Here is a 57,671-nt window from a genome sequence, read left to right on the forward strand (position 1 = left end):
ACTTGAGCAGATCGGCGAAGGATTGCAGCAGGCCCCAGGGGCCGACCACGTTCGGACCGCGCCGCAACTGAACCGCCGCCCAGACCTTGCGATCAGCCAGCAGGGCATAGGCGATGAAGATGAGCAGCGCGACGAGCATGAGCAGGCTCTTGCCCAGGATGATCGCGAACGTGAGGAGCATATCCGAGAATTCCATGATCCGATCCTCTTACTCGGCCGCCTCGAGCCGGAGATTACGAGCGAGCGCGGAACACTCGGCCATGACACCGGACGCCCGGGCAATCGGGTTCGTCAGATAGAAGTCCTTGATCGGGCTGGCGAAGGCCTCCCGGCCCGGGCTTCCGCCGATGCCGGCAAGCGCCTGAACCGCAGCGCCTGCGTCGGCCGGCTTGACGTCATCGATTGCGGCAAAGTGCGGATATTCCGCATAGAGCTTTGCGCGCAGGGCGTTGAGCGAGTCAAACGGCAGGCGATGCCCGAGCACGTCGGAGAGGGCGCGCAGGATCGCCCAATCCTCGCGGGCGTCGCCCGGAGCGAAGGCAGCCCGGTTGGCCATCTGCACCCGGCCTTCCGTGTTCACGTAGGTGCCGGACTTCTCCGTATAGGTCGCGCCCGGCAGGATCACGTCGGCGCGGTGAGCGCCACGATCGCCGTGGGTGCCCTGGTAGATCACGAAAGCGCCCGGCGCGACATTGATTTCGTCCGCGCCGAGATTGAACAGGACGTCCACCCCGCCATCAGTCATCTGCCGCGCGGCGAGGCCGCCCTCGCCCGGTACGAGGCCGAGATCGAGCGCGCCGACGCGGGAAGCCGCCGTATGCAGAACCGAGAAGCCGTTCCAGCCGTCCTTCACCGCACCCACGCTCTGGGCGAGCTGCGCGGCGAGGGAGAGGATCGCCAGACCGTCGGGACGGGAGAGCGCTCCCTGGCCCACGATGATGAGCGGGCGCTCGGCTCCTTTAAGCGCCTCGGCGAAGCTGTGGCGGCCAGCAAGGATGTCGGCCAGGGTCTCGGGACCGGCGCCGAGATAGTCATGGGGATAGGTCAGATCGACATTTTCGCCGATCATGCCGATCGGCGGCGGGCCGAAACGCCAGCGCTTGCGGATGCGCACATTGACGAGCGAAGCCTCGATGCGCGGGTTCGAGCCCACGATCAGGATCGCGTCCGCATCCTCGATGCCGGCGATGGTGGTGTTGAACAGGTAGGACCCGCGGCCATGAGCCGGCGACAACACCGTGCCGTCCTGACGGGCATCGACATTCGTCACGCCGAGGCTCTGCATGAGGAGCTTCAGCGCATACATCTCCTCAACCGCGGCGAGATCGCCCACGATGGCGCCGATGCGCTTCGGATCGATCCCCTTCACGCGATTGGCGATGACGCCGAACGCCTCCTGCCAGGACGCCTGACGCAGGCGGCCATTCTCGCGCACGAAGGGACGGTCGAGGCGCTGCAGGCGCAGGCCGTCGACGATGTGGCGGGCCTTGTCGGTGATCCATTCCTCGTTCACCGCCTCGTTCACGCGCGGGAGAATGCGCATGACCTCGCGGCCACGGGAATCGACGCGGATCGCGGAGCCGACCGCATCCGTCACATCGACGGAATCGGTCTTGGAAAGCTCCCACGGACGGTAATGGAAGGCCTCGGGCTTATGGGTCAGCGCGCCGACCGGGCAGAGATCCGCCGCGTTCGACTGCAACTCGGAGCCCAGCGCCCGCTCGAGATAACTCGTGATCTCCATGTCCTCGCCGCGCCAGATCGCGCCGAGATCGGACACGCCCGCCACCTCGGTGGTGAAGCGCACGCAGCGGGTGCAGTGGATGCACCGGTTCATGGAGGTCTTGATCAGCGGGCCGAGATACTTGTCCGGCACCGCGCGCTTGTTCTCGTGATAGCGGCTGGTATCGACGCCGTAGGCCATCGCCTGGTCCTGCAGGTCGCACTGGCCGCCCTGGTCGCAGATCGGGCAATCGAGCGGGTGGTTGATGAGGAGGAACTCCATCACCCCTTCCCGCGCCTTCTTGACGGTCGCCGACTTGGTGGAAACTTCCGGCGGCTCGCCATTCGGGCCGGGACGGCAATCGCGCACGCCCCAGGCGCAGGACGCGACCGGCTTCGGAGCCCCCTTCACCTCGACAAGGCACATGCGGCAATTGCCGGCGATCGAAAGACGCTCATGGAAGCAGAAGCGCGGAATTTCCGCGCCAGCCATTTCCGCCGCCTGGAGCAGCGTGAATTCCGGCGGAACGTCGACTTCAACGCCATCAACGATGATCTTGGCCATCTTCACTCTCACTCCGCCGCAATCATGACGGATTCTGAATGCGGGTTCGCCGCATAATCGTCGATCCGCTTTTCGATCTCATGCCGGAAATGCCGGATGAGGCCCTGAACCGGCCATGCCGCCGCGTCGCCGAGCGCGCAGATGGTGTGGCCTTCGATCTGGGTCGAGACTTCGAGAAGCATATCGATTTCGCGCTTCTGGGCCCGGCCTTCCGCCATGCGGTTCAACACGCGCCACATCCAGCCGGTGCCTTCGCGGCACGGGGTGCACTGGCCGCAGCTCTCATGCTTGTAGAAATACGAGATGCGGGTGATGGCGCGGACGATGTCGGTCGACTTGTCCATGACGATCACCGCCGCGGTGCCGAGGCCCGACTTCAGGTTTCGAAGCGTGTCGAAATCCATGTAAGCGTCGATGATCTGGTCGGCCGGGACGCAGGGAACCGACGAACCGCCGGGGATGACCGCAAGCAGGTTGTCCCAGCCGCCGCGAATGCCGCCGCAATGGGTGTCGATCAGTTCGCGGAAGGTGATGCCCATCGCCTCTTCCACGTTGCAGGGCTTGTTCACATGCCCCGACACGCAGAAGAGCTTGGTGCCCACGTTGTTCGGCCGGCCGATGCTGGAGAACCAGGACGCGCCGCGACGCAGGATCTCGCCCGCGACCGCAATCGATTCCACGTTGTTCACCGTGGTGGGGCAGCCGTAGAGGCCCATATTGGCCGGGAAAGGCGGCTTCAGGCGCGGCATGCCCTTCTTGCCTTCCAGGCTCTCGAGAAGCGCCGTCTCTTCGCCGCAGATATAAGCGCCTGCGCCCTGGTGAACGTAAAGGTCGAAAGGATAGCCGTGGATGTTGTCCTTGCCGATGAGCTTGGCCGCGTAGGCTTCGTCGACGGCGCGCTGCAGCGCGTGCCGCTCGGCGATGTATTCACCGCGAATGTAGATATATGCGGCATTGGCGCCCATGGCGAAGGAAGCGATGAGGCAGCCCTCGACCAGGAGATGCGGATCGTTCCGCATGATCTCCCGGTCCTTACAGGTGCCCGGCTCCGACTCGTCGGCATTGACCACGAGATAATGCGGACGTCCATCCGACTGCTTGGGCATGAAGGACCACTTCAAGCCGGTCGGGAAGCCCGCGCCGCCACGGCCGCGCAGGCCGGACTTCTTCATCTCGTCGATGATCCAGTCGCGTCCCTTCTCAAGCAGAAACTTCGTCCCGTCCCACGCGCCGCGCATCTTCGCGGCCTCGAGGTCCGGCGAGTGGAAGCCGTAGAGATTGGTGAAAATCCGGTCTTTGTCCTGAAGCATGTCCAATCTCTCCGTCAGGACGACTTGTTGTTCTTGTCGGGGGTCTTGCCCGGCTTGCTCTCGCTGCCGTCGCGGCGCGTCTCTGCATCGGAGGGCGGCGTTCCGGCGACAGGGGTCGTCGGCGCATCGGCTGTCACGCGGCCGGTTTCCGGCTTGCTCGGCGTCGCTACGTACGACTTGTCGCTTTGAGGAGCTGGCTTGCCCGCATTCTCCGTCCGTTGCTCGACCGCCGTCGCCTTCGACCCGTCGGAAGCTTCCTTGCGTTCCGCCGGGTTGACGGGCGCTTCGCCTTCCTTGGCGCGCTTGGCCGGCGTATCGACCTTCTCGGTCTCGATCGCGCGTCCCGACTCGGGCTTCGCTGGCTTCGGACTGGAAGCCGCAGTGGCCGTCGCCGCAGCCGCCTCACCTGTAGCCGCGGCGCTCACCGCCTCCTCCTCGAAGCGCTTGCGCCATGCGCCGATCATCGAGCCGTCATAAAGATGAGGATCGGTCAGAGTCTTGACGCCATCGAGCGGCTCGGAGGAGCGCCGTCCGATCTGCGAACCCTTCTTCACGGGACGTCCGGCTGCGAGATCGTCGAGAAGCTTCTCGAAGTTCTCCGTCGTCAGATCCTCGTAGTAATCGTCGTTGATCTGAACCATCGGCGCATTGCAGCAGGCGCCCAGGCACTCCACTTCGAGCCAGGAGAAGTTACCGTCGGCCGTCACATGGTTCTGATCGCCGACGCGGCGCTCGAGCACTTGTCTGATGTCTCCGGCGCCACGCAGCACGCAGGGCGTGGTGCCGCAGAACTGGATGAAATATTTTCCAACCGGATCGAGGTTGAACATCGTGTAGAAGGTCGCCACTTCCATGACGCGGATCGGCGGCATGTCGAGCAGTTCGGCGACCTTCTCGATCGCCTTGCGCGGCAACCAGCCACCAGCCTGTTCCTGCGCCCGCCAAAGCAGCGGAATCACCGCCGAGGCCTGACGTCCCGGGGGATATTTGGCAATCTGCTGCTCCGCAAAAGCCACGTTCTCGGGTGAGAACGTGAAGCTCTTGGGCTGTATTTCCTCAGGCGCGAGCTTACGAACGGCCATTGAACTCTTCTCCTCATCGTCATGGCCGGGCTTCAGAGAGCCCGGCCATTCACGACTTGAACCTTTCCACCGCGCCGAAGGCGCGGATGCCCGGCGCGATGCCGGACCAACCGATTACCGATCCACCTCGCCGAACACGATGTCGAGCGAGCCCAGGATGCCTGCGACATCGGCCAGCATGTGACCGCGGCACATGAAATCCATGGCCTGAAGATGGGCGAAACCCGGAGCGCGGATCTTGCAGCGATACGGCTTGTTGGTGCCGTCCGCCACGAGATACACGCCGAACTCTCCCTTCGGGGCCTCGACGGCGGCGTAGACCTCGCCCGCCGGCACGTGGAACCCTTCCGTATAGAGCTTGAAGTGGTGGATCAGCGCTTCCATCGAGCGCTTCATGTCCTTGCGCGACGGCGGCGAAATCTTGCCGTCGAGTGTCGTCACAGGTCCCTTTCCGGCAGGCTCGCGCAGCTTCGCGACGCACTGGCGCATGATGCGCACGCTCTGGCGCATCTCCTGCATGCGGATGACCTGACGGTCGTAGTTATCGCAGTTCTTGCCGACGGGGATGTCGAATTCCATCTCCTCGTAGCACTCGTAGGGTTGCGCCTTGCGCAGATCCCACGCGGCGCCCGAACCGCGCACCATGACGCCTGAGAAGCCCCACTTCCAGCAATCCTCCAGCGGCACGACGCCGATATCGACGTTGCGCTGCTTGAAGATGCGGTTGTCGATCACGAGATCGTCGAGATCGTCCAGCACCTTGAGGAAGGGATCGCAGAACGCCTCGATATCGTCGATCAGCTCAGGAGTGAGATCCATGCTGACGCCGCCTGGACGCACGTAATTGGCATGCATGCGCGCGCCGGAAGCGCGCTCATAGAAGATCATCAGCTTCTCGCGCTCCTCGAAGCCCCAGAGGGGCGGCGTGAGCGCGCCGACGTCCATCGCCTGCGTCGTCACGTTGAGGAGATGCGACAGAAGCCGGCCGATCTCGGAATAGAGGACGCGGATCAACTGGGCGCGCCGTGGCACGGAAATGCCGAGCAGCTTCTCGACCGCGAGGCAGTAGGCATGCTCCTGGTTCATCGGCGCGACATAGTCGAGCCGGTCGAAATAGGGCGTTGCCTGGCTATAGGTCTTGTACTCGATCAGCTTCTCCGTGCCGCGATGCAGCAGGCCGATATGCGGATCGACACGCTCGACCACTTCGCCGTCCAGCTCCAGCACAAGGCGCAGCACGCCGTGCGCCGCCGGATGTTGCGGACCGAAATTGATCGAGAAGTTGCGGATATTATGCTCGCCCATCGGCTGCTCCTCTCCGCCCTTTACGCCTTCGCCTTCTCATCGCCGGGCAGCACGTAGTCCGTGCCCTCCCACGGCGAGAGGAAGTCGAAATTGCGGAATTCCTGATTGAGCTTCACGGGCTCGTAAACCACCCTGCCCTGCGCGTCGTCGTAGCGGACCTCGACAAAGCCGGTGAGCGGAAAATCCTTGCGCAGCGGGAAACCTTCGAAGCCATAATCGGTGAGAATGCGGCGCAGATCCGGATGGCCCGAGAACAGGATGCCATACAGGTCGTAAGCCTCACGCTCGAACCAGTTGGCCGCCGGGAAAATGTCGATGATCGACGGGACCGGGGTCACTTCGTCCGTCTCGACCTTCACGCGGATCCGTTGATTCCGGTAAGGCGACAGGAAGTGATAGACCACGTCGAAACGTTGCTCGCGGCCCGGGTAATCCGCACCGCAGATATCGATGAAGGACACGAAGCGGCATTGCGGATCGTCACGCAGGAACGTGACCGTCCGCAGGATGTCCTGCCCGCGAACGACGATCGTCAGCTCGCCATAGGCGATGTCACGCCCCGTCATCGCCTCGCCGAGGGACGAGGCGATGTGGTCGCTCAAAGCTTGGAGCTCAGCATTCATGCGATGACCTTTGCTCAGCGCTCGATGGTGCCGGTGCGGCGGATCTTCTTCTGGAGAAGCAGAACGCCATAGAGCAGCGCTTCCGCCGTGGGCGGGCAGCCGGGCACGTAGATGTCGACGGGCACGATACGGTCGCAGCCGCGCACGACGGAATAGGAATAGTGGTAATAGCCGCCGCCATTGGCGCAGGAACCCATGGAAATGACGTAGCGCGGCTCGGGCATCTGGTCATAGACCTTGCGGAGCGCGGGAGCCATCTTGTTGGTCAGCGTGCCGGCGACGATCATCACGTCGGACTGGCGCGGCGAGGCGCGCGGCGCGAAACCGAAACGCTCCGCATCGTAGCGGGGCATCGACATCTGCATCATCTCGACGGCGCAGCAGGCAAGGCCGAAGGTCATCCACATGAGCGAGCCGGTGCGCGCCCAGGTGATGAGATCCTCGGCCGAAGCGACCAGGAACCCCTTGTCGGCCAGCTCGTCCTTGATCGAAACGAAATAGGGATCCGTCGCGCCTATCGGCTGCCCGGTGGCAGGATCGATGGTACCGACAGGGCGCGGGGCGACCAGAGAAGCCCTGTTATCCATGATCAATCCCATTCCAGAGCCCCCTTCTTCCACTCGTATACGAAGCCGACCGTGAGCACCCCGAGGAAGATCATCATGGAAACGAAGCCGAACCAGCCCAGATTCCCGAACGTAATGGCCCAGGGGAAGAGAAAGGCGACTTCAAGATCGAAGATGATGAAGAGAATCGCGACGAGATAGAACCGCACGTCGAACTTCATGCGGGCATCGTCAAAGGCATTGAACCCGCACTCGTAGGCCGACAGCTTTTCCGTGTCCGGGCGGCTGTAGGCGACGACAAAAGGCGCCACGAGCAGCGCCAGCCCGATCAGGAGCGACACGCCGATGAAAATCACGAGAGGCAGGTAGTCGGCGAGGAGATTCGTCATGCGACACCTAAAGGAACGGAGCTCGGCACAAAACCGGCCACAACCCATGCATTTAAGCCGCAGACGACCTAGAGAAAGGCCCTGCGACAAACACCATGGATTGCGGCCGAGGCTTATCCGAGTTCCCCTTCTCTGACAAGTGTTTGCGGTGCCGCAAAAAGAATGTTTCCAAACTAGGATGTGGCCCTTTCAGCGGCGTCGGCCGCTTTGCGGTTCGCCTTGCTCTCCGCCGTGTTCGCAGCCGCTTCCGCACTGGCCTTGGCCTCGCATTTGGCCCGAATTTCGTCCAGCTCGTCCTGGGTCAGGCGCTCGATGCCGATGAAGACATTTTGGGCCGCACTGGCCCGGATCAGTTCGTCAAGCTTGGCCTGAATCGCGGCCCCGTCCCGATTCTGTGTGTTCTGAATCAGGAAGACCATCAGGAAGGTAACGATGGTGGTGCCCGTATTCACGATCAGTTGCCAGGTATCAGAGAAACCGAAGATCGGGCCGCTCAAGGCCCATAGGGCAATCACGATCAGGCATAGCCCGAAAGTGATGGGCCGCCCCGATACCTGAGCGACCCAATTGGAGAAATCCGTGAATAATCGAGAGATCCACATGCGAACCACACCTCACCTTTCCCGGCTGATAACGCTCAGCTTCGGAAATGGCTTCATGCAGGATCGAGGAATCTTTGTCGCAATGCGGCAACGGGCTCCGGAAGCACCTCAGCGCCCCAGGGAGTCAGGCGGAACGGCTCCGGTCTCGCCGGGGCACCCGAAGCATCGACAATCAGCTTCGACACGAAAGAGAATGGGGCAGCAAGGGAAAGAAACGGCTACCGTCGGACTTAGCCGAGGACGGTGCAGCGCGGGGAGCGCCACTTAAATTCTGTTCTAATTTTCAGGATTTAAGTGGCGCGGGCGACGGGGCTCGAACCCGCGACCTCCGGCGTGACAGGCCGGCACTCTAACCAACTGAGCTACGCCCGCGCATTGGACCGCCGAAGCGGTGTGGGGGCGGTTTAAGGGGGCCTCCGACCCCTGTCAAGCGCTCCGTGCGATCCATCGTCAGAATCTTCGAGACGGTGCACGAGGCGCTGAATCTGGTGGGCGATGACGGGCTCGAACCGCCGACCCTCTCGGTGTAAACGAGATGCTCTACCAACTGAGCTAATCGCCCTTCGCGCCTGACATAAAAAGAGAAGGCCGACAACGCAAGCGCGGTCGGCCCTCTAAACAAGAAAAGGTCGCTGAAAAAGCGCTTACTTCTTGTTCACGGCTTCCTTCAGGCCCGCGCCGGCGCGGAACTTCGGGGTCTTCGAGGCCGGAACCGTCACTTTTTCGCCAGTGCGCGGGTTGCGCGCCTCGCCGGCAGCGCGGTTGGTCACCACGAAGGTGCCGAAACCAACGATTTTCACCTCGTCACCCTTCTTCAGGGCGCCGGTGATGGCCTCGATAGCGGCGTCGATCGCCTCGCCGGCCTGGCTGCGAGTCAGACCCACCTTATCGGCGACAGCCGCAACGAGCTCGCCTTTGTTCATCTTCATATCCTCCAATGATCACGGCGGCGTCCACCTTTTGTGTGCCACCGTTTCAGGGACACACCGTGTGGCGCAAAGCTGAGCTGCGCGCAAGCCCCGAAACGGCTGAAATAAGCCATTTCTTGACATTCCACATCAAAAAAAGCCCCCGGATTTGTCATCCGGGGGCCTCGTTAAAAACCTGACGTAACGTCAGTTTAGTGGGCAACGACCCCGATCGAGTCGTCCTCGACATCGGCCGTCTTGGGCCCGGTGAGGGTGGTCGCCTCGTCCCACTCGATCGGCTGAGGCATGCGAACCAGGGCATGCTCGAGAACCTGATCCATGCGGGACACGGGCACGATCTCGAGACCGTTCTTCACGCTCGCGGGGATGTCGACCAGATCCTTCGCGTTCTCCTCGGGAATCAAGACTTTCTTGATGCCGCCGCGAAGCGCCGCAAGGAGCTTTTCCTTCAATCCGCCGATGGGCAGCACCCTGCCCCGCAGCGTGACCTCACCCGTCATGGCGATATCGCGGCGAACCGGGATACCCGTAATGACGGAGACGATGGCGGTTCCCATCGCGATACCGGCCGAGGGGCCATCCTTGGGCGTCGCGCCTTCCGGCACGTGCACGTGGATGTCCTTGCGGTCGAACATGGGCGGCTCGACGCCGAAATCGACAGCCCGGGAGCGGACATAGGACGCCGCAGCCGAAATCGATTCCTTCATGACGTCGCGGAGATTACCCGTGACGGTCATCTTGCCCTTGCCCGGCATCATGATGCCTTCGATGGTGAGCAACTCGCCGCCGACCTCGGTCCAGGCCAGGCCTGTCACCGCGCCGACCATATCCTCCGCCTCGACTTCGCCGTAACGGTAGCGGGGCGGGCCGAGGAATTCCGGCAGATTGTCGGCCGTCACCTCGACCGCCTTGACCTTGGAGATGAGGATCTCCTTCACGGCCTTGCGGATGAGGTTGGCGATCTCACGCTCGAGGTTACGCACGCCCGCTTCGCGGGTGTAGCGCCGGATCAGCATGAGCAGTCCATCGTCGCTGATCGACCATTCCTTATCCGCGATGCCATGCTTCTTCATGGCGGACGGGATCAGGTGGGTGCGGGCGATCTCGGCCTTCTCCTCCTCGGTGTAACCCGCGATGCGGATCACTTCCATACGGTCGAGGAGAGGCGCCGGGATGTTCAGCGTGTTGGCCGTCGTCACGAACATCACGTTGGAGAGGTCGTAGTCGACCTCCAGGTAATGGTCGTTGAACGAGTTGTTCTGCTCAGGATCGAGAACCTCGAGCAGGGCCGCAGACGGATCGCCGCGGAAGTCCATGCCCATCTTGTCGATCTCGTCGAGCAGGATGAGCGGGTTGGACGTCTTGGCCTTGCGCATCGACTGAACGATCTTGCCGGGCATCGAGCCGATATAGGTCCGCCGGTGACCGCGGATCTCGGACTCGTCCCGAACGCCGCCGAGAGACATGCGCACGAACTCGCGTCCCGTCGCCTTGGCGATGGACTTGCCGAGCGAGGTCTTACCCACGCCGGGAGGGCCGACGAGGCAGAGGATCGGGCCCGTGAGTTTGTTGGCGCGCTGCTGCACGGCCAGATACTCGACGATGCGTTCCTTGACCTTGTCGAGGCCGTAATGATCGGCATCGAGCAGGTCCTGAGCGGCTTTAAGGTCCTTCTTGATCTTCGAGCGGCGGCCCCATGGAATGCCGAGCAGCCAATCGAGATAGTTGCGCACGACGGTCGCCTCGGCCGACATGGGCGACATCTGACGGAGCTTCTTGAGCTCGTTCATCGCCTTTTCGCGGGCTTCCTTCGTGAACTTGGTCTTCTCGATCTTCTCCTCGAGCTCAGCCAGCTCGTCGCGACCTTCATCGTCGCCGAGTTCCTTCTGGATCGCCTTCATCTGCTCGTTGAGGTAGTACTCGCGCTGCGTCTTCTCCATCTGACGCTTCACGCGGGTACGAATCCGCTTTTCGACCTGAAGCACGGAGATTTCACTCTCCATCAGGCCAAGCACCTTCTCGAGTCGCTGGGCAACGGTCGGAATTTCGAGGATCGCCTGCTTGTCGGCGATCTTGATCGCAAGATGCGAAGCGATCGTATCGGCAAGCTTGGCCGGCTCATCGATCTGGGTCACGGCCGAGACGACCTCGGGCGAAACCTTCTTGTTGAGCTTCACGTAATTTTCGAATTCGGACACGACGGAGCGCGCAAGCGCTTCGGTCTCGATCTGATCGCCGAGCGAGTCGGCAAGCACTTCGGCCTCCGCCTCGTAATATTCATCTGTCCGGGTATAGGCTTTGACCTGGGCACGGCTCGCGCCTTCCACCAGCACCTTCACGGTGCCGTCGGGCAGCTTCAGAAGCTGCAGCACATTGGCCAGGGTTCCGACCTTGTAGATTGCATCCGTAGCCGGATCGTCATCCGTCGCATCGATCTGGGTTGCCAGAAGAATGTGACGGTCCCCCTTGACCACTTCCTCGAGCGCGCGGATCGACTTCTCGCGGCCGACGAAGAGCGGCACGATCATATGCGGGAAGACGACGATGTCACGCAGAGGCAGAACCGCATAGGTTCCAGTCGAGCCCGGAACGACAGGCTGACGTGGCTTCGATTGTGTCATAAGACGACATCCTTTCGACAGCGTCCGACAAACTCCTCCAATGAGCGGGCTCGCGGACGGATAACCGAAACGCTCAAGCTTTTATGATTGGCTGCGTCCGGTACGTGGCGCCGTCCCTCGAACGATGAGCGGACAACATTCACGCAAGAGATAATGTGGCGTGGCGGGCACAATGTTTCAAGAACGGTGCCCGCCACGGAAGCTGAACCTTACGCGCTGACGCTCGCGGTCTGTTCACCGCGGTCGCCATGAATGAAGAGCGGCTTGGCCTTGCCCTCGATGACCTCCGGCCCGATCACCACCTGCTCGACGGAATCGAGCCCCGGCAGATCATACATGGTCTCCAGGAGGATGCCCTCCATGATGGAGCGCAGGCCGCGGGCGCCGGTCTTCCGCTCGATCGCCTTGCGGGCGATCATGGAAAGCGCCTCGTCCTGGAAGGTCAGGCTGACATTTTCCATCTCGAAGAGGCGCTGATATTGCTTCACCAGGGCGTTCTTGGGCTCCTGGAGGATGCGCTTCAGGGCTTCCTCGTCCAGATCTTCGAGGGTCGCGAGGACCGGCAGACGGCCCACGAATTCGGGGATCAGGCCGAATTTCAGCAGATCCTCGGGCTCGACACCACGGAAGATTTCGCCCGTCCGGCGGTCGTCCGGAGCCTCGACGGAGGCGCCGAAGCCGATAGACGTGCCCTTGCCGCGCCCCGAGATGATCCGCTCCAGCCCGGCGAAGGCGCCGCCGCAGATGAACAGGATGTTCGTCGTATCCACTTGCAGGAATTCCTGCTGCGGGTGCTTGCGGCCGCCCTGGGGAGGCACGGAGGCGACGGTGCCTTCCATGATCTTCAGAAGGGCCTGCTGCACGCCCTCGCCCGAAACGTCCCGGGTGATGGAGGGGTTGTCCGACTTACGGGAAATCTTGTCGATTTCGTCGATATAGACGATGCCGCGCTGGGCCCGTTCCACATTGTAGTCGGAGGCCTGGAGCAGCTTGAGGATGATGTTCTCCACATCCTCGCCCACATAGCCGGCCTCGGTCAGGGTCGTGGCGTCCGCCATCGTGAACGGCACGTCGAGGATCCGGGCGAGGGTCTGCGCCAGCAGGGTCTTGCCCGAGCCGGTGGGGCCGATGAGCAGGATATTCGACTTCGCCAGTTCGACGTCATTGTGCTTCGTCGCATGGGCGAGGCGCTTGTAATGGTTGTGGACCGCGACCGAGAGCACCTTCTTCGCGTGCTCCTGCCCGATCACGTAATCATCGAGAACGCGGCTGATCTCCTTCGGGGTCGGGACGCCGTCGCGGGACTTCACGAGCGACGATTTCGACTCCTCCCGGATGATGTCCATGCACAGCTCGACGCATTCATCGCAAATGAATACGGTCGGGCCGGCGATCAGCTTGCGAACCTCATGCTGGCTCTTGCCGCAGAAGGAGCAGTAAAGCGTGCTCTTGGAGTCGTTGCCGCCAGCCTTGGTCATTATCACATCTCCAATCGATACCGGGACGATAGGCCGACCCAGTATCTTTTAAGTTTAGGAGCGCCGGAGCTAACGAAAGGTTCCGGCGCTTAAAAGTTCGAGCCTCAATTTTCCTTGCGTCCCGAATCCGCATGCAAACACGCGAAGCGTGCCCGATCAATAGGAACGCAGCAGTACGCTAAAAAGACGCACCGACGCGGAATTTGTCCCCAGAAATTAGGAATCAGGTCTGAGGCGCGGTCGGCTCGGGACGCTTCATCAGGACCTGGTCGATAATACCGAACTCCTGCGCGGCATCCGCCGTCATGAAGTTATCACGTTCCAGGGCCTGCTCGACGGCAGCGATGTCCCGGCCCGTGTGCTTCACGTAGATTTCATTGAGGCGACGCTTCAGGGCCTCGCTTTCGCGGGCATGGATCATGATGTCCGTCACCTGCCCCTGGTAACCGCCGGAGGGCTGGTGAACCATGATTCGGGCATTGGACAGGGCAAAACGGTGTCCGTCCGCGCCCGCGGCGAGGAGCAGGGAGCCCATCGAGGCCGCTTGGCCGACGCAGAGCGTCGAAACGGGGCAGCGGATGAACTGCATCGTATCATAAATCGACAGGCCCGAGGTCACGACGCCGCCGGGCGAGTTGATATAGAAGGAAATTTCCTTCTTGGGATTCTCGGCCTCGAGGAACAGAAGCTGTGCCACGATCAGCGAGGCCGAGTAATCTTCGACAGGTCCGGTGAGGAAGACAATCCGCTCGCGCAGAAGGCGCGAATAGATGTCGAATGCGCGCTCACCACGATTCGACTGCTCGACCACCATCGGAACGAGCGTGTTGTTAAACAACGCAACCGGATCTCTCATCGTCTCACTGCTCCAAAGTCCGGCCGCGCGGACGCGCGGCCGTTAAGATGATGCAAGCGGCGAGACGCGAAAAAGTGCGCTACTCGCCCTTGCTGGATTTCTTGGCGCCCTTCGCCTTCGTCGACTTGGCCTTGGATTCGGAGGCAGCCTCCTCGCCCTCGTCGTCGCCGAAAAGCGCTTCCTTGGAAACGGTCTCGTCAACCACCTTCACCTGAGACAGGATCTGGTCGACAACCTTTTCCTCGAAAAGCGGCGCCCGGATTTCGGCCAGAGCCTGCGGGTTCTTACGGTAGAAGTCCCAAACCTGCTTCTCTTGGCCCGGATACTGGCGGACCCGCTCGACGAGAGCCTGGGTGACCTCGTCGTCGGAGATCTTGATATCGGACTTCTCACCGATCTGTGCAAGCACCAAGCCGAGCCGCACGCGACGCTCCGCGATCCTGCGGTATTCGGCGCGAGCCTCTTCCTCGGTCGTATCCTCGTCCGCGAAGGTGCGGTTGTTGGTCTTCATGTCGCCTTCGACCTGCGACCACACGGCAGCAAATTCCTGCTCGACGAGGCTCTCGGGCAACTCGAAGCTGTACTTGGCATCCAGGGAATCGAGGAGGTCCTTCTTGACCTTGCGACGGGACTGGGCGTCGAAATCGCGCTGAATGGCGCCGCGGATGGCGTCCTTCAGCTTGTCGAGGGACTCCATGCCGAAGCCCTTGGCGAGCTCGTCATCGATCTTCAGCTCGCCCGGAGCCTCGACTTCCTTCACGGTCACGTCGAACTCGGCATCCTTGCCGGCGAGATGGGCCGCCAGATAATTGGCCGGAAAGGTGACCTTCACGAGCTTGGTATCACCGGCCTTGGTGCCGACGAGCTGGTCCTCGAAGCCCGGAATGAAGGTGTTGGAGCCCAGCTCGACCCGGATGTCCGTGCCGTTGCCGCCCTCGAATTCCGTGCCGTCGATGCGGCCGACGAAATCGACATTGACCCGGTCGCCCTCGGCGGCCTTGCCCTTCTTCGGCTCGAAGGAGAGGTTCTGCTTCGCCATCCGCTCGAGCGATTCGTTGATCTCGCTGTCGGAGACCTCGGCGACCGGCTTCTTGACCGTCACGTCGGACAAATCGGCCAGCTCGAAGGCCGGCAGGACTTCGAGAGCCACCGTGAAGGCGAGATCGCCCTTGGCGTCCATGGCCTTCTCGATCTCTTCCTGGCTTTCCGGAAACTGGACCTGCGGCTCATGGGCAAGCTTCAGGCTGTTGTCCTCGACGATCCTGCGATTCGCCTCGTTGACCGCGTTCTGGACGACATCCGCCATCACGGAACGGCCATAGACCCTGCGCAGATGCCCGACCGGCACCTTGCCCGGGCGGAAACCATTGATTTTCACCCGGTCCTTGAGGGTCGACAGCTCGTCGTTGAGACGCTGCTCCAGCTCGTTGGCAGGGAGCACGACCTTGAATTCTCGCTTCAAGCCTTGGGACAGAGTTTCCGTCACCTGCATGGTTTTATCGCCTTCGCTTACTCGAAAAAATCTTCGTCCCAGGCTCCGGCCGATGCGGCGCAGCGCCGTCAACCAGGCCACGAGAGCCGTCCGGATACCAACCCTGACGGGATTGGTGCGGGCGGAGGGACTCGAACCCCCACGACTTTCGCCGCTGGAACCTAAATCCAGTGCGTCTACCAATTCCGCCACGCCCGCGCGGGAGGCGGCGCGGTGCACGCGCCCCTCGTCCGGGACGGGGCTCTATAGCACGCTTGGCGCAGCGTGCATCAAAAAAGTTCGTCGAGGGTTGGAGAGGCTGGAGTTCTTCGACCCTACTCAAAGTTTAGGCACGTCTGAACACCCTGCTCAAGCTGGTGGGTCATCTTATGTAAATACCCATCCTCCCGCCTCGCCCAATCCATCAAGCTGGCGCAAATGTATTCGAGCAAGGCACACGCTTATATGTAGCTATAAAAATGACAAATAAATCGAATTGATATCAAAAGTGGTAGTTTACCTATGGTAATACCATCAGAAATAATTGCCTAGAACTTCTGAACTAGCGGTTTAGCTGTGACCCCTCTCTGATTACAGAGTAGGAAGTTGGCCCTTTATCGGGAATCCATCTGAAGCAAAGTCATATACGCCAGAGATTTGATCATGGCGCACCAGGCCCGGGCCATGCACTCGGTGCCATGCTGGAATGGAGAACGCTGTGGCCGATAATTCTAATCCTCTAGAGCAACACACCGATTATTATGGCGCTCTCGTAGCCGCCATACATAACTCGCCCGGGACGCCCACCCTTCAATCAGAGTCGGATCTTTTTTTCAGTGGCAATGAGATCGATTACGGCGGCTCCGTACAGGGCAATGCAGTTACGGGCGCCGGTTATAGTGAAAGTACGGTTGTAACAACCACGACAGTAACGTCAGAGGGAACGTGCGTAAGGAAAGAAACAACGCACGCTGACGGAAGCAAAGACGTTGTAACTCTTAACCCCAATGGCACAAAAGTCTATAGCGCCTATGACTCCACTGGGAAACTAAATTTTCAGTCAACCCACAATTTTGTTAAGAATTCAGACGGAACGATTACTGAAAAAGTAGTAAACTACAACGCACTCACCCAAACTACAGAAGCGTATGATAGGGGAACGATCAGAGTAAACCAATATAGCGATGATTTTGATCAACTATTTGGCCCCAAGACCCAACAAGATATGAATACATATCGCTGGAACGCTGTTCATGGCGAAGGCGGAATGATCGATTCATGGGTACGTCAGTATGAGTGGAGCGTCTATGGGACAGCACGATATCCGAATGGTCTGAATGGCGGTGTCTACGTTGATCGATTTGGCATCCCAACCATTGCGGACGATCACTGGCCCGGATGGGAGGACAACGGCGGAACCGTTAAGCGGAATTCAGTCGATGTCACAAGCTCGATGAATGCGGGGGGAATTCAGAAATCCATCCATATGATGGTTACAGATAATCTCGGCAACAAATACCTTCAGGGCAATGCTGGAATCGATATGTTCTATGCTGGCGCTGGCAACGATACCATCTACGGGTATGATGACGGTGATCAGCTCGTTGGCGGAGATGGCAATGACTTCCTTGATGGCGGGAACGGTCATGACAAGCTCTTTGGAGCCCAAGGCGACGACACCATCTATGGCGGCGCCGGAGACGACTTCATCGATGATGCTGTTATAGGTTCCGTTGCCGGCACGCATGTCTATGGCAACGACTCCTTCGACGGCGGCGACGGCAACGACAAGATCTTTGGCCGCTTCGGCAACGACACGCTCCTTGGTGGAGCTGGTAATGACGTCATTGATGCTGGCGAAGACAACGACATCGTTTATGCAGGCGAAGGCGATGATTTTGCTATGGGCTTCACCGGTAACGATGTGCTGGTTGGCGAGAATGGCAACGATACGCTTGATGGCGGGGACGGCAACGACACTCTTTGGGGCGGCGCCGGCAACGACAATCTTGTAGGTGGCCGCGGCGACGATTTCCTCGCCGGCGACAGCGACAACGATCAGCTGCGGGGTCTGGACGGCAACGACACGCTCTTCGGCGGCACTGGCCATGACACCCTCAGGGGCGGCGCGGACCATGACCGCCTCTATGGCGAGGACGGCAACGATTTCCTTGGAGGGGATGCCGGCAACGATTACCTCAACGGCGGCAACGGTGACGACATGATGAATGGCGGCACCGATCACGACACGCTGTGGGGCGGGGCGGGCAACGACACCCTCTCCGGCGACGGCGGCAACGACTTCCTCGCCGGCGATAGCGGCAACGATTATCTGAACGGCGGTACCGGCGATGACACGATGTTCGGCGGCACCGATCACGACACGCTGTGGGGCGGGGCGGGTAATGACAGCCTCTCCGGCGAGGACGGCAACGACTTCCTCGCCGGCGATAGCGGCAACGATTATCTGCACGGCGGCAATGGCGATGACCTGATGTTCGGCGGCACCGACCAGGACACGCTGTGGGGCGGCATGGGCAACGACACCCTCGCCGGCGAGGACGGCAACGACTTCGTCGCGGGCGACCAGGGCAACGACTCGCTGAACGGCGGCAACGGTGACGACACGATGTTCGGCGGCACCGATCACGACACATTGTGGGGCGGGGCCGGCAACGACACGCTCTACGGCGAGGATGGCAACGACTTCCTCGCGGGCGATGGCGGCAACGACTTCATGCAGGCCGGCAACGGCGACGACCTGATGTTCGGCGGCACCGACCAGGACAGCATGTGGGGCGGCGCGGGCAACGACACCCTCTACGGCGAGACCGGCAATGACGTGCTCTGGGGCGAAGACGGCAACGACGCGCTGAATGGCGGGGCCGGCAACGACACGCTCTATGGCGGCGCTGGCAATGACCTGTTCGCGTTCGATGCCAATGGCGGCCAGGACGTGATCAAGGACTTCGGCTACGGCGACGTCATTCGCTTGTCGGGGGTGACGGCGTCGACATCGGGTATGTTCGGGATGCCGGGCAACAACAAGCCGTACACGGTGGGCACGAACACCGTCATCGCCACCACCGACGGGCGCTACATCACCATCGAGGGCGTCACCGCCGACAAGCTCAAGGGCGGCATCGTCAACGGAAACTGGGAATGGCACCTGTAAGATCGGGGAAGCGGACAAGCCGCACTCCCCTTATCCTCTGAGAATCCCGAGCGGCTCCCGCATGAAAATGCGGGAGCCGTTTTGCCGCCGGGAACATGGTCAGGACGAGGATGTCGTCTATCTAAGGGGCTAGACCGCCTTCCCTTTCAGGACATGCCGCCCCGATGATCACTCGCCGTACCGCCAGCGCAGGCCTTACCGTCACCCTGATGGGGCTGTGTCGGCCAGGATGGGCTCAAAACGCAAAGACGTCTCCCGACGCGCTCGAACCAAAGTTCGGAAACGGGCTGCTTCTCCCCCTGACGGCCCGCCCATCTCCCAAAATGCTGCGTCCGGACGCAGCCAGGGAGGCCGATATCTGGGCCTTCAACGGCAGGCTCGGTGAGGCTCTTCAAGTCAAGCAGGGGTCGGAAGCGCGCTTTCTCTTCAAGAATGAGACCTCCCTCCCCCTGTCCCTGCACTTCCAAGGCGTTCGAGGCCTCAATGCCATGGATGGCGTTGGCGGCTTGACGCAGAAGCCCATCGCCCCTGGCGAGAGCTTCACCTATGTCTTCACCCCACCAGACGCCGGCACCTTCCTGATCCGCCCCTGCGTTCTCGGCGGCAGCGCGGAGCCGCTGGGGCGCGGCCTTTCGGCGCTCCTCGTCGTCGAAGAGCGGAACCCTCCGCCGGTCGATCTGGATCTCGCTCTTCTGATCGACGACTGGCGCCTGGACGACAATGGCAGTCTTGCGCCCTTCGAGCCCGCTACAAGGGAAAGCCCGGTCGGGCGGCTCGGCAACTGGCTCAGCGTCAATGGAAAATCCGTGCCGCAGCGGATCGAAGCGGCTCCCGGCAGCCGCCTGCGGTTGAGGCTCGCCAATGCCTGCAACGCAAGAGCCATGCGCCTGCGTTTTGACGGGCTCAGGCCTTCCGTCATTGCCGTGGACGGGCAGCCGACAGGCACATTCGAGCCTCTGAGGGCTTCCCTGCCCTTCGCTCCCGGCACCCGCTACGATATTCTGGTCGATCTCCCCGCCGATGTCGGGGCAAGGGGCACTCTCACGGCGCTGATCGGCGACGGCATCGCCCTCGTCGAACTTGTAACGGCCGGTGAACCGCGCCCGGCCCGGCCCGCCATCGCTCCGTTGCCGCTCAACGACAAGCTGCCTATCGCGATAGAACTGCAGAAAGCCACACGTAAGGACGCCATCATCAAACATGCGCCGGAATTTTCCGGCGCCCCCTGGACGATCAACGGGGCCGCAGGCGATCCCGCAAGCGCTCCTCTCGTCAAGGTCAAACGCGGTACGCCGGTCGTGCTGGCCCTGACCAACCAAACGTCTTTCGTTCAGCCGATACATCTGCACGGGCATGCCTTTCGCCTGCTTCACGCCCTCGATGACGGGTGGGAGCCGTATTTTCTCGATACGTTGCAAATCCCGGAAAATCGGACGTCTCGCATCGCCTTCATTGCCGACAATCCGGGCAAATGGCTTCTGGCCTCGACCGTGATGGAGCGGTTCGATGCGGGACTATGGACCTGGATCGAGGTCAGCTGAACAATCCCCGGAGCACGCCCGGCAGGAGGTCCGCCAGATCCTCGGAGATGAGGCCAGGGCCAAAGCTCGCTCCCGCCTCGGCATGGATCCAGACTCCGGCGCAGGCGGCCTCGAAGGCAGGGACTTTCTGCGCCATCAATCCTGCAATGATGCCGCACAAAGTGTCCCCCGAGCCCGCCGTCGCCAGATAAGGCGTGCCGTTCTCGTTGATCGCAGCCCGCCCATCCGGAGCGGCGATGACCGTATCCATTCCTTTCAGCACGACGACAGCACCCGTATAGGCCGCCGCACGTCTCGCCCGTTCGAGTTTGGAAGGCGGATCAAGGAGATCCGGGTGCCCTTTGAACAATCGGCTGAATTCGCCCTCATGGGGCGTAAGCACGGTCGGCGAGGCATGGAACACCTGGTGCAGCTCCGAGGCCAGTCCTTCGAAAGAGGTCAGCGCATCCGCATCCAGCAAAAGGTTTCGCCGCGCATGGACGGCGACGGCGACCATGGCGCGGGTGCCCGCATGCACACCCAGCGCAGGCCCCAGCACAAGGGCATTGAAGCGTTCGTCCTTCAGAATCGTGTAAAGCCCCTCCGGGCCATCGCATCCCCGCAGCATGATCGCGGTGAGGTGCGCAGCATTGACCCCGATCGCCTCCGGCGGCGATGCGACCGTGACGAGTCCGGACCCGATCCTGAGCGCAGCGCGGGCGGCGAGCCGTGCCGCGCCCGTTCGCGTAGCCCCTCCCGAGGCAACGAGGGTATGGCCGCGCTCATATTTGTGGGAGCTGGGTCCCGGTTTCGGCAGATCGCCGATCCAGAGGGCGGGAGCATTGGCGAAAGTCCTCGCCCCCGTCCCGACGATGGTTTCCTCAGCGATCCCGATATCCGCGACCTCGACGGACCCGCCATATCCCCATCCGGGCAGGAGCAGGTGCCCGGGCTTTCGCGCCGCGAAGGTGATCGTGCGAACCGCTTTCACCGCGATTCCCCTCACCTCGCCCGTGTCGCTGTCGATACCGGACGGCAGATCGACCGCCAAAGCCGGCTTGCCCGACATGTTCATCCGCTCGACCGTCAACCGGGCGGCTCCTTCGAGGTCCCGGGCAAGCCCCGTACCGAATAGGGCATCGACGATCAGATCCGCCTGCTGAAACGGAGCATCTTCGGCAACGCCCACATCGCCGCCCCACTGCGCCGCAGCCTGGGCCGCGTCGCCCTTTAATCGGTCGCGCCCTCCAAGAAGCGAGATGGAGACGCGGTAGCCACGCTTCGCGAGGATGCTTGCGGCCACGAACCCGTCCCCGCCATTGTTGCCCGGCCCAGCCGCCACGACAATGCGGGCGCCCGTGGGGACCATCCGCCCCGCCACGTCCGCGACGGCGCGCCCCGCGCGCCTCATCAACTCGATCCCAGGCATACCCGCCGCGATGGTCGCGGCATCGGCCTGCCTCATTTCTCGCGCGGTCAGAAGGGGCTCGGGACGTGTCATGACAGGGAAATGGCGCAGGTTTGGACCAGGGAGATGACCGAAGATGCAGTTGCACAAACTTTAATCACAAACTGCCTCCCGTGACAGCAAAACTGCCAACCTTGAAAAGATGCGGCCATGGAATGGCCTTCCGGCTGGTGTTAAAAGCGGCAAAACCTCGAACTGAAGCGGTCCTCCGATGAAAAAGATCGAAGCCATCATCAAGCCTTTCAAGCTCGATGAAGTCAAAGAAGCCCTTCAGGAAGTCGGCCTTCAAGGCATCACGGTCATCGAGGCCAAGGGTTTTGGACGCCAGAAGGGCCATACCGAGCTCTATCGCGGCGCCGAATACGTGGTCGATTTCCTCCCCAAGGTGAAACTCGAGATCGTGCTGGCCGACGATATGGTCGAGAACGCCATCGAGGCGATCCGCAAGGCAGCCCAGACGGGCCGGATCGGCGACGGCAAGATTTTCGTGTCGACGGTGGAAGAGGCCGTCCGCATCAGAACAGGCGAAACCGGATCCGACGCGATCTGATCTCGCTTTCCAAGCCACGGTCGGAAGCCGTGAACAGTCAATAAGGGCAGAAGAGGACTAGACGATCATGCAGACCGCCAAGGATGTGCTCAAGGCGATCAAAGACAACGACATCAAGTATGTCGATTTTCGCTTCACCGATCCGCAGGGCAAGTGGCAGCACGTGACCTTCGACGTTTCGATCGTCGACGAGGAACTGTTCGCCGACGGCGTCATGTTCGACGGCTCGTCAATCGCCGGCTGGAAGGCGATCAACGAATCCGACATGACCCTCATGCCCGATCCGGCGACCGCCAATTTCGACCCCTTCTTCTCGGCCTCGACCCTCTCCATCGTCTGCGACATCCTCGAGCCGGCGACGGGCGAGCCCTATAACCGCGACCCGCGCGGCATCGCCAAGAAGGCCGAAGCCTACCTGAAGTCGACCGGCATCGGCGACACGATCTATGTCGGTCCGGAAGCCGAGTTCTTCGTATTCGACGACGTGAAGTTCATGGCCGATCCCTATAACACCGGCTTCAAGCTCGACGCCTCCGAACTGCCGACCAACGGCGACACGGATTACGAAGGCGGCAATCTCGGCCACCGCATCCCGATGAAGGGCGGCTATTTCCCGGTCCCGCCGCTCGATTCGGCCCAGGACATGCGCAGCGAGATGCTTGCTGCCATGGCCTCCATGGGCGTGAAGGTCGAGAAGCACCACCACGAGGTCGCCTCGGCCCAGCACGAGCTCGGCGTGAAGTTCGACACGCTCGTGCACATGGGCGACCAGATGCAGATCTATAAGTACTGCATCCACAACGTCGCCCAGTCCTATGGAAAGTCCGCGACCTTCATGCCGAAGCCAGTCTATGGCGACAACGGCTCGGGCATGCACGTGCACCAGTCGATCTGGAAGGGCGGCAAGCCGGTCTTCGCAGGCAACAAATATGCCGATCTCAGCCAGGAATGCCTCTGGTACATCGGCGGCATCATCAAGCATGCCAAGGCGCTGAATGCCTTCACCAACCCGTCGACGAACTCCTACAAGCGTCTCGTCCCGGGCTATGAGGCACCGGTGCTGCTGGCCTACTCGGCCCGCAATCGCTCGGCCTCCTGCCGTATTCCGTGGACGACCTCGCCGAAGGCGAAGCGCGTCGAGATCCGCTTCCCCGATCCGACCGCGAACCCCTACCTCGCCTTCGCCGCGCTGCTGATGGCGGGCCTCGACGGTATCGTGAACAAGATCGATCCCGGACAGGCCATGGACAAGGACCTCTATGACCTGCCGCCGCGCGAACTGAAGAAGATCCCGACCGTTTGCGGCTCGCTGCGCGAAGCGCTCGCGAGCCTCGACAAGGACCGCGCCTTCCTCAAGGCCGGCGGCGTCTTCAGCGACGACTTCATCGACAGCTTCATCGAGCTGAAGATGGCCGAGGTCGCCCGTTTCGAGATGACCCCGCATCCGGTCGAGTTCCAGATGTACTATTCCTGCTGAGCAGGCAGAGGAGCTTTCCTCCCGGCTGCGGATATGCAGCCTTCTTCCGCCGGGGCCTTCGGGCTCCGGCTTTTTCTATTTGAACGCCCTCGATGAGCATCGCCTCGAATCGAATCATGCGGATGGCTCGCTCTGGTTAGACTTCCATCCCGCAACCCAACGGCTTCTGAGCACGTCACCCTCGCCTTTGAAAAAGGCGTCCGTCAGGCTGCCGGAATCCACCCGGTCCGCGCGGAAATTACGCAGGGCCTCACGCAGCTCGCACCAGGCGACGATATTCGCTGTCTCCGAATAATAGATGAGTGCAATCGGGCGGATCGTCCGTTGCGTCGTGCGACCCTGCTCATCCCGATAATAGATTTCGATTTTCCGTTCGTCGCGAATGGCAGCCCTGACCATCGCGAGATCGATCCGATCCGGAGGCGGCGCAACCGTGCCCCAGGCGTAAAGGGCCTTGGTGCCGAATACCTGCCGCAAGGGCGGCGGCATCGCCGCGGCGATCTTCTGGTTGACATGCTTCGCGGCCTCCTTGAGGGCGACATCGCCCGTTCGCTCCAGAAGGGCGAGGGCGAGGACAATGGCCTCTGTCTCCTCGATGGAGAACATGAGCGGGGGTAGATCGAATCCGGACCGCAGCCGGTAGCCGATACCTCGCCCACCCTGAATCGGAACCCGCATGGCCTGGAGAGCGGCGATGTCGCGATAGATCGAGCGAGCCGTGACGTTCAGACTCTGGGCCATTCGCGCGGCAGTCACGGGAGCATCCGCGATTCGGAGAATCTGGATGATCTCGAAAAGACGCGAGGCCTTGCGCATATCCGGAACCTCTTGTGTCGCAACTGACACAACGCTGTCAGTTAGCAATACTTCCCTACCCGCTTATCCAATTGAACAGGAACGGTTTATATCCGATTCCTGGCGCTGATCCTAATGGGCAACTGACATGACCTATACCGAAAATCTTTGGCTCTTCGCGATTCTTCTCTTCGGCATCATCATCGTTCCGGGGATGGACATGCTGTTCGTCATCGCCAATTCGCTGACCGGCGGTCGGAGGGCGGGACTGGCCGCGACGGGCGGTATCATGATCGGAGGCGCGGCCCACACGGCGTTCGGCGCCATCGGCGTCGGCCTCCTGTCGAGGCTCGCCCCTTCCGTCTTCACAGTGCTGCTTTTTACCGGCGCTGCCTACATGGCGTGGATCGGGATCACGCTCCTGCGCAGTTCCATTACCGTGGATGCAGTCGGCGCGGCGAAGACTCGCTCGCTCTGGGTCGCCTTTCGGCAGGGAACCGTGACCTGCCTTCTCAATCCCAAGGCCTATCTCTTCGTGCTCGCCGTCTATCCGCAATTCATGCTGCCGCAATATGGCGCGATCTGGATGCAGGCCCTGACGATGGGCGCGCTGACGATACTGATGCAATTCGGCATCTATGGCGGCCTTGCCCTCGCCGCGGGCCGGAGCCGGGAATTCCTAATGTCCAAGCCGCGCGCCACCGTGCTCATCGGGCGCGGTGCCGGGCTTGTCTTCATCATCGTCGCCGCACTGACCGTCATCCGGTGAAATCGCGGGAAAGCTTGTGATGGGAGCGCTGCGATGGCCCCGGCGGATACAGCTGTCGATGAAGCTCGCAGTCCTGGCTTTTTACGTCGGGAATTTATGTCGAGATATCAGGATCTAGATCCTCAGATTCTGACAAATGTCACAGCAAAGCTGGAACGGTCTACGGATTGTCCCGTTAGTCGATCTGACGTGTTTGGGTTGGTATTCCCGATAATGAGAGGAACTCGACAATGAAATCTGTGATGATTGCCGCTGCGGCCACGGTTGGATTACTTGCTGTCGTTCCCGCGAGCGCTCAAACCTCGGTGACGACGACGGTATCCCCGTCCACGACGGGGTCGATCACGATCGCACCTGAAAAGCGCACCATCATTCATCAGCAGCTGAGCACGGCCAAGCCGGTCACTGTGAAAGAGAAAGTGACTGTGGGCTGGACGGTGCCGGAGACCGTCACTCTTCAACCCGTCCCGGACACCATCGTGACAGAGGTTCCGACTGTGAAGGGGTATCAGTATTTCCGGTATAATGACGAGGTCGTCCTGGTCGACCCGAAAACCCGAAAAGTCGTGACGATTGTCGAATAGGGCGAACGTTTCACAAACCTTGCCCTAGCTTGAAAGGGCTTTATTCGTATGGCCGTTTCAAGCGAAAAGGCCCGGTGGAACCACCGGGCCTTCTCTGTCGCGTATGCGGCCGATCTTAGTAGGTCGAGAACTTGTAGTTCAGGCCGGCTCGAACCACGCCGAACTCATTGTTCTTGTTGCCGGCGACGCCAACCGGCAGACCGACCACAAAGTGGTCGTTGCCGCGATTGAGATTGACGTACAGACCTTCGACCTTAGCGGTTAGGTTGTCCGTGAAGGCGTATTCGACGCCACCGCCAACGGTCCAGCCAGTGTTCGCATCGCCGTAAGCGAAGCCGCCGGTGGCATAGACGAGCGCGCGGTCGAAAGCGACGCCAGCGCGCGCGCGAACCGTGCCGAACCAGTCGTCCGAGCTGTTGTTGAAGCCGAGGCCGTTGTTGTTGTTGCGGCCAAGATCGGCGTACTGGATGTCGGCTTCAGCGCCGACAACGAACATGCCCATCTGGTAGTTGTAGCCCAACTGAGCGCCGCCGACGAAGCCGCCGTCATTGCCATTGCCAACGAGGCCGACACCCGGGACGAACACGGTATCGTTATTCGTGCTCCAGCCATAGCCGGCGTTCACACCAGCGTAGAAACCCGTCCAGGTGAAGACCGGAACAGCGGCGACGACCGGGGCGGGATGGCGGCGCGAGGGAAGATCGGCAGCCATGGCGCTAGCGGTGAAGCCGAGGATGGCAACGGAGGAGAGGAGAATTTTTTTCATGGAATTGATCCGTTAGTCGAGGAACACGGCCACGCTATTACCTTGCATCGACCGGAACGTCTGTCACATTATTGCAACAACAAGGCCATGGCGCCTCTCCTGGTGTCAATCGCGACACCAGCAACGTCTTATGAGCCGCCCGATGGATCAAAAGCTCGGCCTGCGCGATCACCGTCGCGTGGAGATAACAATGCAATTCCAAAGAATTAGCTGAATTTTGAGAGGCCGTTCGGGATACGTTGCACGCAGTAACGATCGGTTGAGCATATCCAGCCATCGATTGTGGAAGACAATGGCAGACTTCATCGCCCCGAATGCTCCAGCCACATTCGGAGCGCCTGCGTGACCTTCTCCGGCTGCTCCAGACTCGAAAGATGCCCCGATCCGGGCACGACGGTCAGGGAAGCCCATTCGATCATCTCGGCCATCTCCCGCGCCACGTCGGGCGGAGTGATGGCATCGGCCTCCCCCACAAGAATAAGCGTCGGGATCTCGATGCTCGGCAGCATGGAGCGGGAATCCGGACGCCCCATGATCGCGCGCTGCTGGCGGATATAGGCCCCGGCCCCGATCTCCTGCATCATGCCGGTGACGATCTCCTTCAATTCTTCGTCCGCCTGCCGCTCGGGAGCGACGAGACGGGGCCATAGCCGCGCAATGATATCCTTGAAGTGCCCCGTCTCGGCCAGCGCGATCATGCGCTTGCGATCCTCCCGCGCCTCATCGCTGTCCGGGCGGGCGGAGGTATCGAGAAGGGCAAGTCTCTCGACGCGTTCCGGCGCCTGACGCATGACTTCCATGGCGACATAGCCGCCCATGGAGAGCCCGGCGAGGGCAAAGCGCTCCGGAGCATCGGCCAGAAGACGGGCGGCGATCCCTTGTATCGAATCATCTCGCGTATGGTCCGCGACCATGACGGCCCGGGCTGACGACAGGCCCGCGATTTGCGCTTCAAAGAGCCGGGATGTATTGGCTAACCCTGGAATCAATACGAGTGTCTCGGCCATTGCGCCTTTTCCTTGGATTGACAAGCCCATAGCTTGTCCTATGGTCCCGCCTCACCATTACTTGAGCAAAACATCTCAGGTGAAACCAGTCTTGCGCCCGTTTGTTGCCGTATAGAGCGGCCGGCACTGAAAGCGCGTTCAGCTCTCAACGGTTATTCAACTCATGTCGTTCGCCGAACTCGGACTTAGCGAGAAAGTTCAACAGGCTGTTGCCGCTTCCGGCTACACGGAGCCGACGCCGATCCAGGCGCAGGCCATTCCACACGTGCTCGCGCGACGCGATGTGCTCGGCATTGCCCAGACCGGCACGGGCAAGACCGCCGCTTTCACGCTGCCCATGCTGACGATGCTGGAAACCGGCCGGGCCCGGGCGCGGATGCCACGTACCCTGATTCTCGAACCGACCCGGGAACTCGCCGCGCAGGTCGAAGAGAATTTCGACAAGTATGGCATCAATCACAAGCTGTCGGTCGCCCTTCTCATCGGCGGCGTCTCGTTCGGCGACCAGGACGCCAAGATCACCCGCGGCGTCGATGTCCTGATCGCGACTCCAGGCCGCCTGCTCGACCATTTCGAGCGAGGCAAGCTTCTCCTGACCGGCGTCGAACTGCTCGTCATCGACGAGGCCGACCGGATGCTCGACATGGGATTCATTCCCGATATCGAGCGGATCGTGAAGCTGGTGCCCTTCACCCGGCAGACCCTGTTCTTCTCCGCCACCATGCCGCCGGAAATCCAGCGGCTGGCGGATGCCTTCCTCCATAATCCGGTCAAGGTCGAGGTCGCCCGCGCGGCTTCCACAGCGGCTACGATCACCCAGCGCCTTATCGCGACGGGCCGGGAGGATTATGAGAAGCGCGAGACCCTGCGCGATCTCATCCGTGGCGCGACGGATCTGAAGAACGCAATCGTGTTCTGTAATCGCAAGCGCGACGTCGCCGTTCTCCACCGCTCCCTGCAGAAGCACGGCTTCAATGTCGCCGCCCTCCACGGCGACATGGATCAGCACGCCCGCATGGCCGCGCTCGACAGCTTCCGCAGCGGCGAGGTCCCCCTCCTGGTTGCCAGCGACGTGGCGGCCCGCGGCCTCGACATTCCGGCTGTGAGCCACGTCTTCAACTACGACATTCCCCATCACGCGGAAGATTACGTGCACCGCATCGGCCGTACGGGCCGCGCCGGGCGCGCTGGCGCCGCCTTCACGCTGGTCGGCCCCGGCGACGAGAAGTCCCTGGCCGCCATCGAGAAGCTCATCAGCCAGCCGATCGAGTGGGAAGGCCAGACATTGGCCGAACGACCCGCCTCCCCGGCCAGCAGCTCTTCCCGACGCCGGGTCCGCGGCGGTTCGGAGCGTTCACGGGGCCGCAAGGGCAGCCACCCTCAGAGCGAGGCCTCCGGCGAGCAGCCCGAAGCTCCGCGTGAGGAAAGAGCGCCTCGTGAGGAAAGAGCACCTCGTGAGGAGAGAGCCCCGCGCCGGGAGCAAAAGCCCCGCGACAATCAGCCCGCCAGGGAGCAGCGCGGCCGATCCCGCCATGAATCCCGGCATGACCAGGATTCCGAGGCGCCCGTGGTTGGCCTTGGCGATCACGTCCCGGCCTTCCTGCTGCGGCCTGTTCCGGTCAAGAAACCTAAATAGGATAGCTTGCCATCGCCTGACATGGCCACAGAATCCCTGAAGGTCCGGCATTCCGGCGTGGGATAAGTTTCATAGCCGAGTGCTGCGGGATCGTTGAACGCCGCAGGACGGGATGAGTCATGGCCACACGCACGGTTGCCGTTTTCGTCGGAAGCCTTCGCAAGGAATCCTTCACACGCAAGGTTGCGAAGGCGCTTGCGGAGCTGGCTCCCGAAGGCCTGAAGCTCACATTCGTGGAAATCGGCCACGTGCCTTTCTACAATTAGGATGACGAAGCCCAGCCTCCCGAGGCGTGGGTTTCGCTCCGCCGGCAGATCGCGTCCGCCGATGCGGTTCTCTTCGTCACGCCGGAATACAATCGCTCGGTTCCCGCCGCCCTCAAGAATGCCATCGATGTCGGTTCGCGGCCCTATGGCCAGAGCGCCTGGGACGGCAAGCCGGGCGCCATCGTCAGCGTCTCGCCCGGCGCGGTAGGCGGGTTCGGCGCCAATCACCATCTGCGCCAGTCGCTCGTTTTTCTCAACGTCCCGGCCATGCAGCAGCCGGAGGCCTATATCGGCCACGTCACGTCGCTCCTCGACGAGAGCGGCAAGCTGGTCAACGAGGGCACGCGCGAGTTTTTGACGAACTTCCTGAAAGCCTTCGCGACCTGGATCGAGACAATCGCGCCGAGAAAGTAGGCGACGTCACCGGCATCATTCCGGGGCCGCGCAGCGGCGTCCCGGAATGACAGGGGTTACGTGCTTTTCTTCGACGCCTTCGCGCGTGCCTTGGCGGGCTTTGCAGCCTGTGCCCGCCGCGCGGCTTGAACGGCAAGCGAAGCGAAGCGGGCTGCCTCGTCCTCATCGTCCAGGCACGCATCCGGCATGAGCCAATAGCTCATCTCCATCGCCCTGCCGTTGTGGGCCGTGTAGGTGAAGGGTCTGGAATTGATGCTGCGGAAGGTCTCGACGGTTTCGGCATCCGCCTTCAGATACAACTCACCGCCCGCTTCCAGAGCGAACATCAAGTCTCCCTGATAAATACCCTGCCCTCCGAACATTTTCCGGATACGCAGGAGATCGACGCTCCGAAAGACATCCCGAATCGTATCCGCGTCCATTCACTATCAAGCCGATTGGAATGCGTCGGGCGTTGCGGGCGTGATCGCCACCGATTCGCCGCAGCCGCAGGCCGAGATCTGGTTCGGATTGTTGAAGACGAACTGCGAGGACATCCTGGTGGCCTGGAAGTCCATCTCCGTGCCGAGCAGGAACAGCACGGCCTTGGGATCGATCAGAACCCTGACCCCCTTGTCCTCGACCACCTCGTCGAGGGGGGAGACGCTTTCCGCATATTCCATCGTGTAGGACATGCCGGCACAACCGCCGTTCTTGACACCGACGCGCACGCCCACAATGGGCCGGTCAGCCTTGGCGATGATATCTTTGACGCGGCTTGCCGCCGCGTCGGTCAAGGTCACGACCTTGAATCCGGGTAGAGCCATGAAATTCTCTCCTGACGGCCGGGTTCAAGGCCCGGGCAGAACGAGTGCGTTCCCCTCAAGATAGGAGATGAACGGCCCCACGTCGAGATTTATCGGGCCGATCAGTACTGTTCAGGTTGACGCTGAGGGCATAAATCCAATCTAAAGACCCCCCAAATGCAAAGGAGAGCAGATGCCGCATCACACGCCGCTGATTTCAACCATCGTTGTCGGCCTCGTCCTGGCATTCACTCTCGGCGCACTTGCGCATCGTCTCCGCATTTCTCCCCTGGTCGGTTATCTGCTCGCCGGCGTGCTCGTCGGCCCCTTCACGCCCGGCTATGTGGCGGATCAGGGGCTGGCCAACCAGCTCGCGGAAATCGGCGTCATCCTCCTCATGTTCGGCGTCGGCCTGCATTTTTCCATCAAGGACCTGCTGTCCGTCAGGGCCATCGCCATTCCGGGCGCCGTCGTCCAGATCGCCAGCGCCACGCTTCTAGGCCTGGGGCTGGCATGGATGATGGGATGGACCCTCGGGGCCGGAATCGTCTTCGGACTGGCGCTTTCGGTGGCCAGTACGGTGGTTCTGCTGCGCGCCCTGCAGGAGCGCCGTCTCGTTGAAACCGAGCGTGGCCATATCGCCGTAGGCTGGCTCATCGTCGAGGACCTGGCCATGGTCCTCACCCTGGTCCTCCTGCCCGCCATCGCCAAGGCCCTGACGGACACCTCGGCCGATCCTTCGACCATCTGGCTCTCCCTGGCCGCGACCCTGGGCAAGGTGAGCGCCTTCGTCGCGATCATGCTGATCGGCGGCCGGCGCCTGATCCCATGGATCCTGCATTTCGTCGCCCATACCGGCTCCCGCGAACTCTTCCGTCTCTCGGTTCTCGCCATCTCCCTCGGCGTCGCCTATGGCGCCGCGGTGCTGTTCGGCGTCTCCTTCGCCCTGGGTGCATTCTTCGCAGGTATGGTTTTGAGCGAGTCGGAACTCAGCCACAGGGCCGCCTCCGAAACTCTGCCGCTTCGGGACGCCTTCGCGGTTCTGTTCTTCATTTCGGTCGGCATGCTGTTCGACCCGACGATTCTCATCCGCGATTTCGGCCCCGTCCTGGCGACATTCCTGATCATCGTCGTCGGCAAGTCGCTGGCGGCGCTGGCCATTGTCCTTCTCTTCGGCCACCCCAAATCCACGGCCCTGACGATCGCAGCGAGCCTTGCCCAGATCGGCGAATTCTCGTTCATTCTTGCGGGGCTCGGCGTCGATCTTCAGATCCTGCCGGAACGCGGGCGCGATCTCATTCTCGCGGGCGCGATTCTCTCGATCCTCGTCAATCCCTTCCTGTTCACTCTGCTCGACAAGTGGACCGCACGGGCGGAGGCTCGCAAGGGCGCGTCCGCCCCGGCCTCTTCCGAACCAGCGGAGCCCCCGACACGGGAGCCGATCCCGAAGACATCCCTCGCGGATCACGTGGTGCTCGTCGGCCATGGACGCGTCGGCAAGTTCATCAGCGCCAAGCTCCTGGCGTCTTCGACGCCTTTCCTCGTCATCGAGAACAACGAAGACAAGGTCGCGCAACTGCTACAGGAAGGAATCCCCGCCATCGTCGGGAACGCCGCTGATCCGGAAGTGGCGGCAGCGGCGAATATCGCCGCCGCGCGATGCCTGCTGATCGCGATTCCCAATTCCTTTGAGAGCGGCCAGGTGGTCGAGCAGGCCCGCACGATCGATCCCGTCCTGCCGATTATCGCGCGGGCCCATTCCGATGCGGAGGGGGACCATCTCACCAAATATGGCGCATCGAGCATCGTCCTGGGCGAGCGGGAGATCGCGCGGGCAATGGTATCCGGCATCCCGGCGGCAAGCCCATCCGAGCCGGAACAGACGGAGGCAGAGGAAACTGAGCGGCAAACGGTTTCCGGCGAAGCCCTCACGCCCAGCGTGAGCCAAGCGGCCTCCTGATTCCTCTACCGTACATGCTCCGGGCGGATTCCCAGGCCGATCAGTCGCGCGGGAATTCGCCTCAGAATGGGCCAGCGATCGATCAGGCGCATGATCCAGGGCGGCTTGATCGCCCCCCCGCTCAGCACATGGCGGATCAGCCGGTTCTGTACCAGAATCTGCAAGCCCTGCATCAGGCGGGTCGGAAGTTCGCGACGCTTCTGAACCTTGGCGAGCTCCTGCTCCCCGACAAGCCCTGAACGGAGCGGCGAGGCGAGGATGTTGGCCGTCGCCACGGCATCCTGGATCGCGAGGTTGATCCCAATTCCCCCGATAGGCGACATGGCGTGCGCCGCATCGCCGATGCAGAGCAGGCCGGGCTTCGACCATTCATTCAGGCGGTCGACGGCAACGGTGAGAAGCTTGATGTCGTCCCAATCCTGCAATTCCGCAACCCTGTCTTTCAGGAAGGGGGCCAGCTCCACGATGATCTCGCGGAAGGATTCGAGGCCTCTTTGCCGGATCTCCTCGAAAGCACCCTTGGGAATGACGAAGGCGCATTGCCAGTAGCTCTCCCGGTCGATCATGACCAGCATCCGCCCGGCCGCGACACGGCCCAAGAGCTGAGCGGGATCGGTGGATTGCCTCGGAAGGCGCATCCAGAGAACGTCCATCGGCGCGCCGAGATCGGTGACGGCAAGCCCCGCCTTCTCGCGGATGATCGAGCGGCGCCCATCGGCCCCGACGACGAGATCGGCCCGCACCTCCAGATCGCCGTCCGGGGCCTTGACCCGAACGCCCGTGATGCGCCGGCCGTCCCGGATCAGATCCGTCGCCTCGGCCTGCATCCTGAGCCTGAAGGTGGGAAACCGCCGGCCCTGCTCGGCCAGGAAGTTCAGGAAGTCCCATTGCGGCATGAGCGCAACGAACTTGCAGTAGGTCGGCATATGCGAGAAATCCGCAAGGGTGAGCAGGGTATCCTCGATCTGGACCCTGACCAGCTGCACCTTCTGGTGCGGCCGTTTCAGGAACTCCTCCAGCAGGCCCAGCTCGTGCATGACCTCGAGAGTCGAGGGATGGATCGTATCCCCGCGAAAATCTCTCAGGAAATCGGCGTGCTTTTCAAGGACCAGAACCTCGACGCCCGCCCGGGCCAGGAGGAAGCCCAGCATCATCCCGGCGGGGCCGCCGCCGACGATGCAGCACCGGACTTGAAGCGTTTCAGAACCTTGCGAATCCATGGCCGGGCCTCCCGACATCCGAATGGATGCCCCTTGGCCCGATACGATTACCACATGTCCAGCGCGACCCGGGCCTCGTCGGACATGCGGCTCTGATCCCACGGCGGATCGAAGACCATGTTGACCTTGACGCTCTGGACGCCCTGGACCGCCGCCACGGCGTTCTCGACCCAGCCGGGCATCTCGCCGGCCACGGGACAGCCCGGGGCCGTCAGGGTCATGTCGATGGCGATGTTGCGGTCGTCGTCGATATCGACCCGGTAGATCAGGCCGAGTTCGTAGATGTCGGACGGAATTTCAGGGTCGTAGACGGTCTTCAGCGCGGCGATAATATCGTCCGTCATACGGTCGAGCTCCTCCGGCGGTATCCCGGCGCTCGGGGATACCTGCGGGGCGTTGGGCGCATCGTTGATCGGGGTCAGGTCGTTCACACGCTATCCTCACGCAAACAGAGCTTCGGCCTTCTGCAAGGCCTCGACCAGTTTATCCACTTCTTCCATCGTATTGTAGAGCCCGAATGACGCGCGGCAGGTCGCAGTCGTGCCGAAGCGCTCCAGGAGAGGCATCGCGCAATGAGTTCCGGCCCGGACAGCCACCCCCTGGCGGTCGATGACCGTGGCGATATCATGGGCATGGGCGCCCTTCATGTCGAAGGCGATGATGGCTCCCTTGCCCTTGGCGCGCCCGTAGATACGCACGGAATTCATGGCGCCGAGCCGCTGATGGGCATAGTCCGACAGGGCCTTTTCATGGGCCCGGATGTTCTCGCGGCCAAGCTCCATCATGAAGCGCAAGGCCGCATCCAGCCCGACAGCCTCGATGATCGCGGGCGTCCCCGCCTCGAACCGATGCGGCGGATCATTATAGGTGACCGTATCGACGTGAACCTCGCGGATCATCTCGCCGCCGCCCTGGTAGGGAGGCATCCGGGCGAGAAGCTCCTTCTTGCCGTAGAGAACGCCGATGCCGGTCGGGCCATAGACCTTGTGGCCGGTCAGGACATAAAAATCCGCGTCGAGGTCGCGCACGTCCACATCGAGGTGAACCGCGCCCTGCGCCCCGTCCACCAGCACCGGCACTCCGTGGGCGTGGGCGATGCGGATGATGTCCTTCATCGGCGTCACCGTGCCGAGCACATTCGACATATGGGTGATGGCAACGATCTTGGTGCGCGGTGAGAGCAGCTTCTCGAACTCATCGAGCAGGAAATTGCCCTCGTCGTCCACGGGCGCCCATTTGATGACTGCCCCTTTTCGCTCGCGCAGGAAATGCCAGGGCACGATGTTGGAATGGTGCTCCATGATGGAGAGGATGATCTCGTCCCCCTCCCCGATGGCCATGCGCCCGAAGGAATCCGCTACGAGATTGTAGGCCTCGGTCGCCGACTTGGTGAAGATGATCTCGTCCACGGACTCGGCGTTCAGGAAGGTCCGTACGGTTTCCCGCGCCCGCTCGAACGACTCGGTCGCCGCATTCGCCATGAAATGCAGTCCGCGATGGACGTTGGAATAAGCGGTCTCCATGGTGTTGACCATAGCGTCGATGACGGCGCGCGGCTTCTGGGCCGAGGCCGCATTGTCGAGATAGACGAGCGGCTTGCCATAGACCTGGCTCGACAGGATCGGGAACTGGGCCCGGATCGCCTCGACGTCATAGGGAGCTGCAAAAGGGGCGTTCATGATGCCTCAACCTCACCGCTTCCCTCCCCCTTGTGGGGAGGGCTCAGGGTGGGGTGCAAGCGCTTCGCTGGAACCAGTGCTGCGCCGGCACCCCACCCGACGCTTTCAGCGTCGACCTCCCCATAATGGGGAGGTGAAAAATCAGGCCCTCGCCTTCAGCCATCCCTCGACGATTGCGACGAGCGCATCATGCGCATCCTCGTTCTCGACGAACTCGATCGCCTCGCCGAGGAATGCCTGAACCAGAAGCCTTTCGGCCTCCTTCTTCGGCAATCCGCGGGCCATGAGGTAGAACAGGAGATCCTCGTCGAGCTGGCCGCAGGTCGCCCCGTGGGCGCACTGGACATCGTCCGCGAAGATTTCGAGTTCCGGCTTGTTGTTCATCGTGCCGCCCTCCGCGAGGAGGAGCGCCGCCGACATCATGCGCCCATCGGTCTTCTGGGCATGATGGGGGACGATGATCTTGCCCTGGAAAACGCCCGTTGCCTCGTCGTCGATGACGGTCTTGAACAGCTCGCGGCTTTCGCAATGGGGAGCCGCATGTTCGACCATGAGGGTCGAATCCGCGTGTTGGCGACCCTTGATCATGGTCGCGCCGTTGATCTGCGCCTTCGAGTTCTCGCCGTCGAGAACGGCGAAGACCTGATGGCGCGATGTGGCGGCGCCCGCCACGACGTTGATGCCGTTGAACTGCGCTTCCGCGCCCATCTTCAACGCAAGGGTCGAAAGAGCGAGCACCCGGTCGCCTTCCGCATTGAGGCGGACATGGTGGATGTTGGTCCGGTCGCCGGCGATCAGCTCGATCACGTCGTTGGGCTGGTGGCCAGCACCGTTCGTGCTCTCATGGCTTTCGAGAAGCGTGACCGAGGCTCCATCTTCCACGAGCACGAGCACACGGGTTGCCGTGGCGACGGCCGAGGAGCTGGCGGTGACGAAATGCAGATGAATCGGCGTTTCGACCGGGCCGACAATGCGCAGCATCACCCCATCCGCCATGAAGGACGAATTGAGCTGGTAAATCGGATTGTCCGCCGCCCACGGCACCGGGCTCAGATGGGCCAGCCATTCATGACCGTTGGCCAAGGCCTCCGCCAGCGGCACGATCTCGACGCCTTCTGGCAGGTTCTCGAAGCTCACCGCCTCGCGCACGAAATGCCCGTTCACGAAAGGCACCTGAAGAGCCGAGACGCCGGATAGCGCCTTGGCGTTCTTCAACGCCGCCTTTGCCTCTTCAGTGGAGGGCTTGGTCACGAAAGGGGCCGCCTCGCGCATGAGGGCGCGCAGATCGGTGTACTTGAACTCCTCGACGCGCCGATGCGGCAGGCCGTTCCGGTTGAAAAGTTCGAAGGCCTTCGCACGCGATTCCGCATCGCCCGGAAGCACCGTCCTGGCTTCCTCGAAAGCTTGAACCAGCCCGGTTTCGGCGGGCGTCTTCATGAGTTTGACCTCGGCCATGTCAGGCGGCCTCGCTTTCCCGGTAATCGGCATAGCCGTTCGCCTCGAGCTCGAGCGCCAGCTCCTTGCCGCCGGACTTCACGATGCGGCCGGCCGACATCACGTGCACCGAGTCAGGCACGATGTAGTTCAGAAGGCGCTGATAGTGGGTGATGACGAGGAAGGAGCGATCCGGCGAGCGAAGCGCGTTCACGCCCTCGGAAACGATGCGCAGCGCATCGATGTCGAGGCCGGAATCAGTCTCGTCGAGAATGCAGAAGGAGGGCTCCAGCAGCGCCATCTGCAGGATTTCCATGCGCTTCTTCTCACCACCGGAGAAGCCGACATTGAGGGCGCGCTTGAGCATGTCCTTGGGAATTTCGAGCTTCGTGGCCGCCGCGTTGACCCGCTTGATGAAGTCGGGCGTGGTCAGCTCGTCCTGGCCGCGGGCCTTGCGCTGGGCGTTGATGGCGGCCTTGAGGAAGGTCATCGAGGCGACGCCGGGGATCTCCAGCGGGTACTGGAAGGCGAGAAACACGCCCGCCGCGGCGCGCTGATCAGGCTCCATTTCGAGCAGGTTCTGGCCGTCGAGCAGGATCTCGCCGTCGAGGACTTCATAGTCCTCCTTGCCGGCGATCACGTAGGACAGGGTCGACTTGCCGGAGCCGTTCGGCCCCATGATGGCCGCCACCTCGCCGTTGTTCACGGTGAGATTGAGCCCGTTGAGAATGCGCTTGTCCTCGATCTGGACCACGAGGTTTTTGATTTCGAGCATTTTAGAAGTCCTTACAGATCGGCCAGAGCAACGTGATCCACGTTCAAGGGCTCCAGTCCGTTTTTCTTTGCGTACTCGTCCGCTTTTTTAAGGTCTTTTAGAGCGTCGAGAATTCCACGTCGAACAATAGGCAAATAGCTGTGATCTGTGTCGTTGAAGCCAAAGCCGGCCCGGCGTGAGTCAGCCTCAGACTGCACTTTTTTGTAGAAGAACATGGGATGATTAGCGCCAAATTCATAATCCTTCCCAATCGAGGCGAATTCGACATCCCCATTGTGTGAGAAGATGATCCGATCGCCAGTGCAATACGCCGAGACCTTGTACTTCTCGAACATGCCATTCAGCGCCTTGAGCTCGCTTGTCATCAGGCGAAACCGCGCCGTTCCGACAAGGAGTTCACGCATCTGATTACCCTACCGAGCCTTCAAGCGAGATCGAAATGAGCTTCTGAGCCTCGACCGCGAACTCCATGGGGAGTTTCTGCAGCACGTCCTTCACGAAGCCGTTGACGATAAGCGCCGTCGCCTCCTCCTGGGAGAGACCGCGCTGCTGGCAATAGAACATCTGATCTTCGGAGATCTTGGATGTCGTTGCCTCGTGCTCGAACACGGCGGTGGCGTTCTTCGACTCGATGTAGGGCACCGTATGCGCGCCGCACTGGTTGCCGATGAGGAGCGAATCGCAGTTCGTGAAGTTGCGTGCACCCGACGCCTTGCGATGCGCCGAAACCAGTCCGCGATAGGTGTTCTCGGACTTGCCCGCCGCGATGCCCTTCGAGATGATCCGGCTTGTCGTGTTCTTGCCCAGATGGATCATCTTGGTGCCGGAATCGACCTGCTGCATGCCGTTCGACACGGCAATCGAGTAAAACTCGCCGCGCGAGTTGTCGCCGCGCAGGATGCAGGACGGGTATTTCCAGGTGATCGCCGAACCCGTCTCAACCTGGGTCCAGGTGATGACCGAGTTCTTGCCCCGGCAATCGCCGCGCTTGGTCACGAAGTTGTAGATGCCGCCCCGTCCCTCGGAATCGCCAGGATACCAGTTCTGGACGGTCGAATACTTGATCTCGGCATCGTCGAGCGCGATCAGCTCGACCACCGCCGCGTGAAGCTGGTTCTCGTCGCGCTTGGGGGCCGTGCAGCCTTCCAGATACGAGACGTAGGAGCCCTTGTCGGCAATGATGAGGGTGCGCTCGAACTGGCCGGTATTCTTCTCGTTGATGCGGAAATAGGTCGACAGCTCCATCGGGCAGCGGACGCCCGGGGGGATGTAGACGAACGAACCGTCCGTGAAGACGGCCGAGTTCAGGGTCGCGAAGAAATTGTCTGTCACCGGCACGACCGAGCCGAGATACTGGCGCACGAGGTCCGGATATTCGCGGATCGCCTCGGAAATCGGCATGAAGATCACGCCGGCCTTCTTCAGCTCTTCCTTGAAGGTCGTGGCGACCGACACGGAGTCGAACACCGCATCCACGGCCACCCGACGCTCCGGCTCGACGCCGGCCAGGATCTCCTGCTCGCGCAGCGGAATGCCGAGCTTCTCGTAGGTCTTGAGAATCTCAGGGTCCACCTCGTCGAGGGACTTCGGCGCCGGATTGTTCTTCGGCGCGGCGTAGTAATAAATGTCGTTGTAGTCGATCTTGTCGTACGACACGCGCGCCCAGTTCGGCTCCTTCATGGTGAGCCAGCGCTTATAGGCATCGAGACGCCACTGGAGCATCCACTCGGGCTCGCCTTTCTTGGCCGAGATGAAGCGGATCACATCCTCGGAGAGGCCCTTGGGAGCCTTTTCCATTTCGACTTCCGTCTCGAAGCCGTATTTGTATTGGTCGACGTCGATCAACCGGACTTGGTCGATCGTCTCCTGCACAGCAGGCATCTGTCTCTCCCACCGCTCACGGCTTCAAGGGCCGCGGGTTGATGACATGGAAATACGAGCGTGGCTTATCTAAGCCGCGTTCGCCTTCCGCTTATATAGGGTGCCGACCACCTTTTCGCACGCTTCCGCAAAGCGGATCACGTCCTCTTTTGCAGTCTTCCACCCCAAACTGACACGCAGAACGCCTTCCGCCAGGGCCGGTTCGACCCCCATGGCATCCAGCACATGCGACCGCTTGACCTTGCCGGACGAGCAGGCCGAGCCTGACGAAAGGGCAACCCCCGCCAGATCGAAGGCGATCAGCGCGGTTTCGGCCTTCAGACCCCGTATGGCAAAAGCGAAGGTGTTCGGCAACCGTTGAGCTTCAGCGGAGACGATGACCGCATCCGGAGCGATCCGGCGCAGATGCGCCTCCGCCTCGTCCCGCAATGCCTCCACCCGGGCCGCTTCCTCTGCCATGGTGGCCAACGCGATCTCGGCTGCCGCACCGAAACCTGCGATCGCGGCCACGTTCTCGGTGCCGGCCCTATAACCCTTCTCCTGCCCGCCGCCCCGGATCAGCCGGTCGGCAATCTCGAGCTGGTCGGAGGCCAGGACGACCGCGCCAATCCCCTTCGGGCCGCCGATCTTGTGGGCCGAAAGCGTCAGCACGTCGATGCCGAGCTGGGCCATGTCGATGGCGAGCTTCCCAGCGGCCTGGACGGCATCCGTGTGGACCAAGCCGCCCCGCTCGTGGACGAGGCGGGCAATCTCGGCCACCGGCTGGAGGACGCCGGTCTCGTTATTGGCAAGCTGGACGGAGACCAGGATCCGTTCCTCACCGACCAGTTCCAGGCGGCTCTTGAGCCAGGCCAGGTCAATAGTGCCGTCGGCATCGACCGGCACGATCTCGACCGCCTCGACGGGAAAACGGTGGCCGTTAAGGACACAGGGGTGCTCGGTCGCTCCAACCAGGAGCCTCGACGGGCCCGATTCTCCGAGGCGGCGCAGGGAGGGGCTCAGCACCATATTGGATGCCTCGGTTCCGCCGCTGGTGAAGATGACGTTCTTCGCCTTGGCGCCGACGAGCCGGGCCACCTTGTCCCGGGCTTTTTCAATCTCCGCCCGTGCGGCCCGCCCTTCGGCATGAACGGAGGAGGCATTTCCAGGGAGTTCGAGGGCACGCGCCACGACATCCGCAACCTCGGGCCGCAGCGGCGAAGTCGCGTTATAATCGAGGTAAATACGCCTGTCCGATGCCATGCCGCCTGCCGCGCCTCACGAAATCCTTGCAATTGCCCCTGGTTGCTATGCTAAAGCACCACAACCACATCATCTCAGGTCCTGCCTGAACGGCTTTTGCCTCAGGCGGTCCGCAGGAAAGACACTTTAGAATAATTCTAAAGACTTTTACAGAAATCCAAGGCCTGAAGTCAAGGCCACAAGGCTTTCCCTCTCCTGAACGAGAGGTTGATCAAGAGGTTCACATTTATGCCTGAGGTCGTCTTTACAGGTCCCGCCGGTCGCATCGAAGGGCGCTACCAGCAAGCCAAGCAAAAAGGGGCCCCGATCGCCATCGTGCTGCATCCGCACCCGCAATTCGGCGGCACGATGAACAACCAGATCGTCTATAACCTATACTACGACTTCCTGAACCGCGGCTTTTCGGTCCTGCGCTTCAATTTCCGCGGCGTCGGCCGCAGCCAGGGCGCTTTCGATCACGGCCAGGGCGAGCTGTCGGATGCCGCCGCCGCCCTCGACTGGGCCCAGGCCATGAACCCGGACGCCCGCGCCTGCTGGATCGCCGGCGTGTCCTTCGGCGCCTGGATCGGCATGCAGCTCCTGATGCGCCGTCCGGAAGTCGAAGGTTTCATTTCCATTGCCGCTATGGCCAACCGCTACGATTTCTCGTTCTTGGCCCCCTGCCCGTCCTCCGGCCTGTTCGTGCACGGCTCCGAGGACCGCGTCGCCCCGGTGAAGGACGTGGTCAGCGTGATCGAGAAGGTCAAAACCCAGAAGGGGGTGAAGCTCGAGCACGCGGTCGTCGAAGGCGCCAACCACTTCTTCGACGGCAAGGTCGACGAGCTGATGCTGTCCGTCGATGATTATCTGAACAAGCGCCTCGGGACGGCTGAAGCAGCGGCATAATACGCGGCTTCGAAAGACTTCAAATAGCAAAAGGGCGGATCGCTAAGACCCGCCCTTTTGCATTAAAGCCTGAACCCGAATGATCAGATCAGGATAAAGTTCTTGCTGGTCAAATCCAGACCTGCCGCCAGAACGGCAAACTTAATCTGCGCAGCACCACCTAATCCATCCGCATCATAGGAGAGATCGCCCGTCGCCTTATTGTAGACGATCTGCGCACCCCATGCATTCGCACTCGATCCTGTGGCGAGTGAAACCGATGCGCCAAATCCGCCAAAGATGCCACGGCTCAGCTCGATCGTATCCTCTGCAACATTGAAGAAGATAATTTGATCGACATTGGTGGTCGCATTCAGAGCCGAATTGAAGGTGAAGATATCACGACCGGCCTCTCCGATAAGAGTGTCATTGCCCACACCGCCATTGATACGATCGTCGCCAGTACCGCCGTAGATGGTATCGTTACCGGCACCTCCTTCAAGGTAATCGCTGCCATCTTCTCCTGCGAGGAAGTCGTTACCGTCCTCGCCATAGAGACGGTCCTGACCTGCCCCGCCCCATAGAGTGTCCTGATCCGTCCCGCCGAACAGTTTGTCGTCACCATCATGGCCCATCAGCAGATCATTGCCTTGGTCACCAACAAGAGTATCGTTACCACCCTCGCCATAGAGCACGTCATTGCCGGTCTCGCCATAGAGGGTGTCGTTGCCCGCGCCGCCCCACATGCTGTCCTGGTCGGTGCCGCCGAACATCAGGTCGTCGCCGTTGCCGGCCTGCATGAAGTCGTTGCCGCCATCGCCCGCGAGGAAGTCGTTGCCATCCTCGCCGTAGAGGGTGTCGTTGCCCGCGCCGCCCCACAGCGTGTCGTGATCGGTGCCGCCATAGAGCGTATCATTGCCGTTGCCGCCGTTCAGGGAGTCGTTGCCCTGGTCGCCCGCGACGAAGTCGTTGCCGTCCTCGCCGGAGAGCGTGTCGTTGCCCATGCCGCCCCACAGCGTGTCCTGGTCGGTGCCGCCGAACATCACATCGTTGCCGTTGCCGCCGTGCAGATTATCGTTGCCGCTGTCGCCCGCGAGGAAGTCATTGCCGTCCTCGCCATAGAGAGTATCGTTGCCCGCACCGCCCCACAGCGTGTCATGCTCGGTCCCGCCGTTGAGCGTGTCATGACCGTTGCCGCCGCTCAGGTAATCGTTGCCGCCATTGCCTGAGAGCATGTTGTTGGCGTCGTTACCGACAATCCTGTCATTACCTGATCCCGCGATGGCATTCTCGATCAGCGAACGCGTATCACCGTGGTATTGCAGAGCGTTATAGACATTGCCGTTGGGTCTGCCATCAACGTTCCCTGACAACTGAGCTACAGAGAGCATTGAGAAGCCGCCAGGTGCAAGATCGATACTGAGATTGCTGGAATAGCTTGACAGGTCGTACGTGTCGTTGCCGCCGCCGTCCCAGACCGTCAGAAGAATCTGGGTTCCAAAAACCTTACCTTGGCTGACACCATTGACGAATGTCTCACCGCTGTTCGGATTCCATTTGTAGGTCGTGTTACCGTTATTCGTTGTAAAATCAGCGCCGTACATCTCCTGCAACGCAGCGATGTCGTACATCATAAAGGTCTGAGGTCGGCTCGTCTGGTTGTAAGACATGACCGAGTATTCAGTCTTATCATGAGCGGCACTCATCTTCGGGAGGTATCCGCCCGAGTCGTGTGTATGCTTCAACCCTAGAGTATGGCCAAGCTCATGTAGGAGGGTCGTATAATAGCCATTACCTGAAATCGCAGTGTTTCTATCTGCCGAATCAATCCAAGTATCGCCGCCATAGACAGGAACACCTGGATAATAGCCATGGGAACGGTTAATAAGATTATCCCCAGGTTCATAGGCGCTAATCTTAACATTAGCGTCATTACGGCCAGCATAAACAAAGTCAGCGTTCGTGAATGACTCCAAAGAAGTCAAATTCATTCCGCCGCCCGAGCCTTCGAAAATACTGAAGTACGCTGACTGCGCATCATAGGGGAGAGGCCTGTAGCCTGATGCGCTTGGATTAATAGCTTCATAGTCTGACCGCGAATCAGGGAAGCTATAGGTAATCGCATTCGAAGCCCACTGCGATCCCGAAAGAACTGCTAGAACATCACTATCGACATTTGTCGGTACATAAAACTTAGCACCGGAAATCGTCACATTAGGCAGACCCGTCGCCGCCGCGGAAAAAATACCCAGCGGAACGCCTGATATGTTTTCGTTAACCCAGTTATATGGCGAGGAAAAGAAAGAGGACAGATTTGTTGATGTAGAGGATATCCAAGAGGAAGCTGACGAAACTGTGGACGAAACCCATTGCTCCAACGAAGTGACAGTGAGAGGGAAACTCATAGCAGGCCACCTTTCGGATGTGATAACATTTCGTAAACTAAAGGCCAAGGTTCAAGAGTCAAGAGACCAAACGCTCTAGTAGCGGGGATGGAATCCCCCTTAGAAGCTGCTAGGAGACCTCAACTAATTGGTAGAGAGACGAGAGCCGCGATGAACGCGCCACGATCGGAGTTCCTAAAAGTCCTGACGGAACGGGGCTTTATCCACCAAACGTCCGATTTCGAGGGCGTCGATACCGCTGCGCGCGAGGGTCGCCTCACGACTTATGTGGGTTACGATTGCACCGGCCCGTCACTCCATGTCGGACATCTTCTGTCGATCATGATGCTGCACTGGCTCCAGAAAACCGGGGCCGGCAAGCCGATCACCCTCATGGGGGGCGGCACGACCCGCGTCGGCGATCCTTCCGGCAAGGACGAGAGCCGGAAGCTGCTGACGCCGGAGCAGATCGAGCAGAACAAGGAAAGCCTCAAAGGCGTGTTCTCACGTCTGATCACCTTCGGCGACGGCCAGCGCGATGCGATCATGGTCGACAACGCGGAATGGCTGACCAAGCTGAACTACATCGATTTCCTGCGGGATGTCGGGCGCCATTTCTCCGTCAACCGGATGCTGTCCTTCGACAGCGTGAAGCTGCGCCTCGAGCGCGAGCACGAACTGTCCTTCCTGGAATTCAACTACATGATCCTCCAGGCCTACGACTTCGTGGAGCTTCACAAACGCTACGGATGCGTCCTCCAGATGGGCGGCTCCGATCAATGGGGCAACATCGTCAACGGCATCGATCTCGGTCGCCGTCTCGGCACGGCACAGCTCTTCGCGATCACATGCCCGCTTCTGACGACCGCCTCCGGCGCGAAGATGGGTAAGACGGCCTCCGGAGCCGTGTGGCTCAACGCCGATATGCTGAGCCCCTACGATTACTGGCAGTTCTGGCGCAACACCGAGGACGCGGATGTCGGCCGGTTCCTGAAACTGTTCACGACGCTGCCTCTGGAGGAGGTCGCCCGGCTCGAAGCGCTTCAGGGCGCCGAGATCAACGAGGCGAAGAAGGTGCTCGCCACCGAGGCCACAGCCCTCATCCATGGCCGCGAAGCTGCCGAACTGGCCGCCGAGACGGCGCGCAAGACCTTCGAGCAAGGCGCCCTCGCCGAGACCTTGCCGACAATCGAGATTCCCTCGGCTTCGCTAGAAGAAGGGCTCGGCATCCTGGTGGCCTTCGGCCCCGATTACGCCAAGCTCGTGCCTTCCACCAGCGAGGCGCGCCGGCAGGTGAAGAGCGGCGGGCTCAAGGTCAACGACCAGACCGTCACTGACGAGCGGGGGGTTCTGAGCCTCTCGGACATGACGGCCGAAGGGGTCATCAAGCTGTCCTTCGGCAAGAAGAAGCACGTTCTCCTGCGCGCCATCTGACGAGGCGTTTGCCGCATTTTCCGCAGATCTCCGGCTCTGCGGAAAATGCTCCCGATCAACGCTCTGGAGTCGCGGGCAGTTCGCCAGCCTGCGCCCCGCTTCCAACGCCGAAGAGCTTGCGCAGGAATCCTGGCGCGACAGCGGAAAGCGGATTGACGGTCAGGGTCGGCGCGTCGCTGGGGCCCGCAACCCGAAAATTGACCGCGAAAAGTCCCTCATATTGCCCGCCTCCGAGGAGCGGACCGAAGAGCGGCACCTGCGCGAAGGCATTGTTGAGGCCGAAGGCCGGAACGAAAGTCCCGGCGATATCCATGCGCTCGCGGGCATTGTCGATATAGCCTCCGAGCGTGAACCCGACCTGACTTCCGAAGATCGCGGCATCCTTGAAATCGAGACGGCCGGCCGACCGCGTGAAATCGACCCGTGCCTTCGTGAAGGTCACCTCGTTCACGTCCACCCTGACCGCCTGGGCGTTTCCGGCCCGATCCAGACCGGCAACGACCTGGGACTGCGTCGGGATGATCCGCCGCAGGGCCGGCTCGTTCCTCACGGCGAAATCACGCAACGTCAGTACGCCGCCCTGCGGACCGTCTCCGGTAGCCATCTGGAGAATGAGATTCCCGCCAGCCATCCGCTTGTAGATGTCGAGGAAGCGCAGGAGCGAACCTGCATCTTCCGCCTGGAGGAGGATGGTCGGACCTACGCCGGCCTGTGCAACGGTCCTCGCGACGATATCGGTCGCGCCGAGCCGTCCCTTCATCTCCAAATGACGGATATTCTCCTTGCGCATGGAGGCCTTGATGGCGGCATTGGTGATCGCCTCATTGTTGTAACCGGTCAGGATGTTGAGCGCGAGATCGAGGTCGAAATCCTTCACGTCCCGCTGAGCGGACGCATTGCGCCCGGCAGGCGCGGGCGAGGAGCCGATCGCTTTCGTAAATGGACGCGCATCGCCGACATTGCCGCGGATCACGACCTTGTAGGCGCCGTTGGTCCGCTCGACCTGAGCGCGCATATCGTCGCCTGGCGAGATCTTGAAGGTGGTGAGATCCGCCTTGTCGAGTCCGCCCTCGCTCGTGAGCGTCGCCGTTCCGCGCAGCTGGACGGAGCCCGCATCGAGCTGCAAATCGCGGATTTCGGTCGATGCCCCTTCGATCATCACGAAGGAAAGCTTGCCCGGGCGCCCTGTCGGCTTGGTCCAGCCCGGAATGAGTTGATCCACTCCCATCTTGGTAAGGTCGGCTTCGAGCCGGATGCCGGGCTTCGCCGAGGTTCCAAGGGGAACCGTCGCCTTCAGGGGCAACGTCCCTGTCAGTTGCGAGCCAAAAGACAGGCCGCGCTTGGCCCGCGCCGCCTCGTCGAGACTGAAGGCGACATTAGCTTCGCCTTCTTGCGGCGTTTTATGAACATCGATGGAGGCGGCACTCCCGCCCATCCTGCCGTCGCCTTTGATGGACAGGTTGCCCCGATCATATGTGATGGCGAGATTGGCGTTCTCCAGCCGGTCCTTGCCGAAGAGCTTGTCGATGCTGAAGTCGCTCACCGTCCCGCCGACCGTGAGCGGAAGGTCGGCGAAGGCGGGGACATTGTTCACGGCGAGATCGATCCCGACGCGCAGATCCGTTTTGCCCTTCATCGTGGCAGGATCGACGTCGAACCCCGCGATTTCATGGACCAGCGGCTCCTGCAGCAAGGCTCCCAGGCCATCGGCGGCCCCAGCGAGGCGGAAATCGATCTTCGCCAAGGCATTGTCTGCCCAGTAATCGTCGAGGACGAAAGTTCCGTCGGAGGCGTTCAGGCTGCGCTCGCCCGCCATATCGACCCGGCCCGTTGGGGCGCGAATGAGGACCTTCTTGCCCGTTACGTGGCCGGAAACCGCCATGCGGGAAACTGGAGGAAGCCCTTTGGCTGCCCTCAGGATGCCATCGGATATGGCGAATTCGATATTCAGGGAGCCATCCGGGACCGGACCGCCGGAGACGGCCTTGACGATATCCTCGCCGTTCATTCCGACCTTGAGGGCAATCGCATCCAGCATGCCCGCCTTGAGGTTGGAAATGAGGAATTTGCGAACAGGCGGCGCTACGGCTTCCGGCCATATGCGGAGAGCGGAGCGCACGTCGGTCTTCTTTGCGCGGACATCCAGCTTGAGGCCATGCGGATCCGCCGAGGCGCCCAGGATACCGCTGATCTCGGCGGAGAGATCGGGCCCCTGAAGCACGATGGACTTGATCGAAACCCCATCCGGCCCGGCAAGCTCGGCCTTGAAGTCGCTGACCCGGACGGGCCTGTCGCTTTCGGCGGCGCCGGACAGAAGCAAATCCTTGCCGCCGAGCGAGAGATGCCAACCATCCGTTCCGGCGGCGGTGAGCAGCCGTCCCTGGAGGCGGACTTGATTGCCGCCGCCCTTCAGCGCGAGATTCGAAAGATCGAGGGCCTGGTCGTTCTCGTCCCAAGCAGCTTCGATCATGGCCCGCTCGACCACGAGAGGCGAGGTGTCCTTGTCGTCGATCTGGACGATGCCGGCATTGCTGTCGAGCCGCGCCTTCAGCTCCGTCACGCGCCCATTGGCATAGGCCGCATCGACGCGGCCGGAAAACTCGAGATCGGTCGTCGCCGGGAGCGCAGAAAGACCGGTAAGCAGCAGGATATCCTGGATGGGGGCATTGTCGGCGACAACGGCGGCACGATAGCCGCCATCGCTCTCCACATTCGCGTCGCCGCTCAGCTGCCAGCCTCCCTGCGGCCCCTCGAGAGTCGCCGCGAAATGACGCCCGCCCGTCTCAGTCCAATCGAAGGTAGCATCGAACCGGTCGATCGTGCCCCGCTGGCGCCCTGTGGCATCGACGAAAGCGAGGCGCGCATTCGTGACCTGGGCCTTGTCGATGGAGCTCAGAATACTTTTCGGCCCCAGCACCAGATCGAACAGTGATCCGACGGCCCCCGAAACTGGAGAGCTGCCCGGAGTAGCCTGCGGCAAGGAAGCCACCACTTGCTGCGAGGGGCTCGCCGGAGCAGGTGCAACGGCCTCGCCCCCTTCCCCATTCGGTACGGAAGCGAAGGTCAGCGAACCGTCCCGGTTGACGAGGACACGCAATTGCAGATCGCGCAACTCGATCGACTTGGGCTGAAGGTTGGCGGTGAGCAGGGACAGACCATCGACGCTGACCGTGGCGGAGGGGGCACGTAAAACGAGGGCGCCGTCCGGCGCCCTGATGTCGAGCCCATTTGCCATCAATGCCGGTGACCCGCCCCGTAGCTCGATGGCCGTGTTGCGCAACGTCACGGTCCAGCCCGGCCCGATGCGGGAGGCTAGCGCCTCGGCGACCCGCTCCGGAAGCCGTCCGAAGCTCAACGGCCCGGCCGACAGGCGCATGTACAGAATGCCGAACGCGATGCCGAGGAAGAGGATGAGGCCAAGCTTCAGATACAGAGCTCCACGGAGCACACGCTGCAAGGCGCTGCGCTTCGCCGGATAGCGCCGGATCGATCTGGTGCGAAAAAATGGCTTCATACTTATTTCGTCAGGCAATCGGCTCTTGAAGTATCGTCGAGAGAGAGGAATCAGATGGGGGACCTTAACTCTCTTGCACGCGCGCCGCGACCATCTCTTTCAGGTGATCGCGCAAGCGTCTCCAAACATCACATTCCGCCGAAAGGAAGGCGAGCGATGACGATAGCCCCCGGAGCCCAAGCCCCATCATTCTCCCTGCCTGCGACCGATGGCCGGCAACTCACCCTTGATGGTCTCAATGGCCGGAAGGTCGTGCTCTATTTCTATCCGAAGGACGATACCAGCGGCTGCACGCTGGAAGCCCAGAATTTCCAGGCGTTGCGGCAGGATTTCGCGGCAGCGGACACGGAGATCGTCGGCGTTTCTCCCGATTCCCTGAAGAGCCACGACAAGTTCCGCACCAAATACGGCCTCGACTTCACCCTCGCCTCGGACGAGGCCAAGACCATGCTCGAAGCCTATGGGGTCTGGGTGGAGAAAAGCATGTATGGCCGCAAATACATGGGCGTCGAGCGCACCACTGTGCTAATCGGCCGCGACGGCAAGATCGTCCGCATCTGGTCCAAGGTGAAGGTCCCCGGCCACGCGGAGGAGGTGCTGGCCGCGACAAAAGCCCTGGATTGAATTAGTTCGGCGAAGCCTCGAGCCAAGCCGACAATCTCTCCACGATGGTCTTCATGGCTTCGACCGAGGTGGCCACGTCTCCGGGTTTCTCGAGCCCATGGTCGAGATCGGGCAACAGAACGATCTCGACGCCTCTGTCGCGCGCCGCCTGAAGATGCCCTTCATCGTAGAGATAGTCGGCGGTTCCGATGAGCAGGATCGACCGCTGGGGACAGCGCGCCATGCCTTCCGGAACACCCGGCGTCTTGAAGCCGGGCGTCAGCCAGACGAGATCGGACTTCGCCAAACGAGGCTCATCCGGAATCGTGAAGGCCATCGCCGCCGTTCCTGCCGACTTGCCGACAATCGTGAAATGCTCATAGCCATCGAGGGCGAGCGCTACCTGCAATGCCGCCTGCGTATCCGCCTTGATCCAACCGAGCTTCTCTTCGCGAGGAGCAGCGAGAAAGTCGGGCATGAGATCGTAAGCGTAGTCGACAGTGAGAACGTCGTGCCCGTGCGCCAGAAGGAGCTGGCGACAGTAATAGAGCGCGGGCATCGTGTTGCGATAACCGAAGCCCGGAAACAGGATCGCCAGCCTTCGAGCTTGATCGTCACGGCGCGTCAGAGCATTGGGAAGGGCAAGGCCGCGATAGCCTGCGATCGCAAGGGTGCTTTGTTTCATCGTCTGATCCCGGTGAAGGGCTCGCTTTTCATAACCGATCACCAGGCTCTAGCTTTTTGGAAGAAAGCATTTTCTTTCGCAGAGTCGGAGGCACTTTTGCGGAAAAGGCTCTAATCTATATCCTCGACCTCGGCCCCGCCGCCATAGACGCGCTGCGCGAGCGAGGCTTCCATGAAGGGGTCGAGATCACCGTCCAGCACGTCCTGCGGGCTCGTCGATTGCGCGCCGGTGCGCAGGTCCTTCACCATCTGGTAGGGCTGCAGCACGTAGGAGCGGATCTGGTGGCCCCAGCCGATATCGGTCTTGGCGGCAGCCTCCGCATTGGCCTTTTCCTCGCGCTTCTTCAGTTCCGCCTCATAGAGGCGAGCGCGGAGCATGTTCCAGGCGGTGGCCCGGTTCTTGTGCTGGGAGCGCTCCTGCTGACAGGCCACGACGATGCCGCTCGGGATGTGGGTGATGCGTACCGCCGAGTCGGTGGTGTTCACGTGCTGGCCGCCCGCGCCCGAGGAGCGGAACGTATCGATGCGGCAATCCGATTCCTTGACCTCGATATTGATGCGGTCGTCCACCACCGGATAGACCCAGACCGAGGCGAAGCTGGTATGACGGCGAGCGTTCGAGTCATAGGGCGAGATGCGGACCAGCCGGTGCACGCCCGACTCGGTCTTGAGCCAGCCATAGGCGTTGTGGCCCTTGATCAGGAGCGTGGCGCTCTTGATGCCTGCCTCTTCGCCGTCCGTGATTTCCAAAAGCTCGACCTTGTATTTCCGGCGATCCGCCCAGCGCGCATACATGCGCTGGAGCATGGAGGCCCAGTCCTGGCTCTCGGTGCCGCCGGCACCGGAATGCACTTCGATATAGGTATCGTTGCTGTCGGCTTCGCCGGACAGAAGCGTCTCGACCTGGCGGCGTGCGGCCTCGGCCTGAAGGGCGCGGATCGTCTCCTCGCCTTCCTTCACCGTTGCCTCGTCACCCTCGGCATCGCCGAGCTCGATCAGGGTGACGGCATCGTCGAGTTCCTGCTCCAGGCGCTTGATGGCCGCGATCTGATCTTCCAGGGATGTCCGCTCGCGCATGATTTTCTGCGCGGCCTCGGCATCGTTCCAGAGGTTCGGGTCTTCGGCGTTGGCGTTCAGTTCTGCGAGGCGTCGCTGGGCATTGTCCCAGTCAAAGATGCCTCCTCAGCAGCCCGACTGACTGCTTGGTCTCATCTACGAGATGTTCGATTTCGGCGCGCATTTTTCGTTTGAAGTCCGTGCCATGAGTGTTTGCGGCGTCTTAAGGGCAGCACCGCAATGTGTAAAGGAACTCTTCGGGAAGCGGTTGTTTTCCGCTCCGCTGTTTTTCGAAGAGTTCCTTATGTGGTGTTTCAGAGGCTCAGTACAATCCGCCGATGCCGGCGCCGACAGCGCGCCGCGCTTCCGGTGGAGCCTCGGCCTGAAATCCATCGACATCGACCGGAACATAGGTTTCCGGCGGACCGGTGCCCGGCTTGAACGCCTCGACGATGACGCCCCCGCCCTCGCCCGGACCAGCACGCGTGCCTGTCGAAGCGTTGACGCGGATCAGCTTGATACCGGCCGGGACACGGAACGGAGTCGCCGGCTTGTCCTTGAGCGCCATCTGCATGAAATCGCGGAAGACCGGCGCTGCATATTGGCCCGCAGTGGCGGCGTTTCCGAGCGATTGCGGCTTGTCGTAGCCGAGGAAGACGCCGACAGCGAGGTCGGGCGAGAAGCCGACGAACCACACGTCCTTGGCATCGTTGGTCGTTCCGGTCTTACCGGCAAGCGGCTTGCCGACGACCTTGACGCTCTGCGCCGTACCGCGCTGCACGACACCTTCCAGGATCGAGGTCATCTGGTAGGCCGTCAGCGGGTCGAGCACCTGCTCCCTGCTATCTGTCAACTTGGGCGCCGCGCTGCCATCCCATTGGGCGGCATCGCAGCCGATGCACTTGCGGTCGTCATGCCGGTAGATCGTGCGGCCGTTCCGGTCCTGGATGCGGTCGATCAGGGTCGGCTTGATGCGGCGTCCGCCATTGGCGAACATCGAATAGGCCGCCGTCATGCGCATGACCGTCGTCTCGCCTGCCCCGAGGGACATGGAGAGCAGCGGCAGCATGTCGTCGTAGACCCCGAAGCGGCGGGCATATTCCGCGACGGCCGGCATGCCGATCTCATTCGCCAGCCGGACCGTCATCAGATTCTTGGAGTGCTCGATACCATAGCGCAGGGTGCGCAGACCGGCCGACTTGCCGTCATAGTTCGACGGAGCCCAGGCCGCTTGGCCCGGTCCCATATCGAGAACGAAGGGCGCATCCAGGATCTGGCTCGACGGCGTATAACCCTTGTCCAGGGCGGTCGAGTAGACGATGGGCTTGAACGACGAGCCCGGCTGGCGCATGGCTTGGCTGGCCCGGTTGAACTCGCTCTGGTCGAAGGAGAACCCGCCGACCATGGCGTGAACGCGGCCCGTATAGGGGTCCATGGCCACGATCGCACCCGAAATCTCCGGAATCTGGCGCAGACGGAACTGGTCGTCCTTGCCCTCCATCGGCTCGACATAGACCACATCGCCGGGAGAGAGCGCCTTATCGACGGTGCGGCGCGTCCATTTCACGCCGTCGGCGGTGATGAAACCGGTCTCGCGATCCCGTGCAACCTGTCCGGAAGCCTCTTTCTTGGGCTGGAGGCCAATTCGAGCCCTGCCGCCTGAGACATCGAGAACCACGGCCATGCGCCAGGGCTGCACGTCGCCGAGCGACGGCACCTCGGCCAAGGCCAGACCCCATTCGCGACCGGCGAGATCGATCTTCTGCTGAGCGCCGCGCCACCCGCGGGCCTGGTCGAAGCGCACTAGGCCGTCGACGAGTGCCTTGCGGGCCATGGCCTGCATCTGCGGATCGAGGGTCGCGCGGATAAGAAGACCACCCTCGTAAAGCTTTTGCTCGCCATAGCGCTCGGCGATATCGCGGCGAACGCCCTCGGCGAAATAGCCTGAGGCGATGCTGTTGGGCGAGATGACGCGCGGATTGACGTTGAGCGGCTCCTTCTTCGCCGCATCCCCGGCCTCGCGCTTGATGTAGCCGTTATCGACCATGCGATCGATTACCCAGTTGCGGCGATCGAGGGCGGCCTGGCGCTGTCGGAAGGGATGATAATTGTTAGGCGCCTTCGGCAACGCCGCCATATAGGCCACTTCGGCGATGCTGAGTTCGTGCACCGACTTGCCGAAATAGTTCAGGGCGGCGGCGGCGATGCCGTAATTCCCGAGGCCGAGATAGATCTCGTTGAGATAGAGCTCGAGGATCTTGTCCTTCGAGAAGGTCGATTCCATCCGCAGGGCGATCAGAGCCTCACGGATCTTGCGCTCGTAGGTACGCTCGTTGTTGAGAAGGAAGTTCTTCGCGACCTGCTGCGTGATCGTCGAGGCGCCCTGCTCGCGCTTTCCCCCCGAGCGGAAATTGGCGACGATGGCGCGCACGATGCCCTCGGGATCGATGCCCGCATGCTTGTAGAAATTCTTGTCCTCGGCGGAGAGGAATCCCCCGATCACAAGCTTCGGAACCGCTTGGATCGGCACGTAAAGACGCCGCTCGCGGGCATATTCCGCGATCAGGCTGCCATCCGCCGCGTGGACACGCGTCATCACCGGCGGCTCGTAATTGGCAAGTTGGGCGTGATCCGGCAGATCCTTCGAGAACATCCAGTAGCCATAGGCCAAGCCCGCGGCACCGATCAGGAAGAAGATCGCCCCGATGCTGAAAAGAAAGCCGAAGAATCGTAGGACGAAGCGCATCCGAAAGTATTCCGTTCCCGGCGCCCATGGCGCCCATAAACCCGATCTGCAACGCTGCCCCTCGTCCCGGGCAGCCGAGGCGTCAGCCTCCCTGCCCTGTTAACTGAGGAATCGCGCCCCCGCCATCGGTATCCACACCGTTTCTATGGTAAAACTGCGGCAGCCCCCTGCCGGACGAGCCTCGTCGCGAAAAAGCGATCAATCGCAACGGACATCGCCGTGATCGCCTTGCCGCGCCATTCGTCCGACATCAGCAGGTCGAGATCCTGCTTGCTCGAAAGATAGCCCAGTTCCACCAGGACCGAAGGCACGTCATAGGCCCTCAGCACTCGGAAACCCGCCTCGCGACGGGGGTTCTTGTTCAGCCGCGCCACCGAATCGAGCTCCCCGACGAGGCGGGTCGCGAAACGATGGGAGAAGCTCCGCGTCTCCCGCAAAGTCAGGTCTTGCAGGATATCCATGACCTCATCAGGTCCGTCGGCCGAATCGATGCCGGCCACGGCGTCGGCCTTGTTTTCACGATCGGCGAGCTGGGCCGAGTCGGCGTCCGATGCCCTTTCCGATCCGGTATAGACCGTCAGTCCCCGGACTTCCTGGCCGCCGGAAATCGAATCCGCATGGATCGAGATGAAGAGATCCGCATGGGCGGCCCTGGCGGCGCGCACCCGGTCGCCGAGGGAGATGAACGCATCCTGGTCCCGGGTCATGACCACCCTGTACTGGCCTTGCGCTTCCAGCCTCTTCTTCAGGAGCTGCGCGAAGGACAGGACGATCTCCTTCTCGAAGGCGCCGGTCAGCGCATTGGCACCGGGATCGACGCCGCCATGGCCGGGATCGAGCACGATCACGGGGCGCTTGTCCGTTGCGGCCTCGGCGACAGCCCGCCCGGAGGCCGCCTTGCCGGTTTCGGCAGCACTCTCGGCGGCCGCCTTCCGGAATTCCTCACGGTCGACCCGGGTCAGCTCGATGACGAGAATGGCGGCTCCGCTGAGTGCGCTCGGCTCGGTCCGGATCGCCGACACGACAGCCGGTTGCGCCAGATCCATCACGACCCGCGAACGCCCGGGGGCAAAAAGACCATAGCGGTAGGAAGCGATCAGCCCTTCGCGCTTGCGTCCGATATTGGCGGGCAGATGAAAGGCGACTTCCGGCAGATCGACGATGAGGCGGTCCGGGCGCTCCATCAGGCGAGTCTGTACGGTGACCTTCTCGGACAACGTGACCTTGAACCGGGTTTGGGACCCTTCGACCTCGACAGCGACATCCGCCGCGACGACCGTTTTGTTTCCCTGACCGGCGCCTGCGGCGGCCCATGCCTCAGCGGATCCGGCAACGGCGAGCGCTGCCAGAAGCCAGAAGCAAACATGGCGCATGAAGCGCGTCATAGGCATTCCGCTCGCCGGTTGGTTTTATGCGCCCCTCACTACCTCCATAGTCTCGATTTCGTTAATGAAACCTCACCTCTATGGCTTTATTGTTGCGTCACTGTTGCAACTATGGCACGGTGTCTCAGCACCTTGCCAAACGCATGGTTAGATCTGTAATGATCATGATCCCGTCCGGCATGGCCGATTCTGGCGGCGGGTCCGTGGAGACGGTTGTCTTGACCGATCCGCTGGACTCCCGCCACCCTCGACAGGCCCACGGACAGGTTCAAATGGCGATAATTCTCGCCTTTAATACGCCGGTGGCCAGTTCGATCTGGCGCATCGATTTCGAAAGGGCCGTCGTTGAATGGTTGCGCAAGCGAAGTCAGTCCTGACTGTCGTAACGGCACCGTTCGATGCGCGCGATCGGTTTCGCGCCCGCCCATGCTCCGCTCAGTTCGGCGTGGCGTCGGCCCAACTTAACCCAGAATGCGCCCTTGTGAGGCGCACGATGGCGACCGCTCGCAATCCGAACGCAATTTTCGCCCGTCGCCCTGTCATGCGGCGCGGCACCCCGCCCTCAATGCGGCTCCTGCCTCAGGTTCTGCCCACGGTCGCCATGTCGAGAGTTCAACATGGCAAACAAGATGCTCATCGATGCCTCCCACCCGGAAGAAACCCGGGTTGTGGCGGTACGTGGTCAAAAGGTCGAAGAATTCGACTTCGAATCCGCTAACCGGAAGCAGCTGCGAGGCAATATCTACCTCGCAAAAGTCACCCGGGTCGAACCGTCGCTCCAGGCCGCCTTCGTCGAGTATGGCGGGAATCGCCACGGCTTCCTGGCTTTCAGCGAAATTCATCCGGACTATTACCAGATCCCCATGGCTGACCGCATCGCGCTCCTCGAGGCCGATGCCGAGGCGCAGCGCGAAGAAGAGCTAGAGGAAGAGCGCCGCCGCAATCGTCGTCGCCGTTCCGCTCCCAAGCGCGCGCAGGCCGGCGAAGCAGTCGTTTCCTCGGAAGCCGAGGCCGGTGAGGGCGAAACGCCCGGCATGACGGAAGGCGAGACCTCCGGTGAGGGCACCGAGGCCATTGCCGCAGAAGCGCCGGAAGGCGCGGAAGACCGTCCCGTCGAGCAGGCTCACGAGCACGACGGACACGAGGCGGAAGCCTCCGACGAAGACCATGGCAACGAAGACCATGGTGAGGAAGACCATGGCGACGAGGATCATCACGAGGATGATCACGAGGACGCGGTCGAGCAACTCGGCGGTGGCGACGCCCTGGAGGATATCCCCCAGCGTCCACGCACGCAGCGCAAACAGTACAAGATTCAGGAAGTGATCAAGCGCCGGCAGATTCTGCTGGTGCAGGTCGTCAAGGAAGAGCGCGGCAACAAGGGCGCGGCGCTCACGACCTATCTGTCGCTCGCCGGCCGCTATTCGGTGCTCATGCCCAATACGGGCCGGGGTGGCGGCATTTCGCGCAAGATCACCAACGCGGCCGACCGCAAGCGCCTGAAGGAAATCGCCCAGGATCTGGCAGTGCCGGAAGGAATGGGCATTATCCTGCGCACGGCGGGCGCCTCCCGGACGAAGCCGGAAATCAAGCGCGATTACGAATATCTGATGCGGCTCTGGGAAAGCGTGCGCGAGCTGACCCTGACCTCGTCGGCTCCCGCCCTCGTCTATGAGGAAGGCTCGCTCATCAAGCGCGCCATCCGCGACCTGTACAACAAGGACATCGACGACGTTCTCGTCGCCGGCGACGAAGGCTATCGCGAAGCGAAGGACTTCATGCGCATGCTCATGCCGAGCCATGCCAAGATCGTCCAGCCCTACCGCGAGCCGCAGCCGCTCTTCGCGAAATACGGCATCGAAGCGCAGCTCGACGCCATGTTCTCGAACAATGTCACCCTGAAATCGGGCGGCTATCTTGTCATCAATCCGACGGAAGCCCTGGTCTCCATCGACGTGAACTCGGGCCGCTCCACCCGCGAGCACAATATCGAAGACACGGCGCTGCGCACCAATCTCGAAGCAGCCGAGGAAATCGCCCGCCAACTGCGCCTGCGCGATCTCGCCGGCCTCATCGTGA

At 61.6% G+C, this 57,671-nt stretch carries 47 protein-coding genes, 3 tRNA genes and 1 pseudogene (2 of these 51 running past the window's edge); 14 read left to right on the plus strand and 37 right to left on the minus strand.

Going from position 1 to position 57,671, the window contains the following annotated elements:
- From nuoH to AB4Y97_RS07340, 17 genes are all read right to left on the minus strand, one after another.
- A protein-coding gene (gene nuoH / locus AB4Y97_RS07260; protein WP_441998357.1) for an NADH-quinone oxidoreductase subunit NuoH crosses the window boundary here: on the minus strand, positions 1-196 show its 5' portion. The gene continues 830 nt to the left of window position 1, outside the view; 196 of the gene's 1,026 nt are visible here — the first part of the coding sequence; its start codon is at positions 194-196; its stop codon lies off the left edge, out of view.
- A 12-nt stretch (positions 197-208) separates the two neighbouring features.
- Positions 209-2,287 (minus strand): NADH-quinone oxidoreductase subunit NuoG, encoded by a 2,079-nt coding sequence (gene nuoG / locus AB4Y97_RS07265; protein ID WP_441998358.1) that lies wholly within the window; start codon positions 2,285-2,287, stop codon positions 209-211.
- An 8-nt stretch (positions 2,288-2,295) separates the two neighbouring features.
- A complete protein-coding gene (gene nuoF / locus AB4Y97_RS07270) occupies positions 2,296-3,597 on the minus strand; it encodes an NADH-quinone oxidoreductase subunit NuoF (RefSeq protein WP_441998359.1) in 1,302 nt (433 codons plus the stop codon).
- Positions 3,598-3,611: 14 nt separating this feature from the next.
- The gene (gene nuoE, locus AB4Y97_RS07275; protein WP_441998360.1) at positions 3,612-4,679 is read right to left on the minus strand and encodes an NADH-quinone oxidoreductase subunit NuoE; all 1,068 of its coding nucleotides are present in this window, start codon (positions 4,677-4,679) and stop codon (positions 3,612-3,614) included.
- 114 nt (positions 4,680-4,793) lie between these two features.
- Positions 4,794-5,984 (minus strand): NADH-quinone oxidoreductase subunit D, encoded by a 1,191-nt coding sequence (locus tag AB4Y97_RS07280; protein WP_441998361.1) that lies wholly within the window; start codon positions 5,982-5,984, stop codon positions 4,794-4,796.
- A gap of 20 nt (positions 5,985-6,004) precedes the next feature.
- Positions 6,005-6,607 (minus strand): NADH-quinone oxidoreductase subunit C, encoded by a 603-nt coding sequence (locus tag AB4Y97_RS07285; RefSeq protein ID WP_441998362.1) that lies wholly within the window; start codon positions 6,605-6,607, stop codon positions 6,005-6,007.
- A gap of 14 nt (positions 6,608-6,621) precedes the next feature.
- Positions 6,622-7,206 carry a NuoB/complex I 20 kDa subunit family protein gene (locus tag AB4Y97_RS07290; protein WP_441998363.1) on the minus strand — a complete coding sequence of 195 codons (585 nt, stop codon included), beginning with the start codon at positions 7,204-7,206 and terminating at the stop codon, positions 6,622-6,624.
- The gene (locus tag AB4Y97_RS07295) at positions 7,197-7,562 is read right to left on the minus strand and encodes an NADH-quinone oxidoreductase subunit A (protein ID WP_441998364.1); all 366 of its coding nucleotides are present in this window, start codon (positions 7,560-7,562) and stop codon (positions 7,197-7,199) included. The genes AB4Y97_RS07290 and AB4Y97_RS07295 overlap by 10 nt, the downstream gene beginning before the upstream one ends.
- A gap of 173 nt (positions 7,563-7,735) precedes the next feature.
- Entirely contained in the window at positions 7,736-8,164 is a 429-nt protein-coding gene (locus AB4Y97_RS07300) for a low affinity iron permease family protein (RefSeq protein WP_441998365.1), read from the minus strand.
- A gap of 295 nt (positions 8,165-8,459) precedes the next feature.
- Positions 8,460-8,536, minus strand: a tRNA-Asp gene (locus tag AB4Y97_RS07305).
- A 114-nt stretch (positions 8,537-8,650) separates the two neighbouring features.
- Positions 8,651-8,726, minus strand: a tRNA-Val gene (locus AB4Y97_RS07310).
- 82 nt (positions 8,727-8,808) lie between these two features.
- Complete coding sequence (locus tag AB4Y97_RS07315) at positions 8,809-9,087, minus strand: HU family DNA-binding protein (protein WP_441998366.1); 279 nt, start codon at positions 9,085-9,087, stop codon at positions 8,809-8,811.
- 197 nt (positions 9,088-9,284) lie between these two features.
- Positions 9,285-11,714: an endopeptidase La gene (gene lon / locus AB4Y97_RS07320; RefSeq protein ID WP_441998367.1), complete on the minus strand. Its 2,430-nt coding sequence runs from the start codon at positions 11,712-11,714 to the stop codon at positions 9,285-9,287.
- A 209-nt stretch (positions 11,715-11,923) separates the two neighbouring features.
- Entirely contained in the window at positions 11,924-13,192 is a 1,269-nt protein-coding gene (clpX, locus tag AB4Y97_RS07325; protein ID WP_441998368.1) for an ATP-dependent Clp protease ATP-binding subunit ClpX, read from the minus strand.
- A gap of 223 nt (positions 13,193-13,415) precedes the next feature.
- On the minus strand, positions 13,416-14,048 hold the full coding sequence (locus tag AB4Y97_RS07330; protein WP_441998369.1) for an ATP-dependent Clp protease proteolytic subunit: 633 nt from the start codon (positions 14,046-14,048) through the stop codon (positions 13,416-13,418).
- A 79-nt stretch (positions 14,049-14,127) separates the two neighbouring features.
- The gene (gene tig, locus AB4Y97_RS07335) at positions 14,128-15,540 is read right to left on the minus strand and encodes a trigger factor (RefSeq protein ID WP_441998370.1); all 1,413 of its coding nucleotides are present in this window, start codon (positions 15,538-15,540) and stop codon (positions 14,128-14,130) included.
- A gap of 113 nt (positions 15,541-15,653) precedes the next feature.
- Positions 15,654-15,738 (minus strand) — tRNA-Leu (locus tag AB4Y97_RS07340).
- 1,006 nt (positions 15,739-16,744) lie between these two features.
- Between AB4Y97_RS07340 and AB4Y97_RS07345 the strand changes: the two genes are divergently transcribed.
- Together AB4Y97_RS07345 and AB4Y97_RS07350 are read left to right on the plus strand one after the other, a co-directional pair.
- The gene (locus AB4Y97_RS07345; protein ID WP_441998371.1) at positions 16,745-18,694 is read left to right on the plus strand and encodes a calcium-binding protein; all 1,950 of its coding nucleotides are present in this window, start codon (positions 16,745-16,747) and stop codon (positions 18,692-18,694) included.
- Between the two features lie 164 nt (positions 18,695-18,858).
- Positions 18,859-20,235, plus strand: a complete 1,377-nt coding sequence (locus AB4Y97_RS07350; RefSeq protein WP_441998372.1) for a multicopper oxidase family protein — start codon at positions 18,859-18,861, stop codon at positions 20,233-20,235.
- Here the strand turns inward: AB4Y97_RS07350 and AB4Y97_RS07355 are convergent.
- A complete protein-coding gene (locus tag AB4Y97_RS07355) occupies positions 20,228-21,679 on the minus strand; it encodes an NAD(P)H-hydrate dehydratase (RefSeq protein WP_441998373.1) in 1,452 nt (483 codons plus the stop codon). The two genes, AB4Y97_RS07350 and AB4Y97_RS07355, sit on opposite strands and share 8 nt — an antisense overlap.
- A gap of 214 nt (positions 21,680-21,893) precedes the next feature.
- On the opposite strand from AB4Y97_RS07355, the gene AB4Y97_RS07360 reads away from it, so the two are divergent.
- The gene (locus tag AB4Y97_RS07360; RefSeq protein WP_224310998.1) at positions 21,894-22,232 is read left to right on the plus strand and encodes a P-II family nitrogen regulator; all 339 of its coding nucleotides are present in this window, start codon (positions 21,894-21,896) and stop codon (positions 22,230-22,232) included.
- 67 nt (positions 22,233-22,299) lie between these two features.
- Entirely contained in the window at positions 22,300-23,709 is a 1,410-nt protein-coding gene (gene glnA, locus AB4Y97_RS07365; protein ID WP_441998374.1) for a type I glutamate--ammonia ligase, read from the plus strand.
- Positions 23,710-23,823: 114 nt separating this feature from the next.
- Here the strand turns inward: glnA and AB4Y97_RS07370 are convergent, their stop codons facing one another.
- Positions 23,824-24,525 (minus strand): helix-turn-helix transcriptional regulator, encoded by a 702-nt coding sequence (locus AB4Y97_RS07370; RefSeq protein ID WP_441998375.1) that lies wholly within the window; start codon positions 24,523-24,525, stop codon positions 23,824-23,826.
- Positions 24,526-24,652: 127 nt separating this feature from the next.
- Between AB4Y97_RS07370 and AB4Y97_RS07375 the strand changes: the two genes are divergently transcribed.
- Both AB4Y97_RS07375 and AB4Y97_RS07380 read left to right on the plus strand, forming a co-directional pair.
- Positions 24,653-25,273: a LysE family translocator gene (locus tag AB4Y97_RS07375; RefSeq protein ID WP_441998376.1), complete on the plus strand. Its 621-nt coding sequence runs from the start codon at positions 24,653-24,655 to the stop codon at positions 25,271-25,273.
- Positions 25,274-25,503: 230 nt separating this feature from the next.
- Entirely contained in the window at positions 25,504-25,857 is a 354-nt protein-coding gene (locus AB4Y97_RS07380; RefSeq protein ID WP_441998377.1) for a DUF1236 domain-containing protein, read from the plus strand.
- A 115-nt stretch (positions 25,858-25,972) separates the two neighbouring features.
- Here AB4Y97_RS07380 and AB4Y97_RS07385 read toward each other — a convergent pair whose 3' ends face one another.
- Together AB4Y97_RS07385 and AB4Y97_RS07390 are read right to left on the minus strand one after the other, a co-directional pair.
- Positions 25,973-26,623: an outer membrane protein gene (locus AB4Y97_RS07385; protein WP_441998378.1), complete on the minus strand. Its 651-nt coding sequence runs from the start codon at positions 26,621-26,623 to the stop codon at positions 25,973-25,975.
- Between the two features lie 302 nt (positions 26,624-26,925).
- Positions 26,926-27,630, minus strand: a complete 705-nt coding sequence (locus AB4Y97_RS07390; RefSeq protein WP_441998379.1) for an alpha/beta fold hydrolase — start codon at positions 27,628-27,630, stop codon at positions 26,926-26,928.
- A 163-nt stretch (positions 27,631-27,793) separates the two neighbouring features.
- Here AB4Y97_RS07390 and AB4Y97_RS07395 point away from each other — a divergent pair, with 163 nt between their 5' ends.
- Complete coding sequence (locus AB4Y97_RS07395) at positions 27,794-29,266, plus strand: DEAD/DEAH box helicase (protein ID WP_441998380.1); 1,473 nt, start codon at positions 27,794-27,796, stop codon at positions 29,264-29,266.
- 119 nt (positions 29,267-29,385) lie between these two features.
- Positions 29,386-29,946 (plus strand): annotated as a pseudogene (locus tag AB4Y97_RS07400) (NADPH-dependent FMN reductase).
- A gap of 56 nt (positions 29,947-30,002) precedes the next feature.
- Here AB4Y97_RS07400 and AB4Y97_RS07405 read toward each other — a convergent pair.
- Together AB4Y97_RS07405 and AB4Y97_RS07410 are read right to left on the minus strand one after the other, a co-directional pair.
- Positions 30,003-30,368, minus strand: coding sequence for a TfoX/Sxy family protein (locus AB4Y97_RS07405; protein WP_441998381.1), 366 nt, complete (start codon positions 30,366-30,368; stop codon positions 30,003-30,005).
- 6 nt (positions 30,369-30,374) lie between these two features.
- Positions 30,375-30,752 (minus strand): HesB/IscA family protein, encoded by a 378-nt coding sequence (locus AB4Y97_RS07410; protein ID WP_441998382.1) that lies wholly within the window; start codon positions 30,750-30,752, stop codon positions 30,375-30,377.
- Between the two features lie 172 nt (positions 30,753-30,924).
- Between AB4Y97_RS07410 and ybaL the strand changes: the two genes are divergently transcribed.
- Positions 30,925-32,691 (plus strand): YbaL family putative K(+) efflux transporter, encoded by a 1,767-nt coding sequence (ybaL, locus tag AB4Y97_RS07415; protein ID WP_441998383.1) that lies wholly within the window; start codon positions 30,925-30,927, stop codon positions 32,689-32,691.
- Between the two features lie 5 nt (positions 32,692-32,696).
- Here ybaL and AB4Y97_RS07420 read toward each other — a convergent pair whose 3' ends face one another.
- The 8 genes from AB4Y97_RS07420 to AB4Y97_RS07455 all read right to left on the minus strand — a co-directional run bounded on the left by AB4Y97_RS07420 (position 32,697) and on the right by AB4Y97_RS07455 (position 40,922).
- Positions 32,697-33,911, minus strand: coding sequence for an FAD-dependent oxidoreductase (locus tag AB4Y97_RS07420; RefSeq protein WP_441998384.1), 1,215 nt, complete (start codon positions 33,909-33,911; stop codon positions 32,697-32,699).
- A gap of 47 nt (positions 33,912-33,958) precedes the next feature.
- A complete protein-coding gene (locus tag AB4Y97_RS07425) occupies positions 33,959-34,255 on the minus strand; it encodes an SUF system Fe-S cluster assembly protein (RefSeq protein ID WP_441998469.1) in 297 nt (98 codons plus the stop codon).
- Between the two features lie 96 nt (positions 34,256-34,351).
- A complete protein-coding gene (locus tag AB4Y97_RS07430; protein ID WP_441998385.1) occupies positions 34,352-35,590 on the minus strand; it encodes a cysteine desulfurase in 1,239 nt (412 codons plus the stop codon).
- A gap of 141 nt (positions 35,591-35,731) precedes the next feature.
- On the minus strand, positions 35,732-37,045 hold the full coding sequence (gene sufD / locus AB4Y97_RS07435) for a Fe-S cluster assembly protein SufD (RefSeq protein ID WP_441998386.1): 1,314 nt from the start codon (positions 37,043-37,045) through the stop codon (positions 35,732-35,734).
- Between the two features lies 1 nt (position 37,046).
- Positions 37,047-37,799, minus strand: a complete 753-nt coding sequence (gene sufC / locus AB4Y97_RS07440; protein WP_441998387.1) for a Fe-S cluster assembly ATPase SufC — start codon at positions 37,797-37,799, stop codon at positions 37,047-37,049.
- A gap of 11 nt (positions 37,800-37,810) precedes the next feature.
- Entirely contained in the window at positions 37,811-38,203 is a 393-nt protein-coding gene (locus tag AB4Y97_RS07445; protein WP_441998388.1) for a hypothetical protein, read from the minus strand.
- 4 nt (positions 38,204-38,207) lie between these two features.
- Positions 38,208-39,680: a Fe-S cluster assembly protein SufB gene (sufB, locus tag AB4Y97_RS07450; RefSeq protein ID WP_441998389.1), complete on the minus strand. Its 1,473-nt coding sequence runs from the start codon at positions 39,678-39,680 to the stop codon at positions 38,208-38,210.
- A gap of 69 nt (positions 39,681-39,749) precedes the next feature.
- Positions 39,750-40,922 carry a cysteine desulfurase family protein gene (locus AB4Y97_RS07455; RefSeq protein ID WP_441998390.1) on the minus strand — a complete coding sequence of 391 codons (1,173 nt, stop codon included), beginning with the start codon at positions 40,920-40,922 and terminating at the stop codon, positions 39,750-39,752.
- Between the two features lie 228 nt (positions 40,923-41,150).
- On the opposite strand from AB4Y97_RS07455, the gene AB4Y97_RS07460 reads away from it, so the two are divergent.
- The gene (locus tag AB4Y97_RS07460) at positions 41,151-41,807 is read left to right on the plus strand and encodes an alpha/beta hydrolase (protein WP_441998391.1); all 657 of its coding nucleotides are present in this window, start codon (positions 41,151-41,153) and stop codon (positions 41,805-41,807) included.
- Positions 41,808-41,890: 83 nt separating this feature from the next.
- Here AB4Y97_RS07460 and AB4Y97_RS07465 read toward each other — a convergent pair whose 3' ends face one another.
- Entirely contained in the window at positions 41,891-44,191 is a 2,301-nt protein-coding gene (locus AB4Y97_RS07465; RefSeq protein WP_441998392.1) for a M10 family metallopeptidase, read from the minus strand.
- Between the two features lie 150 nt (positions 44,192-44,341).
- On the opposite strand from AB4Y97_RS07465, the gene tyrS reads away from it, so the two are divergent.
- Positions 44,342-45,604, plus strand: a complete 1,263-nt coding sequence (gene tyrS / locus AB4Y97_RS07470; protein ID WP_441998393.1) for a tyrosine--tRNA ligase — start codon at positions 44,342-44,344, stop codon at positions 45,602-45,604.
- Positions 45,605-45,659: 55 nt separating this feature from the next.
- Here the strand turns inward: tyrS and AB4Y97_RS07475 are convergent, their stop codons facing one another.
- Positions 45,660-49,118, minus strand: coding sequence for a hypothetical protein (locus AB4Y97_RS07475; protein ID WP_441998394.1), 3,459 nt, complete (start codon positions 49,116-49,118; stop codon positions 45,660-45,662).
- 156 nt (positions 49,119-49,274) lie between these two features.
- On the opposite strand from AB4Y97_RS07475, the gene AB4Y97_RS07480 reads away from it, so the two are divergent.
- Positions 49,275-49,742: a peroxiredoxin gene (locus AB4Y97_RS07480; protein ID WP_441998395.1), complete on the plus strand. Its 468-nt coding sequence runs from the start codon at positions 49,275-49,277 to the stop codon at positions 49,740-49,742.
- A gap of 1 nt (position 49,743) precedes the next feature.
- Here AB4Y97_RS07480 and AB4Y97_RS07485 read toward each other — a convergent pair whose 3' ends face one another.
- The 4 genes from AB4Y97_RS07485 to AB4Y97_RS07500 all read right to left on the minus strand — a co-directional run bounded on the left by AB4Y97_RS07485 (position 49,744) and on the right by AB4Y97_RS07500 (position 55,580).
- On the minus strand, positions 49,744-50,406 hold the full coding sequence (locus tag AB4Y97_RS07485; protein ID WP_441998396.1) for a hypothetical protein: 663 nt from the start codon (positions 50,404-50,406) through the stop codon (positions 49,744-49,746).
- 110 nt (positions 50,407-50,516) lie between these two features.
- Positions 50,517-51,645 (minus strand): peptide chain release factor 2 gene (gene prfB / locus AB4Y97_RS07490; RefSeq protein WP_441998397.1). Its coding sequence is split into 2 segments (ribosomal slippage): positions 50,517-51,575 and positions 51,577-51,645, totalling 1,128 coding nucleotides; the frame shifts between segments, so codons are not numbered across the junction.
- Positions 51,646-51,783: 138 nt separating this feature from the next.
- On the minus strand, positions 51,784-54,207 hold the full coding sequence (locus tag AB4Y97_RS07495) for a penicillin-binding protein 1A (protein WP_441998398.1): 2,424 nt from the start codon (positions 54,205-54,207) through the stop codon (positions 51,784-51,786).
- A 143-nt stretch (positions 54,208-54,350) separates the two neighbouring features.
- A complete protein-coding gene (locus AB4Y97_RS07500) occupies positions 54,351-55,580 on the minus strand; it encodes an N-acetylmuramoyl-L-alanine amidase (RefSeq protein ID WP_441998399.1) in 1,230 nt (409 codons plus the stop codon).
- Positions 55,581-55,750: 170 nt separating this feature from the next.
- On the opposite strand from AB4Y97_RS07500, the gene AB4Y97_RS07505 reads away from it, so the two are divergent.
- Both AB4Y97_RS07505 and AB4Y97_RS07510 read left to right on the plus strand, forming a co-directional pair.
- Positions 55,751-55,969, plus strand: coding sequence for a hypothetical protein (locus AB4Y97_RS07505; RefSeq protein ID WP_441998400.1), 219 nt, complete (start codon positions 55,751-55,753; stop codon positions 55,967-55,969).
- 240 nt (positions 55,970-56,209) lie between these two features.
- Positions 56,210-57,671: the 5' portion of an Rne/Rng family ribonuclease gene (locus AB4Y97_RS07510; protein WP_441998401.1), read on the plus strand. 1,154 nt of this gene lie beyond the right edge of the window; 1,462 of the gene's 2,616 nt are visible here — the first part of the coding sequence; its start codon is at positions 56,210-56,212; its stop codon lies beyond the right edge, outside the window.

The organism is Microvirga sp. 2TAF3 (genome assembly GCF_052114965.1).
GTDB lineage: Bacteria > Pseudomonadota > Alphaproteobacteria > Rhizobiales > Beijerinckiaceae > Microvirga.

Bases quoted from the DNA above. Each gene is read 5' to 3' on its own strand.
- AB4Y97_RS07485 (WP_441998396.1), bottom strand. From the start codon at position 50,406: ATGAAACAAAGCACCCTTGCGATCGCAGGCTATCGCGGCCTTGCCCTT.
- AB4Y97_RS07395 (WP_441998380.1), top strand. From the start codon at position 27,794: ATGTCGTTCGCCGAACTCGGACTTAGCGAGAAAGTTCAACAGGCTGTT.
- glnA (WP_441998374.1), top strand. From the start codon at position 22,300: ATGCAGACCGCCAAGGATGTGCTCAAGGCGATCAAAGACAACGACATC.
- AB4Y97_RS07495 (WP_441998398.1), bottom strand. From the start codon at position 54,207: ATGCGCTTCGTCCTACGATTCTTCGGCTTTCTTTTCAGCATCGGGGCG.
- AB4Y97_RS07385 (WP_441998378.1), bottom strand. From the start codon at position 26,623: ATGAAAAAAATTCTCCTCTCCTCCGTTGCCATCCTCGGCTTCACCGCT.
- AB4Y97_RS07285 (WP_441998362.1), bottom strand. From the start codon at position 6,607: ATGAATGCTGAGCTCCAAGCTTTGAGCGACCACATCGCCTCGTCCCTC.
- tyrS (WP_441998393.1), top strand. From the start codon at position 44,342: ATGAACGCGCCACGATCGGAGTTCCTAAAAGTCCTGACGGAACGGGGC.
- AB4Y97_RS07355 (WP_441998373.1), bottom strand. From the start codon at position 21,679: ATGAGGCAGGCCGATGCCGCGACCATCGCGGCGGGTATGCCTGGGATC.
- AB4Y97_RS07390 (WP_441998379.1), bottom strand. From the start codon at position 27,630: ATGGCCGAGACACTCGTATTGATTCCAGGGTTAGCCAATACATCCCGG.
- nuoE (WP_441998360.1), bottom strand. From the start codon at position 4,679: ATGGCCGTTCGTAAGCTCGCGCCTGAGGAAATACAGCCCAAGAGCTTC.
- AB4Y97_RS07350 (WP_441998372.1), top strand. From the start codon at position 18,859: ATGATCACTCGCCGTACCGCCAGCGCAGGCCTTACCGTCACCCTGATG.
- AB4Y97_RS07465 (WP_441998392.1), bottom strand. From the start codon at position 44,191: ATGAGTTTCCCTCTCACTGTCACTTCGTTGGAGCAATGGGTTTCGTCC.
- sufD (WP_441998386.1), bottom strand. From the start codon at position 37,045: ATGGCCGAGGTCAAACTCATGAAGACGCCCGCCGAAACCGGGCTGGTT.
- nuoG (WP_441998358.1), bottom strand. From the start codon at position 2,287: ATGGCCAAGATCATCGTTGATGGCGTTGAAGTCGACGTTCCGCCGGAA.
- AB4Y97_RS07290 (WP_441998363.1), bottom strand. From the start codon at position 7,206: ATGGGATTGATCATGGATAACAGGGCTTCTCTGGTCGCCCCGCGCCCT.
- AB4Y97_RS07445 (WP_441998388.1), bottom strand. From the start codon at position 38,203: ATGCGTGAACTCCTTGTCGGAACGGCGCGGTTTCGCCTGATGACAAGC.
- ybaL (WP_441998383.1), top strand. From the start codon at position 30,925: ATGCCGCATCACACGCCGCTGATTTCAACCATCGTTGTCGGCCTCGTC.
- AB4Y97_RS07410 (WP_441998382.1), bottom strand. From the start codon at position 30,752: ATGGCTCTACCCGGATTCAAGGTCGTGACCTTGACCGACGCGGCGGCA.
- AB4Y97_RS07375 (WP_441998376.1), top strand. From the start codon at position 24,653: ATGACCTATACCGAAAATCTTTGGCTCTTCGCGATTCTTCTCTTCGGC.
- AB4Y97_RS07430 (WP_441998385.1), bottom strand. From the start codon at position 35,590: ATGAACGCCCCTTTTGCAGCTCCCTATGACGTCGAGGCGATCCGGGCC.
- AB4Y97_RS07405 (WP_441998381.1), bottom strand. From the start codon at position 30,368: ATGGACGCGGATACGATTCGGGATGTCTTTCGGAGCGTCGATCTCCTG.
- AB4Y97_RS07455 (WP_441998390.1), bottom strand. From the start codon at position 40,922: ATGGCATCGGACAGGCGTATTTACCTCGATTATAACGCGACTTCGCCG.
- AB4Y97_RS07480 (WP_441998395.1), top strand. From the start codon at position 49,275: ATGACGATAGCCCCCGGAGCCCAAGCCCCATCATTCTCCCTGCCTGCG.
- AB4Y97_RS07280 (WP_441998361.1), bottom strand. From the start codon at position 5,984: ATGGGCGAGCATAATATCCGCAACTTCTCGATCAATTTCGGTCCGCAA.
- AB4Y97_RS07500 (WP_441998399.1), bottom strand. From the start codon at position 55,580: ATGCGCCATGTTTGCTTCTGGCTTCTGGCAGCGCTCGCCGTTGCCGGA.
- AB4Y97_RS07475 (WP_441998394.1), bottom strand. From the start codon at position 49,118: ATGAAGCCATTTTTTCGCACCAGATCGATCCGGCGCTATCCGGCGAAG.
- AB4Y97_RS07505 (WP_441998400.1), top strand. From the start codon at position 55,751: ATGATCATGATCCCGTCCGGCATGGCCGATTCTGGCGGCGGGTCCGTG.
- AB4Y97_RS07295 (WP_441998364.1), bottom strand. From the start codon at position 7,562: ATGACGAATCTCCTCGCCGACTACCTGCCTCTCGTGATTTTCATCGGC.
- AB4Y97_RS07330 (WP_441998369.1), bottom strand. From the start codon at position 14,048: ATGAGAGATCCGGTTGCGTTGTTTAACAACACGCTCGTTCCGATGGTG.
- AB4Y97_RS07425 (WP_441998469.1), bottom strand. From the start codon at position 34,255: ATGACGGACGATATTATCGCCGCGCTGAAGACCGTCTACGACCCTGAA.
- clpX (WP_441998368.1), bottom strand. From the start codon at position 13,192: ATGACCAAGGCTGGCGGCAACGACTCCAAGAGCACGCTTTACTGCTCC.
- sufB (WP_441998389.1), bottom strand. From the start codon at position 39,680: ATGCCTGCTGTGCAGGAGACGATCGACCAAGTCCGGTTGATCGACGTC.
- AB4Y97_RS07420 (WP_441998384.1), bottom strand. From the start codon at position 33,911: ATGGATTCGCAAGGTTCTGAAACGCTTCAAGTCCGGTGCTGCATCGTC.
- lon (WP_441998367.1), bottom strand. From the start codon at position 11,714: ATGACACAATCGAAGCCACGTCAGCCTGTCGTTCCGGGCTCGACTGGA.
- AB4Y97_RS07460 (WP_441998391.1), top strand. From the start codon at position 41,151: ATGCCTGAGGTCGTCTTTACAGGTCCCGCCGGTCGCATCGAAGGGCGC.
- AB4Y97_RS07345 (WP_441998371.1), top strand. From the start codon at position 16,745: ATGAATACATATCGCTGGAACGCTGTTCATGGCGAAGGCGGAATGATC.
- AB4Y97_RS07360 (WP_224310998.1), top strand. From the start codon at position 21,894: ATGAAAAAGATCGAAGCCATCATCAAGCCTTTCAAGCTCGATGAAGTC.
- tig (WP_441998370.1), bottom strand. From the start codon at position 15,540: ATGCAGGTGACGGAAACTCTGTCCCAAGGCTTGAAGCGAGAATTCAAG.
- sufC (WP_441998387.1), bottom strand. From the start codon at position 37,799: ATGCTCGAAATCAAAAACCTCGTGGTCCAGATCGAGGACAAGCGCATT.
- AB4Y97_RS07380 (WP_441998377.1), top strand. From the start codon at position 25,504: ATGAAATCTGTGATGATTGCCGCTGCGGCCACGGTTGGATTACTTGCT.
- nuoF (WP_441998359.1), bottom strand. From the start codon at position 3,597: ATGCTTCAGGACAAAGACCGGATTTTCACCAATCTCTACGGCTTCCAC.
- AB4Y97_RS07300 (WP_441998365.1), bottom strand. From the start codon at position 8,164: ATGTGGATCTCTCGATTATTCACGGATTTCTCCAATTGGGTCGCTCAG.
- AB4Y97_RS07370 (WP_441998375.1), bottom strand. From the start codon at position 24,525: ATGCGCAAGGCCTCGCGTCTTTTCGAGATCATCCAGATTCTCCGAATC.
- AB4Y97_RS07315 (WP_441998366.1), bottom strand. From the start codon at position 9,087: ATGAACAAAGGCGAGCTCGTTGCGGCTGTCGCCGATAAGGTGGGTCTG.